Genomic DNA, 57671 nt, shown 5'->3' on the forward strand with positions numbered 1-57671 from the left:
TGTGGATTCCCATGTGAAAGTAGGTCATCGTCAGGCTTTTATACCAAAACACCCCAGTCTCAGACTGGGGTGTTTTTTTATATCTGCTATTTGAGATAAACTAAAATGGCGGATCGCTCAAAACAACCGGGCTATTGAACGGATGGATTTATGCTCTCGGTGATACAGACGTCGTATCTTGGCTAACTGGCCCATTTCTATCACTCCTATTTACTCCCGCCAAATCTTGGCAGGATAACTTAAATAGATGGGTCAATTTCTCATGCAATTTATTACTCTTCCTGGGGCAATTTTAGGTGAGAACCAACATATATGAGAATGCATTTTAGATAGTGCAAGTTTTTCTGCTTTTAAACGACAGCCATAAAGCGATACACAAAATAATTTCTATAGCTAAAGCGCTGACAGTGATTACAGCGTGTTCAAATCCAATTAAAGGAGCGCTGATGATGCAGAAATCCCATAGCCAATGGTAGATAATCAGAGGACTCAGGCTCCCGATTTTAATGGCCAATGGTGCAAAAACCATGCCAAAAAGGAATGTGAGAGCCAACTGGATTAGCGCGGCTGAAACTGGCACCCCTCCTAATATATTCACAGCATGAAGCAGAGAAAAAAGCACTGCGCTCAAAAGCATTGATGAAAAAAGACTGTTCCTACCCAAAAATCCGCGTAAAACAATGCCGCGAAATACCAACTCCTCAGAAAGCCCCACTAAAGCTGTGCCAATCAAAGTAATAGTAAGAAGCCTCCAGTCAGCCGATGAAAGGCTTTCTATCGCTTCTATTAAAGCACTGGCATAGCCAATGAGCAGAAGGACTATGATAAAAATGAAAGGATAAAACCATCGTAGAGCTTGATAGTTGATATTATTAAACCCAACGTTTGTCCAGCCAAAGTGTTTTTTTGTTACATAAAGTCCAAGCAGTGTCATGACTATTTCAAAAAAAATAATCACATAAAACATCTCTGGCTCGCCATATGAATACCCGAAAATATGATTTGATGTATACATGCCGATAGCCATAAGAGCCACATAAACAGCAGTGGTAATAATCGCTACATTTCTTTTGTCGATTACTGTCATAAAAATTACCTTTGCTTATGCTTATTTTTTCGTTTTAGAAACATCGCATCTCCGTAGCTAAAGAAGCGGTACCTGTGCTCAATCGCGTGGTTGTATGAATCTCGTATGGTTTGTACGCCGCTAAAAGCGGAGACCAACATCAGCAACGTTGATTGCGGGAGGTGAAAGTTGGTGATGAGCGCGTCAACCAAGCCGAAACGGTACGGCGGGCGGATAAACAGGCGGGTTTCGGCTGAGGTGGCGTTCAGCTTCCAGTTTGGTGCGTGTTCTGGGTTTTGTTGTGCATACGCTGATTCTAATGCGCGCAGACTGGTGGTGCCGACGGCGATCACTCGCCCCTTTGCTTCACGGGTTTGGTTAATCAGTTGTGTGGTTGTTTCACCTATTTCAAACCATTCTTGGTGCATGACGTGCTGCGATAGATCAGTGGCTGATACGGGCAGAAACGTCCCTGCACCGACGTGTAGTGTGACATAGGCGAGTTTCACGCCTTTTGCTTGTATGGCGTTGAGTAATGGCTCATCAAAATGCAGGCCCGCTGTCGGTGCAGCCACAGCACCTTCGGCTTGCGCAAAGACTGTTTGATAGCGCGTCGCATCGAAATCATCGGCGGCATGGTCAATGTAAGGCGGTAGCGGTAAATTGCCATACGCTTCGAGCATGGGTAGTAAAGGCACGTCAGACTTGAGATGATAAAAACGATCAGTTTTTGATAAAACCGTCATTGAAAATACAGGCTCACCTGCTGAATTATGAATATGGATGGTACTGCCTGCAGGTGGGGTTTTTGAGGCACGGATTTGGGTGATGCATTCGCATTCACCAGATAGTCGGTCGAGCATGACTTCGAGTTTACCGCCCGACGCTTTTGCACCAAATAAACGTGCTTTAATGACTTTGGTGTTGTTCATCACGAGGATGTCACCAGAGTGAAGCTGGTCGATGATTTGATGGAAAATCGCGTCACCGATGGGGGTTTCGCAGGGTAATAATAACCTACTGGCGGTGCGACTTGCGGCGGGAGTCTGAGCAATCAGCTCATCGGGTAGGTTATAGTCAAAATGAGTGAGGTTTAATTCGCTCAATTGCTCGGGCAAAGCCGATTTAAAGTAATCGTGCATGGCGTGTCTGAATAGGAGGGTGGATGGTCGTTAGAATATATGAGCTCAAAATGTGTCAAACATTCTCTGACACATTTCATTGAGCCAAAAGCAAACCGGTGCAATGGTTACGACGGGTTACGTGTATTGTTCAGCCGCTTCAAGTGTGTTCATCAGCAACATGGTAATGGTCATCGGACCGACGCCACCAGGCACAGGGCTAATTGCACCCGCGATCTGTGATGCACTCTCAAAGTCCACATCACCGCACAATTTACCATTTTCATCACGGTTCATGCCCACGTCGATGACGACTGCCCCTGCTTTGAGCATATCGCCTGTGATGAATTTAGCACGGCCGACAGCGGCAATGACGATGTTGGCTTGACGGGTGTGGTGTGCTAAGTCGCGGGTTTTTGAATTGCAGATGGTCACCGTCGCACCCGCTTGCAGCATCATCATGGCCATCGGTTTGCCGACGATGTTTGATGCGCCCACCACGACAGCATGCGCACCACGCAGCACCGTCTCGCTGTGTTCGAGCATTTTCATGACACCGTAAGGTGTGCAGGCACGTAGGCGAGGTTGCCCCGTCATCAGTGCACCGGCGTTGATGAGGTGAAATCCGTCTACGTCTTTGGTCGGTGAAATGGCTTCGAGCACCGCGTGCTCGTTGATGTGTTTGGGCAGTGGCAACTGAACCAAGATGCCGTGTATGGATGCATCGTTGTTCAATGCGTGTATGCGCTCTAATAATTTGGCTTCGGTTAAATCAGCTGGGTACTGCTCGAGTACCGAGTGCATACCGACGACACCGCAGCTTTTGACTTTGTTGCTCACATAGACGTGTGAGGCGGGGTTGTCACCGACCAGTATCACGGCCAAGCCTGGGTTAATGCCGCGTGCAGACAGCGCGGACACGCGCTCTTTGATAAAGGCTTGGGTGTCGGCAGCGATTTGCTTGCCGTTGATGATTTTTGCGGTCATGGTGTGCTCGTGGGTAGGTGGGGCGAAAGCGCTATTGTACAAAAAATAGGGGCTTTTGACCTTTGAAAAATGGCTGCTATCGGCCGCTATAGCTTGTGGATCGGCAAAACATGAGTGGCTTTGATTTCTTGGAGCAAAATATTAGACCGAATATGTGTGACGATGGGTGAGTTGAGCAGTCTTTGCATCATGAATTCGTTGAGTGCGTTCAAATCAGGGACAACCACTTTGAGAAAATAATCAAAATCGCCCATGGTGGAGTAACACTCGAGCACCGCGTCGGAGCGGTCAATCAGCTCTTTGAATTCTTCGGCTGGGAATTTGCCATGCTTCTCGATGGAAACATGGATGATGGCGGTGACATGAAAGCCTGTTTTGGCGCGGTTGATGTGCGTTGCGTAGTGCTCGATAATCCCCAGCTCTTCGAGCCGTTTGACACGCCGCTGGCATTGAGAGGGCGAGAGGAATACTTGCTCGGCCAACTCGTTGTGGGTCAGGCGGCTGTTTGGTTGTAGGGCGTGTAGTAGACGCATGTCAAATTCGTCTAAGGTTGCTGTGTGCATGATTTCATCCTTTTTAATGTGTTTGGTGCGATTTTATTGCAAAAAATGTCTTTTTTATGGGGTTTATGCATGAAGTTTGCAGGTTTGTTTCGATAAAATTCACTCATCTAAACGAGGAGACAAACATGCACACTTGGGACAATCCACTGCATACCGATGGTTTTGAGTTCGTTGAATACGCATCAAGCGAGCCAGAAAAATTAGCGAAACTGTTTGAGTCACTGGGCTTTGTTGCCATTGCCAAGCACCGACGTAAGGATGTGACATTGTATCGTCAAGGCGATATTAACTTCATCCTCAATGCCGAGCATCAAGGTCAAGCCGATGCGTTCACACGCGTTCATGGGCCGAGTGCAAACGCGATGGCGTTTCGTGTGCGTGACGCAGCGTTTGCCTTTGATGAATTAGTTAAAAATGGCGCAAAGCCCGTACCGTTTGGTGCGGGGCCGATGGAATTGCAGATTCCTGCGATTGAGGGGATTGGTGGTTCGCTGATTTATTTGGTTGATCGCTATGCGGGTGCGAGTGCTGTGAGCATTTATGATATTGATTTCGAACCTTTGGCTGGGGTGGATCAGCATCCTGTTGGTGTCGGCCTAAAAATGATTGACCATCTGACCCACAATGTTGAGCGAGGCAATATGGATAAGTGGGCGGGTTTTTATGAAAAGCTGTTTAATTTCCGCGAAATTCGCTACTTTGACATTGCGGGCAAACACACGGGTTTGCATTCGCGTGCCTTGACCAGTCCATGCGGTAAGATTCGCATTCCCATCAATGAGTCTGCCGATGACAAAAGCCAAATTGCGGAGTATCTCAAAGCCCACAATGGCGAGGGGATTCAGCATATTTCTCTGTCTACTGATAATATCTATGAATCAGTTGAGACTTTGCGCGCGCGTGGTATGGGATTCATGAGCACGCCTGATACGTACTATGACAACATTGATAAACGCTTGCCAAACCATGGTGAAGATGTGGCACGTTTGCGTGAGTTGCGGATTTTGATTGACGGTGAACCAATGGATAAGGTGGGGCGTGAGGATAAGTTGCTGCAAATTTTCACCGATACAGTTATTGGTCCGATTTTTTATGAAATCATTCAACGCAAAGGTAACGATGGCTTTGGCGAGGGTAATTTCCAAGCGCTGTTTGACTCGATTGAGCAAGACCAGATCAAACGTGGTGTGTTAGATGTCAACTCAGCGACATAAGAGAGTTTTTATCATGAACTTATCCTTTCAATCGGGTTTTCGAAACCATTTTTCCACCGAGGCATTATCCAATGCACTGCCTCATGGACAGAACTCGCCTCAGCGTTGTCCATATGATTTATACGCAGAGCAGCTCAGCGGAACAGCATTTACAGCACCGCGCTCACACAATCTGCGCTCATGGTTGTATCGCATCCGCCCATCGGTGGTGCAGTCTGCATTTGAGCCGATGGTTGTCCGTAATGCAGTGTCTGAACCATTCCAATCATCTCCTGTGAATCCGACACCGATGCGCTGGGGCGCATTGCCGATGCCCAGTGAACCGACTGATTTTATCGATGGGTTGTTTACAGTCTGTGGTAACGGTGATGTACGAACTCAGTCTGGTGTGGCGATTGCCCAATATGCGTTCAATCGAAGCATGGTTGGGCGTTTTTTTTATAATGCTGATGCCGAGATGCTGCTGGTGCCTCAGATGGGCACTTTGACGATTCGCACGGAGTTTGGGGTTTTGCAGGTGGCACCAAAAAGCATTGCGGTGATTCCGCGCGGTGTTAAATTTCAAGTGCTTTTGGCCGACGTTGTGATGCAAGCGCGTGGTTACGTCTGCGAAAACCATGGGGCGCCGTTTGAGTTACCCAGCCTTGGCCCGATTGGCGCAAATGGTTTAGCCAATCCGCGTGACTTTCTCTCGCCAGTGGCGGCGTTTGAAGATGAGACGGGTGTGTTTGAGTTGGTGGCGAAGTTTGATGGGGCATTTTGGCGAGCCAGTTTGAGTCACTCGCCGTTGGATGTGGTGGCATGGCATGGTAACTATGCGCCTTATCAATATGATTTGACCCTGTTCAATGCCATTAATACAGTGAGCTTTGACCACTGTGATCCATCAATTTTCACCGTGCTTACCTCACCATCGGCTGTGGCGGGCACGGCGAATGTAGATTTCGTGGTTTTCCCATCACGCTGGATGGTGGCCGAACACACATTTCGCCCACCATGGTTTCATCGCAACGTCATGAGTGAGTTTATGGGTTTAATCGAAGGCGTGTATGATGCGAAAGCTGAGGGATTTGTCCCTGGCGGTGCGAGTTTGCATAATTGCATGTCCCCTCATGGGCCTGATGCACTTACCTTTGACAAAGCGTCAACCGCTGAGTTAAAACCTGAGTACTTGGACAATACACTGGCATTTATGTTTGAAACACAGTGGTTGCTGCAGCCAACCGCACAGGCATTATCGGCACAAACGTTTGAAAAAAATTACATGAACGTTTGGCAAGGATTAGACAAAAAATTTTCGGGAGTATATGATGACGTTGAATGAAACACACGATCTGTCACTAAAAAGCTGGGTGGAGTCAGCCAATGATGGCGTGACTGACTTTCCGATTCAGAACTTACCGTTTGCAATCTTTCGACGACGCGGCGCGTTTGAGGACTTTCGGGGCGGCGTGGCAATTAGCAATCAAGTGTTGGATTTATCGCTTTTGGTGCAGCAAGTAGCTTTGAGTGGCATGGCACATGCGGCGGCACACGCTGCGAGCCAGTCGTCTCTTAACGAGTTCATGCGAATGGGTGATCAGGCATGGTCGGCTTTGCGATTGGCTTTGTCGCGTGGCTTGCGTGTGGGGGCTTCCGAAGAAGTGATTTGGCAAAAGTGCCTCATCCCACAGTCAGAGGTTGAGTACGCTTTGCCTGCTTGGATTGGTGACTATACAGATTTTTATACGTCGATTCACCATGCGACGAATGTGGGTAAGCTGTTTCGTCCAGATCAGCCGCTCATGCCGAATTATCAATGGGTACCGATTGGTTATCATGGCCGCAGCTCGTCCATAGTGGTGTCGGGTCATGACATTGTGCGTCCGCGCTCACAACTAAAAGCACCGAATGATACTACCCCAAAACTCGGGCCATCACAAAAGCTCGATTATGAGCTGGAGCTGGGTGCCTACATCGGTGTGGGCAATGAGTTGGGTGAGTCAGTGGCGATTGACGATTGGACACAGCATGTATTTGGTCTGTGTGTCTTGAATGACTGGTCAGCGCGCGATGTACAAGCGTGGGAGTATCAACCGCTTGGGCCATTTTTGTCGAAGAATTTTGCCACCAGCGTCTCGCCGTGGATTGTCACGATTGAAGCTTTGCAGCCGTATATGCAGGACTGGCAGCGTCCATCTGATCATCCGCAACCATTGGATTACCTTGACTCTGAGCGACACCGCGCGACAGGTGCATTGAACATTGACTTGGATGTTTGGTTGCAAACCAAATTGATGCGCGAGCAAAATCAGTGGCATCATGTGTCACATGGCAACTATGCCGATGCGTACTGGACACTGGCGCAGATGGTTGCACACCACACCATTAATGGTTGTAACTTGCAAGCAGGCGATTTGCTCGGAACGGGCACGCAGTCTGGGCCTGAACTGGTTCAAGCGGGTGCGTTGATTGAGTTGACCACCAATGGACAGCAGCCATTGCAGTTGCCCAATGGCGAGACACGTGGATTTTTGTGTGATGGTGACTCGGTGAAAATGACCGCGACCTGTGTTCGTGAGGGTTTTGCTCGCATTGGCTTTGGCGAAGTGGTAGGGACAATTTTGCCTGCGTTAGTGTGCTGATTTGAGTGTGGAATAAGGAGCTGTGATGCGTACTTTATATGACTACTTTCGATCATCGGCGGCGTATCGCGTGCGCATTGCATTGGCTTTGAAAAACTTACCTTATGAGCGCGAGCATGTGTTGTTGTTAGAAAACATGCAAAACAGCCAAACCTATAAAGCCCATAATCCACAAGGTTTGGTGCCCGCTTTGGAAGAGGATGGGGTGACGCTCACTCAGTCTTTGGCCATCTGTGAGTATTTGGATGAAGTGTATCTTGAGCCTGCGTTGTTACCAGTCGATGCACTGGGTCGTGCTCAAGTCAGAGCAATGGCGTTAAGCATTGCCTGTGACATTCATCCGCTCAATAACATGCGAGTTTTACGTTATTTGACGCAGACTTTTGATGTGACTGCGGATGAAAAAGACGATTGGTATCGTCACTGGATTGATGTCGGGTTTGCTGCGTTCGAGTCGCATTTGAGTCGCACAGCGGGTTTGTATTGCTGGGGTGACACCGTGAGCTTGGCCGATGTGTGTTTGGTACCGCAGGTTTATAATGCTCGGCGGTTTCAGTATGACATGACTCGCTATCCACGCATTGCGGCGATTACCGAGCAGTGTTTGAGTTTACCCGCCTTTCATTTAACCAGTCCAGAACAGGTGTCATCATGAAACACACTACTGAGCTAACCGTGCGTGACGACTTCACCATTGATCAGCCGCTACATCTGTATACCGAGACAGACCACGAGGTTTGGCGAAGCCTGTACGCTCGTCAAACTGCCTTGCTTGAGGGGCGAGCTTGTGATGAGTATTTGGCGGGCTTGCATCATTTGGATATGGGGCATGAACGTGTCCCTGTGTTTGAAGAATTGAATCAAAAACTCATGGCGGCGACGGGTTGGCGTATTGTCGCGGTGACGGGATTGGTACCTGATGCGGTATTTTTTGAGCACTTGGCCAATCGACGCTTCCCTGTCACGTGGTGGGTGCGTGCGCCTGAGGAAATGGATTATTTACAAGAGCCTGATTGTTTTCACGATGTGTTTGGTCACGTGCCCTTACTCATCAATCCTGTCTTTGCTGATTATATGCAAGCCTATGGCGAGGGCGGTATGAAAGCCGAGCATTTGCATGTTTTGCCGATGTTGGCGCGCTTGTATTGGTATACCGTGGAGTTTGGTTTGATTCAGACTGACAACGGCCTGCGCATTTATGGTGCGGGAATTGTCTCGAGCAAAACTGAGAGTATTTATGCATTAGAGTCGGAAGTCCCCAATCGCATTGGGTTTGATTTAACGCGAATTTTGCGGACGGAGTATAAAATCGACGATGTACAAAAGACTTATTTTGTGATTGATGATTTTGATAAGCTCATGAGTGATACACGACAGGATTTTACGCAAATGTATTTGAATCTTGATGGCTTATCGACATTCAAACCCACAGATATACTGGCTCAAGATAGAGTCATCAACAAAGGAGTGACACCATGATTCGTTTGTCTGATTCAGAGCGAGAGGTTCACATGGCGGCATTGACAAAGTGGAAGCACGATGCGGTTCGCGACGCCATCCATAGGCAGTATTTGTTCAAAGACTTTAACCAAGCCTTCGGGTTCATGACCCGTGTGGCACTCTACACCGAACAAGTGAACCATCATCCTGAGTGGTTCAATGTGTGGAATCGCGTGGATGTCACTTTGACGACACATGATGTATCGGGCTTGTCCATGCGGGATATTTCGATGGCACAGTGGATGGACACGGTTTATTGCTCGATGATCGATAAGGCGAGCGGTTAAATAAGTTGTTTAGGTAGAGAGGTTTTCTGGCTGCTTGTCATATAATTTCATCTTTGAATTTTTGGGATGCTTTGATGAGACAATTATGGATGTTTGCCAGCTTGACCTTTGGTTTGACTGCGGCGGCTCAGGAACCGTCTTTCGGCGTCAAATCTGATTTAATTTCTGCCCAAAAAATATTTGTCCCAACCGCCTATAAGACTGGTGTTGCGCCTTTTCAGATGAGTTTTTATGCGCAGCCCATCAATCAGACAAAGCCAATCTTGTCGCTCAATGCGCAACGCTCACAAAACCCTGCATCTGTCATCAAACTCATCACTAGCTATGCCGCACTGAACACTTTGGGTGCTGATTATCAATGGCGCACACAGCTTCTCACAACAGAACAACCTGATGTGCAAGGCACTTTGCACGCCCCACTTTATCTTAAAGGGAGCGGCGATCCACAGTTGGTGATCGAAAAAATTGAGCAACTGGTTGCGGGATTGGTCAAATCTGGTGTGAGAAATGTCCAGTCCCCCATCATTGTTGACCGTTCTATCTTTAAAGATGAACGACAAGATGCCGCTAGCTTTGATGGCGAGCCATCGATGCCATACAACGCGCAACCAGATGCAGCGTTGATGAATTATCGAGCGATTAGTTTCAATTTTGACCCAGCCACCAGATCGGTGAGTGCCATACCAAACCTGCACGAGTACCCGGTTATTACTGCTGTTCAATGGATCGATGGGGCGTGTCCCAATACGGGTTGGAAAAGCACCGTTCGCTTAAACGTGTCTGCTCAAAGTGCGATGGTTTCAGGGCGTTACTACAGTGACTGTGGCTCTAATCAATGGCATGTTCATGCGTATCAAATGACGGCGAACGATTATGTGCAGCGTGTATTTGGCACACTGATGAAGCGCCGACAGTCGGTCAGCGAGGGTGTGACACCCAAAAATGCTTTGCCAGTCGCTGAGGTGTACTCCAACCCTTTGCCTTTGGTGCTCAAAGACATGAATGGCTTTAGCAATAATGTGATGGCTCGTCAGATTTATCTGTCTCTATCGGCGAAACAAAACGGCATTGGTTCTCTCACAGACAGTGCGGCGGCGGTTCGTGATGTATTGCGACAAAAGGGCTTGTTGTTTCAGGGGCTAAATATGGGTAATGGTTCTGGGCTGTCTCGACAAACGCGGGTTCGTGCGGTGGATTTGGGACAGCTATTGGTTAATGCTGCGAATGATGAGCCGTTTGTGAATAGCTTGCCGATTCTCGGCGTATCAGGCACTGTGAAAAATCGTCTGCTCGACTCTGACATGGTTGGGCGTGGCCGAATCAAAACAGGAACGCTCGATACCGTGCGTGCGATTGCGGGTTATATCGATGGCAAAAGCGGTCAGCGCTATGCCATCGTCAGCATCATTGAGGGGCCAAATGCACAGACGGTGGCGGCGAAAAAGCTGCACGATGAGTTTATGATTTGGGTGGGTAATCAATAAACAATCAGTAAATATTGACGGCATCAACGTTGGCCAAAAAATAATCGGGAAGTTTTCCCGATTATTTTTTTTGTGCAATGCGCAGAGCGATTTGGCTGGCGAGCTGTAATGTGGCTTCCCACACATCGCCTTTGGATAAACCTTTGGCCATGCGGTCAAGCTCTGCCGTTCGTGTCAGCGCATTTTTGAGAAAAGGTGTGGTTAAGGCGCGCAGCGCGGTCGGCATGAGTTTTTCTCGTGCGCCCCAGATGCGGTGTTCGCGCATCAGACTGGGCAGGTGGCCGCCACCATCCAATTCAATTTTTAAGCGGGTGAGGGCGCGAATGTCCTCAAATAAAGACCATTGCACCAAAACAATGGCTTCGCCCTCAGCTTTGAGCCCTTCAATCATTCGACACGTTCGAGCCACATCACCCGCGAGCAAAGACTCAGTGAGCGAAAACACATCATAGCGCGCCACGTTAAATATGCTGTTGTGAATGTCTTCGTCAGAGAGCGTACCCGCTGGAAAGAGTAGGGCGAGTTTCTGAATCTCTTGGTGCGCGGCAATCAAATTGCCCTCAAATTGCTGCGCCATCAGTTGGAGCGCGGCGGGGCTCGCGCTCATATTTTGTTGTTTGAGTCGTTCGGCAATCCAGCGCGGTAATTGAGTCAGTGAAATACTGCCAATCTCAATCGGGTCAGCTGCTTGTGCTAATTGCTTGAACCAAACGCTGTTTTTGCTGGTTTTGTCCAAGCGCGGCAGCGTGACCATGATGAGCACACCATCTGAGAGTTGCTGACAAATGGTTTTGAGCGCGTCGCCGCCATCTTTGCCGGGTTTGCCTGTCGGGATGCGCAGCTCGATGATTTTTTTGTCACCAAACAGCGACAGACTGCGCTGAGCGTCAAGTACAGGCGCCCAGTTGAATTGCCCCTCAATGCTGAACACTTCACGCTCACTGTAGCCAGCAGACCGTGCGCGTGCACGCCAAGCATCGACCTGCTCCTGAACCAGCAGGGCTTCGTCGCTGCAGATAACCGTTAGTGGTGCGAGGCTCATTATTGGGCAGCGTTGGTGAGGCGAATCGCGCGCAGGCGATATTGAATCTGATTGGCCAACTCCAAATCCATGTCATCGGCCAAGCGTGCTTCCTCTAAATCCAAACCCGTGATATATCCATCGGCTGCTGACAAGGTTCGGGTGACCGTCAGTCGTGTCGGGGCAATGAGAGGTTGCTTATTGGCATCGTAAGCCTGAATTGTCACACTGCCGAACAGGCGGTATTCGGTGATACGACCTTGAGAGTTTTTGGTCAGGATGTCTTTACTGTGGCTCACGTCGCCGATTTCGGTGGTGACTTGTGCAGGAGTAGTTTTACCCACAACGCGGACTTGGCCGCGCATGAGGTTGGCCAGATTTTGAGCGATGTTCGACTCAGTGTCGCCGACAATGCTCAAGGTCTGATAGGTCATCAAAGTCGCACTGCCGGCATTTTGTGAGCCACGCAGGTGAAAACCACATGCTGTTAATGCTGAGACACACAGGACGATGGTGCTGATTTTGCGTAAGTAATGAAACATGGGGTTCCTTTTATGTTCAAACCACAATGTTGATGAGTTTATTAGGTACGACGATGAGTTTCTTAATCGGCTTTCCTTCCATGAATTTTTGCACGGGTGCTAATTCTAAAGCCAGCGTTTGCAATGCATCGTTGTCTGCAGTTTTGGGTGCAGTGAGTTGGTCGCGAAGTTTGCCGTTGACCTGAACCATGTAGGTAATATCGTTGCGCTCTAAAGCTGATTCGTCAACGGTTGCCCACGGTGCATCAATCAACTCACCACAAGAAGCAACATAGCCCAGCTCGTTCCACAGTTGCGTGGTCAAGTGTGGCACGATGGGGTATAGCACGCGCAGCAGTATCGAAACTGACTCAGGCAGGGCTTTACCCAACGGCGCAACATCGTTTTTGCAGGTGGCTTCTAACTCATTGAGCAGCTTCATCGCGCCAGAGGCGACGGTGTTGTACTGCAAGCGATCGTAGTCAAAGTTGATTTGTTTGAGTAACGAGTGAACGGTAAAACGTAAATCTTTCGCCGCCGTACTTGGTGTCAACTCGGCATCTTTTTGCGCAGCAATCGCGTCTTTTTGAGTTTGGCAGAAGTGCCACACGCGCTTGAGAAAGCGATGCGAGCCTTCAACGCCAGAATCAGACCATTCCAATGTTTGCTCAGGCGGCGCGGCAAACATGGTGAACAAACGTGCTGTGTCTGCACCGTACTGCTCAATCAAGGCTTGCGGGTCAATGCCGTTGTTTTTTGATTTGGCCATTTTCTCAGTGCCGCCGATGTGGACTGGTTGACCGTCTGATTTGAGCAGGGCAGAAACAGGGCGACCTTTGTCGTCAAACGAGACTTCAACGTCAGCAGGGTTAAACCATGATTTTCGGCCTGTGTCGTCTTCGCGGTAGTAGGTTTCGTTCAGCACCATGCCTTGCGTGAGCAGGTTTTTAAACGGCTCGTTGAATTTCACCAGTCCCATGTCGCGCATGACTTTCGTCCAGAAGCGCGCATAGAGCAAGTGCAAAATCGCGTGCTCAATCCCACCGATGTACTGATCCATAGGCATCCAGTAATCGTTGCGCTCATCGACCATTTTGTCCGAATTCGGGCTGGTGTAGCGCATGTAGTACCACGATGAATCAATGAACGTGTCCATCGTGTCCGTCTCGCGACGTGCTGATTTACCGCAGCTTGGGCAATCGACGTGGAGGAAGTCTTCGCGTTTGTTCAGCGGGTTGCCTGAGCCGTCGGGAATGCAATCTGTTGGCAAAACAACGGGTAAGTCCTTTTCGGGAACGGGTACAACACCGCACGAATCACAATGAATCAAAGGAATTGGCGTGCCCCAGTAACGTTGACGGCTAATGCCCCAGTCGCGTAGGCGATAAGTGGTTTTGAGCTCGCCCAAACCTTTGGCTGATAAATCTGCTGCGACTTTTTGCACGGCATCTTTAAAGCTCAAACCATCGTATGCGCCGCTGTGGATACACAGGCCGTGTTCTTTGTCAGCGTACCAATCTTGCCATGCGGCAGTATCATAGACCTGTTCGTCGACGGTGACGACTTGTTTAATCGGCAAATCGTATTTCAAAGCAAACGCGAAATCTCGCTCATCATGCGCAGGCACACCCATCACCGCGCCGTCGCCATAGCTCATGAGCACATAGTTACCCACCCACACATCAATCATTTCACCCGTGAGTGGATGTTTGACTTGTAAGCCCGTGTTCATGCCTTCTTTTTCCATCGTCGCCATGTCTGCTTCCATCACGCTGCCGAGTTTGCATTTGTCGATGAAGGTCTGTAACTCTGGGTTGTTTTGCGCGGCGTGCGTCGCCAGCGGATGTTCTGCTGCCACGGCGCAGAAAGTGACACCCATGATCGTATCGGCGCGGGTGGTGAACACATACATTTTGCCGTCGCTAATCAACTCACCTGACGCATCGCGGATGTCGTGGGTAAAGGCAAAGCGCACACCGACGCTTTTGCCAATCCAGTTCTCTTGCATGAGCTTCACACGAGATGGCCAGCCAAGTTCGTCCAAATCATTCAGCAATTCTTCTGCATAATCGGTAATTTTGAGGTAATAGCCTGGAATCTCACGCTTTTCAACCAATGCACCTGAGCGCCAGCCACGCCCGTCAATCACCTGCTCATTCGCCAAAACCGTTTGATCAATCGGATCCCAGTTCACGACTTGGGTTTTGCGGTAGGCCACGCCTTTTTCCAGCATTTTGAGGAAAAACCATTGATTCCATTTGTAATAATCTGCATCGCACGTCGCAAACTCGCGTGACCAGTCAATCGCCAAGCCCATTGCCTGCATTTGTTGCTTCATGTAGGCAATGTTGTCGTAGGTCCATGCAGCAGGAGGGACTTTATTATTCAACGCGGCATTTTCGGCAGGCATCCCGAACGCATCCCAGCCCATCGGCATCAATACGTTGAATCCTTTCATGCGGAGCTGACGTGCCATCACGTCGTTAATCGTGTAGTTGCGCACGTGACCCATATGCAGCTTGCCCGATGGGTAGGGCAGCATTGAGCAGGCGTAGAATTTAGGTTTATTGTTGTTTTCGGTGACAGTATAAACATCGGCGGCTGTCCAAGCGGCTTGGATAGCGATTTCGAGGGCGCGGGGTTGGTACGTAGGAATTGGGTTCATTGTCGGTCTATCGTCAAACAAAAGGTGAAAATCAATACAGAGAAAGCCGCCATTATAACGTTTTGCACTGTTGAAAATAGCCCTAAATCCGATTCTCGGACAACAATCCATCGCATACAAGTAACAGCGTGAACCCAACAAACACACTTTGGATGAACAAGATACGTTAATTTGGTACTGTCCTGACAGAGTGAATGGTGGTTTAATACCACTTTCCACCCATTTCATAAGGCCATTATGTACGCCCAAGACGCCAAACTCGCGCAAAACTCCTACTACGCCGCCACAGCCACGCCGTTGCCTGAGCAGCCGAAATTGCAAGGCAATGTTACCGCCGATGTTTGTGTGGTCGGTGCGGGACTGGCTGGTCTGTCCGCTGCGTTAGAGTTGGCACAAAAAGGCTATAAAGTGGTCATCCTTGAAGGTCGCCGCATCGCATGGGGCGCATCGGGGCGCAACGGTGGTCAAGCCATCGCTGGGTATGCATGTGAACAAGAACCATTTGAGAAGCAGCTTGGCTTGACCGATGCGAAAAAAGCCTTTAACCTCACACTTGAGGGTTTAGACCTCATGCGTGAGCGCATCAAAACCCACGGCATTGATTGCGACTGGACAGATGGCTACATGACCGTCAGTGTCAAGCCAAAATCCACACCAGACCTGCTCGCATCGGTGGAGCACATGCGTGACGTGTATGACTACCCACATTTGCAAGCCATCTCGCCGGAAGAAATGAGCCAATGGGTCGCCTCAAAACGTTACCACGCAGGTGTGCTCGACCACAACAGCGCTCATCTGCACCCACTCAAATACGCACTCGGTGTGGCGAAAGCTGCCATGAGCGCAGGCGTCACCATCTACGAGCATTCCGAAGTCACCGAACTGATTCACGGTGACCCAGCCACCATCAAAACCGCCCACGGTCAAGTCACCGCAAAATTCGTCGTGCTCGCAGGCAATGTCTACCTTGATAAAACCGTCAAAAAACTCTCAGGCCGCATCATGCCTGTCGGCACCTACATCGTTGCCACAGAGCAATTGGGCAAGGAGCGTGCTGACGCGCTCATCAAAAATCGCGTCGCCATGTGTGACAACAATTTCGTTTTGGATTACTTCAGAACCACCAAAGACGACCGAATGCTGTTCGGCGGGCGCGTCAGCTACTCAGGCGTCACACCTCCGAACCTCAAAGAATCCATGAAAGGCACCATGCTGCGCGCCTTCCCCCAGCTCGCTGATGTCAACGTCGAATACTGCTGGGGTGGCTTTGTGGACATCACGGTCAATCGCGCCCCAGACTTTAACCGCCTCGCGCCCAACGTCTACTACCTGCAAGGCTTATCAGGCCATGGCCTCATCCTTACCAACATTGCAGGCAAACTCGCCGCCGAAGCCATCGCAGGTCAAGCCGAACGATTTGACATGATGGCAAAAATCAAACATCTGCCATTCCCTGGTGGGCGTGCGTTTAGAACACCTGCACTCGTGCTTGCGATGGCTTACTATCGTTTGCGGGATTATTTGTGAGCTGACTTGTTATGTCCGAACTTACCGTTCTTTGCCAGTTCACTGGCTTTGACATAGGCGGTGTTTTTTGCCATGTTCTGCGCGTCATACGCATCAAGGTAGGGTCCATCTGTGACATGCCTTGCGCGATGTTATCGCAAAATTTAAGCTGTTTTTGAGTGATTGGCATATTTGGCTTATCTAAACGCATCCGCTTCAATGTAACGCCCGACTGGGTTCATGCACACGGCGCACTGCCCATTCAGTATCAAGCTGCCTTTTTCTGCTTTGCCTGACGCATTAAACATGGTTGTGACATTTTTGCAATGGCTGCAATACACATTTTCTAAAATGTTCTTTTTGTCGTCAATGGATAGCAAACTCCATAACTGAGCGGCTTGTGGTGTGAATTTAGGGAGTTTGAGGGTCATTTTTTATGCAATATGACTGGTTTTGCCTTGTATGCAGCTTCAGTGATTTCGATACTGAAAAAACCATCCATGCCAGGAAACTCACGCTTGATTAATCGTCTTAGATTTATAGCTTTAAGATGTTCGAATAATCCCGATTTTTCGGCTGCGAGTCCCAAGCCCTCCCGTCCCTCTTTAACAAACAAAATATTCATCGCTAAAGCAATCAATTCAGCCTCTGTTAGCTGCGCTTTAAAAAAGCGGATATTTTCCCATTTTAGTTTTCCTTCTTGCTCAAGTTCTTGCTTAAGCAACTGATATGTTATTCGAAATATGTTGGAATGTTCTTTTAAAAAAGAATCGTAATTTATAAGTGCTGGATAACCTGTAGCCAAAAGAAAATTTCCCCAATCGTCAAAATTGCTACCATCATACTTACTCAACTCATAAATTGTAGATGTAGTAGGGTCCATAAAAATAAATTCAGGGTAGAGAGGCGTTTCTTTTTCCCAATTAAGAAAATTTTTCAAATTAATATTTTTAGCTGTAGATAAAAATTTCAAATACTGTTTACCTCTGTAATCATGTTTTTGATTATCGTTTTTTTCAGTTAATACCGCATCATTTAATGCGCGTACATAAGCCTCATACATTTTCAAAAAATTAGTTGTTTGGGCAGCTTCTCTGTCTTTTTCCTTTCCCTCTGCATACCTTTGCTCTTCAAGTTTAAGCTGCTCAGAGATTAGTTCATTTGCTTTAATCTGGGCTTTAAAAGCTCTATATACCAACCAAGCTGATAGCAAGCCAATAAACGGTGCTGTTGTGCCGCCAATGGTATCGCCAACTTGACCCAAGTTAGTAAAATCACCAATCCAAGGGCGTGTAAACAACCAAGGTAAGATAAAAATCCCCAATAGCCCTAAGCAAAGCACAATAGTGACCTCATGTTTTTTAAACCAGTCCAATGTTTTTTTCATCCTCAAATCTCCAATTTAGGCACGCCTTAACAATCTTAAAATCACGGATATTAACTGATAACCATGGTTTTTGTGACTTCATTTGGTGATTCATGAAAGCTCACCTGTCCTGCTGTATCCGTGAATAGAGCCAATACAGTGTTGTCGCCCAGCAAAGCACGGTCAATGTTGTTGATGTCTTTTGGCGGTTTTGCGGTGTTTGGTTTTTCGGCGGCCATTTATTTGTGTGTCCGTTGGTTCGATTTGGATGTTGTTCTCATAACGGATACACAAGTTGTTTTTCGTCTATGGCTGCCAAGGGTTGGCTTGGGATAGCAAAAAGCCCGCAATTGCGCGGGCTTCATGTTTTTTCATGCTAACGTCAGGTGACGTCTGACGAATCAGGGACAAGTAAAAACACATGAAAGCCAATAAAATAAACAAATAAGAAAAACGATTTCTTTTTCGGATACACAAACGGATACACAAAATAAAAAACGCTTCTGAAAATCCTATGGGTGTCGCCTCGATTTTCAGTGTTAGATGAGACTGTCATTTAACAAAAACTCATGGCTATTTGACTACGATAACCGTTGCCCCGCCAAAGCGAGGTTTGTTTTCAATTTTTTCAGGTTTATTGTACCCGTGTATTTTATTGAGTAGTTTGATGGTTTTGAGCCTTTGACTAATTTTGCGTTTTGATTTTGCCAGTTTGAGGGTTTCAAGCTCCTCAATTAAAGCAATGGTTAGCTCTCGGTTTAATTGCAAAATCTGCTCTTTTTCTTGCTGCCTGAATAATGCAATTTTTGCCATAATCTTACCGTTTTTAGTCAGCTCACTGGCTTTGACATAAGCGGTGTTTCTTGCCATGTTATGCGCGTCATACGCGTCAAGGTAGGCATCTACCTGCGACATACCTTGTGTGATGTTATCGTAAAATTTAAGCTGCTTTTGAGTGAGTGGCATATTTTGGTTATCTAAACGCATCCGCTTCAATGTAACGCCCGACGGGGTTCATGCACACGGCGCACTGCCCATTCAGTATCAAGCTGCCTTTTTCTGCCTTGCCTGACGCATTAAACATGGTTGTGACATTTTTGCAATGGCTGCAATACACATTTTCTAAAATGTTTCTTTTATCGTCAATGGATAGCAAGCTCCATAACTGGGCTGCTTGTGGTGCGAATTTAGGGAGTTTGAGGGTCATTTTTTATCCAATATGACTGGGTTTGCCTTGTATTTATCTTCAGTGATTTTGATGTTAAAAAAGCCGTCAGAATCAGCCTCATTTTTGAGTAAGGAAACAAATAACTGAGTTTTTAAGTGCTTAAATAGGCCTGCTTTCTTAGCCACTTCTGCCAAACCATCACGCCCTTCATCATCCCATAAACAATTTACCGCCATTAATATCAACTCATCTTCTGTTAACTGCGCTCTAAAAAATCGAATGTTGTCCCATTTTTGAGTACCATCTTGAATTAATTCTCTTTTAAGTAAATGATAAGTTATGCGCAGTAATGGGGCATATTTATAAAAATCATTATTTTTAAGATGGCTTGACACTGCCTCTTTTTCAATTGCATATAAAAGCTCGCTCTTACCTACTCCCACTCCTTTATTATCAAAAGAAACTATTGTGCTACCCCAAACAACACTCTTAATAGAGTGCCTGTCTTTAGCAGCCAAAGAAACATAAGTCTCATACATTTTCAAAAAATTAGTTGTTTTGGCCGTTTCTCTGTCTTTTACCTTTTCATCGTGATAAGCACGCAGCGCAAGCATCACAGTTGCAAGCCCAATAATTGGATTCAGCACACCGCCAAAAAAATCGCCAAATTGACCACGCAAGTCGTTCACAGTCGGCGCTTGAACTGGGGGTATTTCAGGCCATAACGGGATTTGCCAAACATACTTATAAAATAGCCATACAAATAATGATACGCCCACAAAGCCAAAAACATATTTAATGCTCGCTTTCATGCTCTTATAACCCATAATATTTTTAAATATTTCGTTAAAAAAATACAATATTACAACAGACAACACAAATAAAAGTGCCACGAATGTAAACAAGACAATTTGCGTGAAAAGAATGCATGATAGAGTGCACATCCTCAAATCTCCAATTTAGGCAATGCCTTAACAATCTTCACCGTCTCAATGCTCACGGTAATCACCCGCTGCAATAATTCGAGTGGATAGCGTGCATTATTCATCGTTTCGATTGCCCAGTCGTTGGCGTCGTTGACGATGCCGCTGTCTTTGTGGGTGGTGACGGATTGGCGTTCCATGACCCATTCGATGGCGGGTTTGCCGTTGACGATGTAGTCGTAGGCTTCAAGTGGGATGTCGGTGAGGGTGATTTTGGCGTTGTATTCGATGCGAGTTTTGTTGTGTTTGATAGGCTTACCGTCTTCGTCTGTACCTGTGCCTTTACCAAACTTCATTTTGGTGACATAAAAATCTTTATCTGACAAAGCCTGCACTGCCAATGCGCCACCCACGAAATTCACGGGGTAGGGTGCAACACTTTCATAATCCACATGCAACTCTGCTAAAGCACGCCCAGCTTGCATGAACGCCTCAAAATCACGATAGGTTTTCACGCGAGGAATCCGTGGCAATTCTTTGGTGAGATTGTCGGCATAGCGGGTTTTATAGTCCTCTGAGTGCAATAAGCCATAGGTGTAATAAAACACATCTTCTTTGCTGATGCTCGCACCTGCTGGCATTTGAGCAGCATAAAAGTCTGCAAAATGCGCCAAACCCGCATCGGTGATGCCGTCTTTGATTGTGTATTGACCTGCTGCACCATTAGACAAGCCCACTTCGGATGCATCGTCAAACATCTCACTTTGTGGCGTGGCGGCGTTGCTTGTGTCGCTGACGTTGGGTTCGTAGAGTTTGAGGGGGAAGCATTGTGCACCAGCTTCAAGCATATTTAAATCAACAATGCAGTCACTCATTAGCGATGACACGCCATTCCTTGAGCCTTTCCCATTAATCAATATCACCCGATTTTCAGCCGAAGCGTCGGGGAAAATGCGGGGCATTTGATAAACCATCTCGTTAAAGCTTCTATCAAAATACAAAGCCGCTTTTGTAAAAGGGCGGTAAAGCGAGATAACAATTTTATTTGCAGCAAATTTAAATCTCCTTTGCTTTTCCAAATCCCACTTTAATGCACGAGTCCAACTAATTTTTGAGTTTTCAAATGAAATAAAATCTTCTGTATTTGGTGGACAATTACTATTGATATATCTATCAACTTCTTCGTTATAAAAGTTAATGGTTAGACGCATATTTTTAGCTAGTAACTGCTTTGAATAGTTATAACACCATGCATCACGTTGTGTTTTAAGTCCACTTGAATAATTCTCAAACAATACCTCACTACTCTTATCCTTCTTATCCCCCAAGCTGATGTGTTCACTAAAGCTGTCATCGCGCTGATTAATCCAATCGCCATGCACATCAGGTGTGATATTGACCCAGCCATTGGCTGCGGTGATGCCTGTAATGCTGGCAAATTCGATTAGTTTTTCTTTTTTTTCACTGGTTTTTAAGTCATCACCAATGTTATGGTAATAAATATTTCCGTGACTCATTGATTGAGGATTTTTCACAAAAAAAGTAACAGCAATACCAGTCATGCTGCCACTCTCAAAAATATTTTGTCCTTCTTTTGCTTTGCCACGACTCAACATATTTTTACGAATATCACCTCGTAAATTCAACACATACATGTTTGTAAACTCGTCGGTCAAGCATTTACGCATACCGTCCATTGCTGGCTTTTCAATAAATCCGCTTCCTGAAACAAACCCAATCACCCCAGCGTCTTTGATGCGGTCGCTCGCCCAGCGAATGGCGCGGATATAACTGTCATATAAAGCGTTTTTATTCGTGGCTTTTGATTTGGCAGCATAACTGTTACGAATCTCCTCATCCAATTTCGGATAAACCACATTGGCGTTATTATCGTTCGCAGATTCTTGCCCTGACGAATACGGCGGATTGCCAATAATCACCCGAATATCGAGTTTCTTTTGGCGTTTGCGACGGCTGCTGTTGGCTTCGAGTAACTCACTGACAAGGTCTTCCTTTTCGTTCATTTGGAAGGTGTCGGTGAGACAAATGCCATTGAACGGTTGATATTGAACTTCCGTATCAGGGTTCTGTTCTTTAATGAGGTCGTGGTACACCGATTCGATATTAATGGCGGCGATGTAGTAAGCCAATAATACCAACTCATTGGCGTGGATTTCGTGTTTGTATTTGTGCGCCAGTTGTTCGGGCGCGATAAGACCGCTTTGCAATAGTCGGGTGATGAATGTGCCTGTGCCTGTGAAGGGGTCAATGATGTGGACGTTGTCACTGCCCAGCGTTTGGTTAAATTCGCTTTTGAGGATGTCGTTCACGCTGTGAATAATAAAATCCACCACTTCCACGGGCGTATAGACAATGCCCAGCCGCTGGGTCATGCGTGGAAAGGCATTTCTAAAGAATTTGTCATACAACTCCACCACAATCTTTTGTTTGCCTGTGGCGTTGGTGATGCCTGCGGCGCGTTCTTTGACGCTGGTGTAGAAACGTTCTAGGGTATCGGTTTCCTTTTCGAGGTGGTGTTTTTCGAGCACATTGAGCACGTCTTGCATGGCAAGGCTCATCGGGTTGTTTTGGGCGAAGCTGTAGCCTTCAAACAGGGCATCAAACACGGGTTTGGTGATGAGGTGCTGGGCGAGCATTTCGACGATTTCGGCATCGGTGATTGCGCCATTGAGGTCGTCACGGATTTCATGGGCGAAGGCGTTAAATGCACTGATGGCTTCGGTGTTGTTTGGGTTTTCCAATATGGTTTGGATGCGAGTAATATGCGTATTGGCAATTTTAGCGATGTCATTCGCCCAGTCTTCCCAGTGGTGACGGTTGCCACATTTATCAACGATTTTGGCGATGATGGCGCGTTCGATTTCGCCCACTTCAAAGGCCAGTTCGCCCTGAGCAGGAACGGGTGTATCTGCCGTGCCTATGGATGAGCCGCCGCGTCCTGTGTTTTTGTTTTTGATGGTTTTGCCGTTGGCGTCCTTTTGTGTTTTGGTTTTGGCATTGATTTTGTCGGTGACGGCAATGACTTCCATTTTGCGTTTGTCCACGCCCATGAGGTCGGTTTTATTTATCATGGCATCGAATCGGTCATCATGACTGCGTAGGGCTTGTAAGACTTGCCAAACAACTTTATAGGTTTTGTTGTCGTTCAGTGCTTCGCTGGGTGTCATGGTGGAGGGGATGACCACGGGCAATATCACATAACCACGCTTTTTGCCTTCGGCATTGCGCATGACGCGCCCAACGGATTGCACCACGTCCACTTGGCTGTTGCGTGGGGTAAGGAATAGCACGGCATCCAATGCAGGCACATCCACACCCTCAGATAAACAACGCACGTTCGATAAAATGCGGCAGGTGTCTTGTGGGGTTTGTTCTTTGAGCCAATTGAGCTTGTCCTCTTTGGCGGTGGCGTTCATGCCGCCATCGACGTGTTCGGCTTCGCATTTGAGCGTCAATGATGGGGGCAGTGATTCGGTTTCGAAGCTGTTTTCTATTTCGCTGGCTTTGTAGGCTTCAACCACTTCTGAGAACATGTTGGCGATGTTCTTTGAGCTGACCTTGTGTTGTCGCGCATTGGCTTTAATGTCAATGACCTGACAGAACGCCACTGCGCGGCGCATGGGGTCTTTGTCACCAATAAGCTCCTCATGCAGCCCTTGCTTGGATAAAGCTTTCCAACAGCCTACGATTTTGGCTGCGTCGTCTACTTTAAGGCTGTTGTTCTCGTCGGCGAGTAGGTCTTGTAATCGTGAACTGACGTGCTTTTCATCCATGGCGAGTACGAGGACTTTGTAATCCACCAATAAGCCTTGGCGCACAGCTTCTGAGAATGTAATGACATGTAGCTCTTTGCCGTAGAGGTTTTCATCATCCATTGAGCACAGGGCGATGTTGTCTTTGTCGGCGGTGGCCTTTGCCATTTCGCCATAAATGCGCGGCGTAGCGGTCATGTACAGGCGTTTGTCGGCTTTGATGAAGTCGGCATCGTGGACTTTGACAAAGTTTGATTCATCGTCATCACCAAATGTCGCCCCCGTGGTGCGGTGCGCCTCGTCACAAATGATGAGGTCAAATGCGGCTAGGTTGTGTTCTTTTTGCGCTTTGCTGATGGTATCTATCGAGTGGTAGGTAGAGAATACGACACTCATGTGCTCGTCGTCGTGTCGTTTGGTCATTTCTATTGCCAGACGACTGGCATCGGTAGTCGCGGGGTAGCGCAATTCATGGGCGAAGGTTTGCACCGTGTCATCATCGGCTTTGCGCTTTTTACCCACATCACTGTCCGAACACACGGCGAAGCTGTGTAATGGCGTTTCGGATTCTTGCGTCCATTCGGTGAGGGTTTGGCTCAAAAGTGACAATGAAGGCACTAAAAACAGAACACGCTTGCCTTTGCCTGCGAGTTTTTCGGCAATTTTAAGACTGGTAAAGGTTTTACCCGTGCCACAGGCCATGATGAGCTTGCCACGCTCTGCGGTCTTTAAACCATGCGCTACGGCACTGAGCGCGCCTTTTTGGTGGTCGCGCAGCTTCTTTTTGTCTTTGAATTTTGGTGAGGATTTGGCTTGATATTGTGACCAGTCAATTTGGCTGTTTTCTAAATCGTGTAGGTCTATTTTGCTGACAGGTGGCTGTTGATTGGCGAGTGCGTCTTCGGCGTGTTCTGACCAGTTATTGGTCGTGGTGACAATGATGCGATGACTAAATGGCTTTTTACCCGATGCGGTAAAGAAACTGTCGATGTCGGATTTTTGAATCCGATAGTCATCGGCGTAAAACTTGCATTGAATGGCGTGGTATTCATCCGTGCCTTGGGTCTTGGCCACCAAGTCAATGCCCGTGTCTCGTTTGTCGATTCCTTGGCTGTCTGCCCATTGTGCGTATGTCCATACGTCACTGTACAGGTCTTGATAGCTGGGTTCATTTTTGAGGTAAAGCACCACAAGCTCTTCGAAATATGTGCCTTTTTCGCGCTCGCTTTGGGCGGTGGCTTTAAATTGGCTAAGTATCGTTTGTAGTGCGCTCATGAGTGACCTCGGTTTTAATTGATTTGACCGTAGATTTTAGCTGATAGCCGTTGTTTTTTGGAGTTGATTGCTAACTAATTGTGAATTGGGGCAGATAATCCAACTTTCATAAAAACAGGGCTTATCTATGTGTTTGGTCACATATTCGACTACTCGCTTTTTGTCTCGGTTTATCTGCTGAATGTCTACACTGCCATGCTGGGCTTGTTTGAGCCATTGGGTTTCTAAAATTCTGAGCGTCCATTCTGTCTTGGTTGGGCATATTTTAAGCAATAAGTGAAAATGTGCGAATCCTCGGCTGTCGTATTCAATAAAACCACACCATAACCATTGTTCATTTGCATAGCCTCGGCTTCTAAATAAACGGCTCGTCATATTGCTGTGAAAACGTCTGAGCTTGGCTTGCATGGTAGCCACTTGATAATCTTGGTTGGTGTTTAGTGTGATGAGGTGCGTCCATTCAATGCTTACAAGCCAATTGCCCAGCTCCTTTTTGAGCATGATGTGTTGCTTTGTGCGCCGTGTGAGTGTGTTGTCATATAAGGCTGATTCGTTGATTGCGGGCGTAACTTGGCTAATGAATGTCATCTTGCATTCGCTTTTAAAACGGTTGGGATGGAGGGGTAAGGCTGGCGACCATCGCACGCGCCTATGGTTTTTTAATACTGGGTTAAAATTGATGGGGCAGTTCAAGCCCTGTAATCAAGAGGCGACTCAAAAAACTTGTGCAGCTCCTCGTTACGGTACATGGTGCAACGCGCACCGAGCTTTATCGGCTGTGGTGCTTTGCCCTCTAAAACAAGCTGTCGCCACTTTTCTTTACTGAATGGACAAAACGGCTGAAATTGTTTCCATCGGCTGAGGCCTTGGGTGGGTAGTGATAATGTCGTCATTTGCGACTCCTTTTTAACTATGGTCTTTGATAGCCAAACTTGCTATGTGCCGACTCTAAAGGAATTGATTAAAAAAAAGGCCTCACACCTGAGGTGTAAAGCCTTTTTTAATGCTGATGTTTTTTAGCTAAGCAGTTGTTTTTATTACCTTTCTTTGAACGTAGTCTTGTATTGTGAACCATGTGGCCTCAAAGATTTGTTCTTGTGTGGTGTCGTGTTTTTGCCAATCATAAATGATGACGCTGCCATCATTAGCAGCTTCTTTTAGCCATTTGTGCAACTGCCCATCTTTTTCTGTGAGGGTGCTCGAATCACTGTCTTTATGCGTTTTAAGAAACGCCCGTAGTTTTTGAGTGTCGTTTAATCCATTCGTTTTAATAAAGGTGTCGATGCCCTGTGGTTTGTAGATGGTCTCAATGATGCTTTCACCTATTTGGACATAAATTTCTTGAAAGTCTTTCCAGCCTCCTTCTTTTTGACCGTGATTTTCTTTGACTTTGCCTCGCTTTTTGATTTCGCAATAAAACCAGCACTTTAAATCCAACAGTGGCTCACCTTGGGCTAATTTATGATTTTTGTGGTTTTCTTTTTCGGCTTGCGCCCTCGCATAATCAGCACCATTATTGAATTTGATGCTCATTAATTCGAGGATGACCTCATGGGTTAGCTCATCATCATGTGATGCAAGGATTTTTATTGACTCGCTTGCTGAAGCTGTGGATAGTTCAAGTAATATTTTTTTGCTTACTTGGATTGTCTGATAACGTTTGCGCCAGTAATCAGGGATGGTTTCGGCCATTTGTCCTGAGCGTATTTCTTGCTCTATTTGTTCAAAATAATATTTTTCAAAATTCATTTTATCCACCTTTATTGTGAACGTGCCATTTTAAGAATCTGACCGCTATGCCTTAATTCATCCAATCTGTCTGCCCATGCTTGCATCATCTTTTTACGTTGAGGCACGTATTTGGCGTGATTGTATGCAGCGGCTACTTTGTTGCGCTCCATATGGGCAAGCTGTAATTCAATGTGCTCGTGTGGATAACCCATTTCGTGTAATTCTGTCGATGCCACCCCTCTAAATCCGTGAACCGTCATGCGGTCTTTATATCCCAATATGTGCAAGGCTTTATTCAGTGTGCCATCACTCATCACTTTATTCTCACCCTTGGTGCTTGGGAATAAGTGCTTTCGGTGGCCATTGATACGGTGCAATTGCTCGATAACTTCTAACGCTTGGCGTGATAATGGCACGATATGTGGGGTGGGCATTTTCATGCGCTCAGCTGGGATTGTCCACAATCCCGCTTCAAGGTCAAACTCGCGCCACTCTGCGCCGCGTAGCTCACCATGGCGCACAAAGGTTAAAGCCATCAACTGCAAGCCTAAACGCGCCAGTACGCCATCGTATGAATCTATAGCTCGCAGTAGGTTGGGCATTTCCTTAATACCTACACGCAACTGGTTCACTACTTGATGTTTGCCTGCCAATAAGTCCCCGCGCCGTATATTGGCTAAAGGATTGCTTTCCATTATACCCAGTGCGCAAGCGTGCCTAAATATTTGCCCACATGCTACCCATGCCTTATCTGCCAGCACAGGGGCGCGCTCCTCAATGGCTTTGAGCACAGGGGCGATTTCACGCAAGGTGAGGGCGTTGATTGAACGCTTGCCCAATTTGGGCAGCACATCGGCTTCAAGCCTGCGCCATGTGGCTGTGGCGTGTTTCTCGCTGATGCCTTTGCCAATGCGCCAGTTTTCCCACCATAGCTTTGCCACTTGCTCAAATGTGTTTTGCGCTTCCTTTTTGGCCTGCGCTTTCGATTCTTGGCGTGCCTGTGCGGGGTCTATGCCTTGTTTGACTTGTGCGTAGGCTTCCGAGTGCTTTTGACGGGCTTGGGCAAGGGTAACGGCTGGATACTCACCCAACGATAAACGGCTTGCCTTGCCGTGAATACGGTAACGATAAAACCAAAACCACGCGCCCCATTCGCGACGTATGAGGGTTAAGCCTTTGCCGTCTGATAATGATGTGGGTATGCTCACTTGTCCCGCTGCATCCATGAATAGAGACAATACTGTGTCGTCGCCCAATAAAGCACGTTCTATGTTATTGATGTCTTTGGGTAGTTTTGCGGGATTGAGTTTTTCGGCAGCCATTTGTGTATCCGTTCACTTATTGATGGTTTTTCAATAAAATCAAACGGATAGGGTGGTTTAGTGTATCCGTTGGTTCGATTAATGTGTTGTCATCATAACGGATACACATACGGATACACAAGTTATTTTTCGCCTATGGTTGCCAAGGGTTGGCTATGAATAGCAAAAAGCCCGCAATTACGCGGGCTTCAGGCTTGTTTCTTGCTAACGTCGGGTGACGTTTGGCTATATATTGGTGGCGAATCAGGGATTCGAACCCCGGACCTGCGGATTATGATTCCGTCGCTCTAACCGACTGAGCTAATTCGCCGAAAGATTGGCATTATGATGACCTTGAAGATGTTTGTCAAGGCGTTTTTTCATAAATGATTATGTGTTTGCCGACATTGGGTTTTGGTTGACAGCTTTTTTCAGGCTGGCCATGATGATGTTGTGATAGCTGGCGAAGATGACAGCGTAGTTGAGCGCGGTGAATAGACAGATGGCTGGCAATATGAGCCAAGTGCTGATTAACGGAGCGACGGCTGTGAGAATCGATAGCAGTATGGATATCACAAAAAAAGCAAACAGCATCAAGCATCCCAATACAATCAGGGGCAATATGTTTTTCAAGATGGTGATGACAGAGTAAAGCATGGCGCGCAGTGGCGATGTGTTTTGCCAAACCAAAAATAGTGGGCTGTAAACGAACAGAGCGATCAAACCCATCATGGTGAACGTCAGCAGATACAGGCTATTGATCGCTTTATAAAAAGCGGGGTCGTTGAAGTAGAGGTTTTCAAGCTTAAGGCGGTTTTCGCTGGCGATGGTGGTGGCTTCGGACAGGTTGGTTGCGGGTTGCGTATTGCTAAATAGTTCTATGGCTTTCGCAATCGGGGTCGTGTCGACTTGCTGCAAAATCAGTGCGACAGCGGCAGGGATGATGGCGATAATGGCGCCGAGTGCGAATAGTCGTGTGCGGTGATTGGCGTGAAAGCCTGAAAATACGTCAAAAGGCGTAACGCCTTGCTGAAGTCGGATTTTTTGCGCCACGTCGGCCATACCGAATGATAATGCTGGCATGACGACGGTGGATAATGCCAAGCCAATGAAGGGGACACTGTTGATGAGCAATGACAAGAGAATTGTCCATGCTGCGGTGATGAAGAGCGACCAAGGTTGTGCTTTGAGTAGCAAAAAGCCATTTTTGAACCAAGTAAAACCGCTGCCAATCGGCATACTGGCGATTTTAAAAGAAAGTGTCGTGGTTGTCGGTGTTGATGTGTCGTTCATGTGATTTAAATCCAGAGAAAGTTGTCGTGTGCGGCACGTCGACTGAGCAATATACGCTCAAAATGTGTGGGATCTTTGGGGGTGAGCATCTCGGCTTCGCGGGTGCGGTAGTAGTCATATAAGCGCGAAATCCAAAAACGCAAGGCCGCCGCGCGTAGCATCATCGGCCATGCAGCCTTGTCTGCGTCAGTGAGTGGATTCACAGCGTGATAAGCGGACATCATGGCGTGAAAGTGCTCGGTCAGCAGCTCGCCTGTGCTGCGCTCAATGCACCAGTCATTGACCGTGACCGCGAGGTCAAACAACCATTTATCAACCCCTGCGAAATAAAAATCAATGAAAGCAGGCTCATCGGGGGTGGCGAATAAAACATTGTCGACAAATAAGTCACAGTGACCTGCACCGCTGGGCAGGGATTGATATTGGGCCGTTTGGGCGAATTTTTGTTGTTCGCTGATTTCATCACGCAGCAGGTCTGCGATTTTATCTGGGAGAAACTCAGCCACGCGACTTTCCATCATCACCCACCAGTCTAAACCGCGCAGGTTCGGCTGAGTGCCGTTAAAGTCTTTACCTGCCAAATGCATCTGCGCCAATACGCGGCCGACACTGGCGCAGTGCGCTGGCGTCGGTGTGGCTGTGTCGCTGCCCGCTAATTTACTGACCAAGCAGGCAGGTTTGCCTGCAAGTGGGCGGAACAATGTGCCATTTTTGTCCGCAAAAGGACGCGGTACAGGAATGCCCTTGATGGCCAAGTGCTGCATGAGTTCGAGGTAAAACGGCAGTTGTTCGGGGGTGAGCAACTCAAAAATGGTCAACACGTAATCGGTATTTGTGCCATCTTGCTTGAGCGTGACAAAAAAGTTTGAGTTCTCGATGCCGCTGGCAATGCCTTTGAATTCAACGAGTTCGCCGAGGTTTAACGGTTGCAGCCAGTCGCGCAACTGCTCTGAGGTGATGGGGGTGAAAACGGCCATGGTCTTTGTTCATTTGACATAAAAAACTGCGCGTTGGGATAACGCGCAGCGTGATGGGACGTATTTTAGCAAAAATTACTCATCAGAACGAATTCGTTTTGACTTGTTTTTCTCTGTCAATAATTTAAATGGTGTTCGTAGTTCTTTATTCAATGATGTCCAGTGTGTTCTGTATCCATTTGTCCCAATGCTTTAACAGTGGCCATGACTTTGATGATTTCCGTTTTGCCTTTAGTGGTTTTGATCGTGAGTGTGACGGGGACTTTGCTTCCTGCTGCCAAAGGCTGCTTCAAACCAATGAACATGAGGTGTAGGCCACCTGGCTTTAACTCAACTTTTTGTTTCGCAGGCAGTCGGATGCTGGGCTGCTGCTCCATTTTCATCATGCCGTTTTCGTGACTCATGGCATGCAGCTGTACTTCTTGTGCTGCAGGTGATTTGGCGGCGATCAGCTGAGCATTTTCTGTGCTGACGAGCGTGACAAACGCGCCGCCCATGCTTTGCCCCGAAACTGTGGCGCGTGCCCATGCGTCTCTCGCGGTGGTTTTGGCGTGGGTGGTGATGGTCACGCCCATCAGTGCTGCGGCTATTAACCAGTTGAATTTATTCATGATTTCTATTCCTCAATCTGAGCTTTTGGATGCTTTGCGCACACCGATGATGTGCGCAAACGACTTTAGAAAGGCTTTAGTGGTGATGGCTGCTGTGGGTTTGTTCAGCTTTTGGCATGATGGTAAAAACAGCCGCTGGATACGCGTCGTCATGACTCATCGATTGCCAAACCTGCTTGGTGTTGCCACAGCTTTGCTCGACGACGAAATAAACAGGGCCAGCCGCGCTGGCTGCTTTGGCCTGAAAAACGAATTCGTCATAAAAGTCAGCTGGCAAGTTGCCATTGGACCAAGTGAGGCTGTTGACGTCTTCGGTGACTGTTTTGCCGTGAGATTCGTATGGCTTTGACAAAGTGGCTTTATTGATTTTGACATCCCAGTTGGCTTTTGGCATGGGTTTTGCTGCTTGAATGCCTTCGGGGATGTTGATTTTGATGCTGCTTGTGGCAGCTGTGCCGCAGCCGTGAGGCACTTTGAGGGCAAAACGAACGGTGCTGCCTTGTTCTGCTTTGTCTTGAACGAAGCCAACGTGGGCTTGGCTGGTGGCGGCAATGAGATTTAACGCCAAGAAAATCATGGTCTTTTTCATATACCACTCCATTGTGATAAGCGATTAGTTGATAACAAGCGCGTACAACCAACCGAAACACAAGGGTGCGACGGTCAGATGAGCGCTGTTTTTAAATGAGCAAACAATGGCGTGCGAGGAGGCGCCTGCGACTGAGCCAGTTGCCAGCGAAGACTATAGTGAATGAGTTTCGGCTGTGTGGCTCGGCTTCTCCGAGCCATCAGCCGTGGAGATGCGAACAACAGCAAGGTGGGCAAAAATGCCCAAGGCATCACAGGCTGACAGCAAGGGTGGCATTTTTGATGTGACGACTGTGTGGTGCTGTCTGATGTGTTATCTGCTGCACTGATGCTGGGTGATTTGACCCAAACAGTGGTAAAACCCATTTCGGTACATAGCTCTGTGTAGTAGCCGCTGTTTGTGGTGGACGAGCGTATTGATGGTGCAAATAACATCGAAAGCATGATGAGTAACCACCATGCTTTGTGCAAACTGCGAAGTTTCTCAAACGAGTAAAGCATCAGTCTCAATATAGCGTGTCAGCTAAGACGGTTTAGTTGGTAAAATCTTGCCAGATGAACGCTTTAAAGTTGCAACATTTGCAGTCGTTCTTCTTCACTCATTTCAAAGCCACGTTTCTCGTAAAAATCAAAAATCGAGTTGACGATGAATTTAGGGTTGTCGGTGATTTGTACGAGTTCTAAATCGACTGCAGAAATCAAGCCGTTGCTGAGTAATTGCTCTTCGACCCATGACCATAAACCACTCCAAAATTCTGTGCCATACAGAAAAATCGGCATTTTTTTGCTTTTTTGGGTCTGGATGAGGGTGAGGGCTTCGAATAATTCGTCCAGAGTGCCCAAACCACCGGGCATAACGACGTAAGCCGTGGCGTATTTTACAAAGGCGACTTTACGGGAGAAAAAGTGGCGAAAGTTGACCGAAACGTTTTGGTATGGGTTGCCCGTTTGTTCGTGCGGCAGCAAAATATTTAGGCCGACGCTGGGGGCTTTTCCGTGAAAAGCGCCTTTGTTGGCCGCTTCCATAATGCCTGGGCCACCGCCTGAGATGACAGAAAAGCCTGCGTTGGAGAGCAGGTTGGCGAGTTCTTCGGTTTTTTCGTAATAGGGCTGACCGGGTTTGGTGCGTGCGCTACCAAAGATGCTGACAGCAGGGCGAATATTGGCCAATTGCTCGGCAGAATTAACGAATTCTGACATAATGCCGAGTATGTGCCATGACTCGCGGGCTTTGAGTTGACCGAGTTTTTCGGCGTCAAGGACGTGGGTTTCGCTCAAGGTTTGGATTTTTTCTTTGGCGTTTTGATTCATAGCTGGCCTTTGGGATTTAATAAAATAACGGCTTCATTGTACGATAGATGAGGCTTGAGGATGGAAGTTGCAATGAAAAAAATTACGGATTTGATGGCGAGCGCGCCGCAGACTTTACTGTTGGTGGATGGTTCGAGTTTTTTGTACCGCGCTTATCATGCCTTACCAGATTTGCGCAGCCCGAGCGGCGCACCGACGGGGGCGCTGTACGGCATGATCAATATGCTCAAGAAGTTAAAAAGTACTGTGCCGACAGCACATGCGGTGTGTGTGTTTGATGCGAAAGGCAAAACGTTCCGCGACGATTGGTATCCCGAATACAAAGCAAACCGAGACAAAATGCCTGATGACATGGTCGCTCAGATTGAGGAAATTGATTTGGCGGTACGTGGCTTAGGCTGGCCTGTGTTGTCGGTCGTTGGCGTCGAGGCTGACGACGTGATTGGTACGTTGTCTCGCCAAGCGAGTGCGAGTGGCTGGGCGACGATTATGGCGACGGGGGATAAAGACTTAACCCAGCTCGTGAACGAACAAGTGCTCTGGTACAACACCATGAGCGACGAGGTACTTGATAATAACGGTGTGACAGTGAAGTTTGGTGTGCCGCCCGAGCGGATTGTTGATTATCTGACCTTGGTTGGTGATGCGGTTGATAACGTCCCTGGTGTAGAGAAGGTCGGCCCCAAAACGGCTGTTAAATGGTTAACTGAATACCAAACGCTGGATAACTTGGTTGCGAATGCAGACAAAGTCACGGGCAAAGTCGGCGAAAATCTACGCGCCGCGCTCGATTGGCTGCCGCAAGCGCGCCAACTGGTGACGGTGAAGTGTGATGTGGATTTAACGACTGATGTACCTGATTTGGATTCGGTGCTGTATCGCGACGAAGACAAAGAGACTTTGCGTGCCTTATACACTCGCTCGAACTTTCGCACGTGGTTAAAGGCACTGGACGCGGGTACGAGCGAGACCGAGACGACGAAAAAAACAAGTGGTGATTTATTTTCAACCGATACAGGGTCTACTGAGTCCATGGCGGTTGCACTCACCAAGATGCAGGTGAATACCACCATCGTCAATACGACGCAGGGTTTGACCGATTTAATCAGTACCTTAAACGCTGCCGAGCTGGTCGCATTTGATTGTGAAACGACGTCATTGATTCCGCATCAGGCACGGCTGGTTGGTTTGTCGTTTGCTGTGACAGAGGATGCGGGTTGGTACGTGCCTGTTGCGCATGAGGGTATGCAAAATCTTGAGCAACTACCGCTTGATGAGGTTTTGACGGCCTTGAAGCCGTGGTTGGAGTCGCATCAGACTCGAAAAATCGGTCAACATTTGAAATACGACAGTCATGTTTTGGCCAATCACGGTTTGCAGCTAAACGGCGTTGTGTTTGACACCTTGCTTGAGTCTTATGTGCTTGATTCACATGCGCAGCATCGACTTGATGCGATTGGTGAACGGTATTTGCATGTTTCGAGTACATCCTATGAGGATTTGTGCGGCAAGGGCGCACAGCAAATTGGTTTTGCACAAGTCGCGATTGAGACTGCGGCGAATTATGCGGTTGAGGATGCGGCGTTGTGCATTGGTGCGCATCGCGTGATGTATCCGTTGATTTGTGCGGATGAGGGTTTGCGAAATGTTTATGAACACATCGAATTACCAACGTCGCATGTGTTGTTTGAGATGGAGAGAAACGGTGTTTTGCTCGACGCACATGAACTAAAAAATCAATCACACCACATTGGCCAAGAGCTGATGGCGTTGGAAAAGCGGGCTTATGAGCTCGCAGGGCAGCCATTCAATCTGAACAGTCCCAAGCAAATCGGCGAGATATTTTTTGATAAACTCGGCTTACCCGTCATCAAAAAAACCGCCAAAGGCGCGGCCTCGACCGATGAGGAAGTGTTGCAAAAGCTTGCAGAGGATTATCCTCTGCCGAAAACATTATTAGAGTACCGTGGTTTATCGAAGCTCAAGTCCACTTATACGGACAAACTGCCGCTCATGGTTGAGCCATCGACGGGGCGCGTGCACACCACCTATGGTCAGGCGATTGCGGTCACGGGGCGTTTGTCATCGAACGATCCTAATTTGCAAAACATCCCGATTAAGTCTGAGCAAGGGCGCAAAATCCGCACGGCGTTTATTGCGCCTTCAGGTTCGTCCATTTTTTCTGCCGATTATTCGCAAATTGAGCTGCGGATTTTGGCACATCTGTCGCAAGACCCAGGATTGCTCTCAGCATTTAAGAATTTTGAGGATATTCACCAGCGCACAGCCGCACAGGTGTTTGGTGTGGGTTTAAATGATGTCACTTTTGATCAACGACGCATGGCAAAGATGATTAACTTCGGTTTGATTTATGGCATGAGTGCTTTTGGTTTGGCGAACAATTTAGACATCAGCCGAACCGCGGCGCAACAGTATATGGATTCTTATTTTATGCAGTATCCAGCGGTATTACAATTCATGGAAACCACGAAGCAATATGCCCGTGAACACGGCTATGTCAAAACGCACTTTGGTCGCCGCTTGTATTTGACGGACATCAATAATCGAAACATGGGCAAACGCCAAGGTGCCGAACGTGCGGCCATCAATGCGCCAATGCAGGGAACATCAGCGGATTTAATCAAGCTTGCCATGATTGCGGTGTCAGCCGAACTGAAAAAGCAAAACCTAAAATCCAAACTCATTATGCAAGTACACGATGAGCTGGTCCTTGAAGTACCAAATGACGAACTGGACATCGTTAAAACCCTTGTCCCACAATGCATGGCAAACGTCGCCGATTTATCAGTCCCGCTTGTTGCTGAAGTGGGAGTCGGGGTTAATTGGGATGCGGCTCATTAATCGATAAAATTAAAGGAAAAAATATGCCAACTGAGAAGGAGTTTGGCAACAACCCTTATGCAGCACCGAAATCAACAGAAATACCATCTATCCATAAAGCAGATGCTAAAGGGCCAAAGGGACTGGGAGGCTGGTTGATTGTTGTGGCTATTGGTTTAATTGTTAGTTGTATCAGAACCCCGTTGGAGTCTTGGCAGATATTCGGTAGCATTCTTTCTGATGGCAGTTGGGAGGTTTTGACTACGCCAGGTACCGACTATTACTACCCATTATGGGGGCCATTTTTAATTTTCGAGATGCTGGGTAATGCACTGACAGTGGTCTTGGGGTTGGTGGCTTTATACTTATTTTTTATCAAATCAAGGCGTTTTCCTAAGTGGTATATTTGGTATTTAAGCATCAATGTGACATTTTTATTGCTGGACACTACGCTGGGCAATCTGATTCCAGCAGTACGAGACGCTGCTGATTCTGGGACAATGAAAGAGCTTTTACGCTCAATGATTAGTGCTGCGATCTGGATTCCCTATATGAAAGTTTCCAAACGTGTCCGCAACCTAAGTGTTTGATTAACCTCCGTTGATATAAAAAAGACAGAGATATCTGTCTTTTTATATGGTGCTCATTGTTTTATGTGTTTAAGCAGGCCTATTGTTGCGTTTTGCCCATTTTTTTAACCACGCTTCGATGTTGTCTGTGAATTGAATCAGCACAATCGCGGCAAGCATGAGGCTAGCGCCAAATAAATTACGGGCGTTGAACGGATCTTTTAATACGTACCAGCCTGCAAGTGCACCAAATACGGATTCGAGTGATAGGATGATGGCAGCAACGCTGGGTGAAACAGTTTTTTGGCCATACATTTGCAGCATGAATGCGATACCGCCAGAAAGTGCACCAGCGTAGATGAGTGAGGGAATCGCCAAACTGAATTTGTCCCAGTTCGGGGCTGGGTCAAAAACGATGGTTGCGCCGATACTGATGATGGCGCAGATGGTGAGTTGGGCGAGGGTCATTTGAACAACGCGGCCTTTGTTGCTCAGACGATTCATCAGGCCGACATGTGCCGCCCATAGCAGGGTACTGGCGAGGATGATGATGTCACCTCGGTTAAAGTTCAGGTTGTTGTCAGGTGTACTGAGGAAAAATAAGCCAACCCCAGCGAGTGCACTCATGGCCAATTGCCATGCTTTGAGGGGTGTACCAAATACCAGTCGCGTGAAAAAAGGCACCAGAACCACATACAAACCGGTGATAAAACTGGCATTGGATGTGGTGGTGTGAACGACACCAATCTGCTGCAATGTGATGCCGCCACATAAAATGATGCCGAGCAGCACACCGTATTTTAATTCGTCATGAGTGAACCACTGGCTGTGTTCGTGAGCGCGCACCCGCTGCCAAAATAAAAACAATAACAAAGTCGCGACGCTGAACGTGAAGCGTGCGGCATTAAACAACAGTGGTGGGATGTGATCCATCGCTGTTTTTTGAAACAAAAACGTGGTGCCCCAAATAAAGGCACACAGCCAAAGTGCAATGGTAGCGCGTGGGAGGTGTGGGGTGTGGGTGTGAGACATGAAGCTCCTAATTTAAGTGATGAATTATTCGACGCTTTTCAGTGTTATCAAAACGCCTTACAACAACGAGAGACTCGTTGGTGCTGGACTTAAAGTAGAAGGCCAATAGACGAGAAGCCTTCCCATCATGGCTTCAGCATGTTCATGAGAGACAAGGGAGTCGAGCTATCTTACTTGACGGTGTTGGGATGCGTCAAGTCAATCGCTCTTTGGTGATGAGCCCTTTGATTTAATGTTTGGGTTATACGCGGTGATTGTGGCCGCTTGATAGGTCGTCTAAGGAGTTTCGCAACTTCAAATCACAAACCTTATGCGCGTCGTACGGATGGAGTGTATGGTAATCACGCGCCAGCTGTTTGAGTTCTTCGCCGATGGTTGGCATCACGTAGCGGTACTCACGTACACCGACTTCTTTGCGCTCATAATCGATAAAGCCAATACCAAGGGGTACGTTGGTGGTGGTTGCTATATGATAAAAGCCACTTTTGATGTAGGGGCGATAGCTACGGGTGCCTTCTGGTGCAATTGCGAGCCAGCATTCTGGTTGTGCAAGCATGGTGTTGCATAATGCTGTGACGTTGTCTTGCCCACCTTTACGTGAAATGCCAATTCCGCCAAAGGCGCGCATGAAGATTCCGAGCGGAAATACGAATAGACTTTCTTTCGCAACCCATTTGACTTTAGCGCCTGTGGAGATTTTCCAGAGAAGTGCGTATAAGAAATCCCAGTTTGATGTGTGTGGGTAAGCCAGATAAATACCGTGTGTTGTGGGTGGTTGCTTGTAAACGGCTGTCCATCCGAGAGCTTTGAGCCAGCGAGTGGCAAGCCATTTCATCATATTATGATACTTTCCGCAAAAGAAACACCAAGGCCAAAAAACGAAAACGAATGTTAAGTAAAATTACTTAGTGTCAAGCATTTTGCCATGTTTGAAGCAAGGGTGCAATGGTTTCACAACGTTTTTGATGAAGTGCTTCAGGGATTTTGTGGGGCTCTGATGTGAATCGGCTGACGATCTCTGAAATATCTAGCTTTTGTACTGTTTTAAGTAATCGCTGCCATTGATCAAACCATGGGGTTAGGGCATTTGAGAAGTCTCCACCACGCCCCCAAATATCTGCTTGAGTGGCGCGTAGTAACTCAATAAAGCGCTCAGGGCGCCGCAAGGCATCGGTACGTTTGAATACATCTAGTACTGTACCTGCTTTAAGTTCGGGCAAATAATAGAATGTGGTGTGATCCTGTGATAGTTTTTTGGCAAATTCGCAACAGTCTTTTGTTGCCTTAATACGCTTGGATAAGCTATCAATCAGTGGTAGACCACGCGACTCGTGACCTGTGTGGCGTGGCAAAACTTCTGCTGGTGTATTGCCTTTGCCTAAGTCGTGACACAGTGCACCGTAGCGTGCCTCAAGTGACAGCTTCATTTGAGCGGCTTTGTCGATGACCATCATCACGTGTAGCCCTGTATCAATTTCGGGGTGGTAATCTGCCCGTTGAGGGACGCCAAATAAAGCGTCGACTTCGGGTAGCCATTGCTTGAGCAGGCCACATTCGCGCAGCACAACAAACATGCGTGAAGGGGTGTCTTCCATCAAGCCACGTGAGATTTCTTGCCAAGTGCGTTCGGCAACCAATGCGTCTGTTTCGCCGTTCTTGACCATATCTTGCATCAAGCCCATGGTTTCGGGGGCTACGGTGAAGTCAGGCCAGCGTGCTGCAAAACGAGCCAGTCGCAGAATGCGCACAGGATCTTCGACAAAGGCGGGGGAGACGTGGCGCAGGACTTTGTGCTCAAGGTCGTCCTGTCCATGATAGGGATCAACCAAGTCCGCACTCAACGAGCCATCCGAAAGTACGCCTCTGGCCATGGCATTGATCGTTAAATCCCGACGTGCCAAGTCCTCTTCAAGTGTGACATCAACGTCAAAATGCACAGCAAAGCCTGTGTAGCCTTTGCTGGTTTTTCGTTCTGTGCGTGCTAAAGCGTATTCGGCATGTGTCTGAGGGTGAAGAAAAACAGGGAAGTCTTGACCGACTGCCGTGTAGCCTTGACGCAGCATCTCATCAGGCGTGGCTCCGACTACGACATAATCTAGGTCGTTCGACGGCAGCCCCATCAGCTCATCGCGGATGGCGCCACCGACACAGTAGATTTGCGGTTCAGGCTTCATGCTCATTGAGATTAAGGGCTGACTGTTCCCATTAAAGACTTCAGAGATGGGGCACGGCCATCGAGTAATAAATGGTAGTAAATGGTGTTGGCCATCACATTTTTCACATAGCTACGTGTTTCGGAGAAAGGAATGGTTTCGGCATAAATCGCACCATCAACTGAGCGAGTCAATGTACGACGCCATTGTGGGGGGCGACCAGGGCCTGCATTATAACCAGCCGAAGCAAGAGGTTGCGAGCCGCCCAGTAAATCTTTGGTTTGCCCTAAATAAGCTGTGCCTAATTGAATGTTGGTGTCAATGTTGTAGAGTTGATCTAGGGTAAAATTAGATAGACCAATTCGTCGAGCGACAGCGCGTGCGGTCTCAGGGATGATTTGCATCAAACCATTGGCATTGGCGTGGGATTTTGCGGCAACAACAAAGCGTGATTCTTGACGAATGATACCGTAGGCCCACGCTGGCGTGATACCCGCTTCAGCCGCACGGTTGTTCATGATCGAAAGGTAGGGGGTTGGGTAGCGTTGTTTGAAATTGAATTCGCTGCGGGTGCGATCAGATGTGTTGATCATGCGGTCGAGAAAACCGATTTTTCGGGCGTATTCGGCTGCAGCGAGCAATTGGCGGTCGGTCATGCCGCGTAGCGGGTAGTTCCATTCACGGTTGTACTCGAGTGTCATGTTCATCGCTTGGAGTTTACGAGCACGCTCAAATCCTTCAATGCGTGATGCCGCGTTGATTTCTTCACGCGTGCTGGGTACAGCATTTGGTGGCAAACTGACTTTTTGACCTAGCTCTTCTTTAGCCAAAATGCCATAGAAGTCAAACGAGCCTGCTGCTTGCTCATACATCATGTTGGCCATATTGCGATCACCTTGCGCTGCGTAGGCGCGGCCACGCCAGTATTGCCAAATGGGCGTGTTCTTTTCGGCATCGGTCATTTTGTCAATGCCTGATGCGACGAGCTGCCAGTCACCTGCGCGCATACCGGCGCGTGCTTGCCAGCCGAGCACGTCATCGGGTAGTTGTAAGCGACTGTATTGACTGTAAGCGTTGCGGTAGTAAGTTGCTGCATCTGGCGCTGCGCGGCGAGCGGCACTGTAGCCGTAATAGGCTTGAGCCAGTGCGCTGGTTTGGTCATTGTTGCTGGGAAGACTGCCAGCTAAACTGCCTTTGTCGTCATTGGCTTGATTGACCAAACTGACCATGCTTGCTGCGCTTGGGCTGCTGCTGTATGCAGCGATGGCCTGGCCTTGTGTGCTGCTTGTGTATGCAGATAGTGCGGCGAAGTAGTTGATTTCGTCGTTGCTTAGTTTGCCACTGCTGGCAAGTTGACGAACCAGTTGTTGGCAGGCGCGAGCATTGGCATGTTTGGATTCGGTGAGTAGCGCCATGGTGGCTTTGGTGACATTCTGTCCATCGGCTGCGTTGGCCATTTGCTCATAGCATTTGAGCTGCATGTCGTCTTTGAGGTTAAACTGCGCGTAGTGGGTGCGGAAATTTCGCCAATCACCACGAGCGCCTAACACCAGCGCATAGTCGTTGCGCAGGCGGTCCGCTAAGGCTTGGCCTGCGTAAGTTCGGAAAAACTGTTCAATGTCACCATCTGGGGCGTTGACGTTTGGTGTCCCATCACTATTAAATAAGCGTGGTTTTAGGCGATAATAGTCAACGTAAGAGGTGAGAGGATAGCTTGATAGTTGGTCAGCGAGCTGAGCAGCACGGGCAACATTGTTGGCTCGGGCAGCATCGCGCAATTGTGCAAAGACACCGTCCAACGGATGGCTCGAAATGGTGCTGGTCACAGGGTTTTCAGCGTAGGTGTTTTGTGCAAAAATGGTGGTGCTGGTCAAAATTCCTGACACAGCGAGTGCAGCACTACTGACACGGATGAACGGAATGTGTTTGCTGATCTGACTCATAATCAATTGATGCCTATATTAATGAATTAAAAATAATGAATGACATTGTACCGATAAACGTTGACAAACGCGTGCTGCGAACACAATTATTAGCAGCCCGTCAGGTCATGGGTATTCCTGACAAATTACGTCTTGATGATGCCATTTGTCAGGGGGTGCATCGGCTTATAGAAGCGCAGGGAGATTCCTCTCCCGTAATCGCCTTGTATAGCCCGATTCGTGGTGAACCTGATTTGAGGCCTTTGGCAGAACAGCTTTTATCTGAAGAGTTTTCAGTGGTTTTACCGGTTGTGGTTGGCAAAGACGTGCCCTTGAAATTCTCGCGTTACACACGGGATGATGCTTTGGTGGTCAGTGCTTTGGGGATTTTAGAGCCTGAGTTGGATGAATTGAACCCGATTCGTCCCGATGTGGTGGTGATTCCGTGTGTCGGGTTTGATAAACATGGCTACCGACTGGGGTATGGTGGTGGTTTTTACGACCGTACTTTGGCTGCATGGAAGCAAGAAGGGCATGAGCCACTCACCATCGGCGTGGCTTATGATGAGGCGTTGGTCATGTTTGAGGTGGGGACTTTTGATGTGCCGATGGATGAGGTGGTTACGCCGACCTCGCATGTTTGAGTGTGAATGATCAAACAGCATGAAAAAGTCGAGCTTGAAAAACTCGACTTTTTTGATGAGTGGGGTGTTTAAGACAGCTCAACCACTTGTACGTCAAGGCTGAGCGCCACCCAATCAATATTGGACAAACGCAGTATTCGTTGCGTTGACGGTGCTGCGTCACCTGTTGGGAAGTTCGGGATGTACAGCGGGATGTCGCACAAACGCATCAGATTTTCTTTGATCACGATGGCGGGTGCTTCTAAATGACCATGTTCGTTCATGCGCTGCTTGACCCATTGCAAACACCAGTATTTTTCCATTAAATTTTGCTGATCGGCATAAGCGCGGTATTTTTCGTCAAATGCGCTCATCCGTTTGAGTAAATCCACTTCTTTTGCCTTAAACGGCGCTTGCATTGGTGCTGTGACACCGTGGTCAATCACGGCTCTAAGCTGCATCTGATTGAGTAAGTCGGCGTAACGGCGCAGCGGTGAGGTTGCCCACATGTAGGCAGGGACGCCCATGGCTAAGTGCGGCTGCGCATGGGTGCTGGTGCGCACGCCCATGGGGCTTTGTGAGCGGAATAGGGCAGGGACGTGATGGCTATCGAGCATCTGTGCCCAACGTACATTAGCGAAAATCATCCATTCGGAGACGATTTTATCAATCGGCGAGCCACGTTGGCGTTGCACGATCTGAACGACTTCATCACCTGTTGGCGTGACGTCAACGTCTTTTTCAAGCGTGAATGAGAAGTCTGCTCGGTTGTTGTTTTCGGGTTTGCCGCGCATGGCGTCGCGTTGCGCTGACAAGGCTTGGGCAGCTTTCCACAGGACTTTGAGTGCTTGGCTTTGTGGATAGTCGCTGCGCTCGCCCGTGAGGTCTTCGACCGATAGCTGTAGTTCAGGCACATCGTGGCGTAGATTATCACTGATGTGAACTTGTTCAATCACTGTCTGAACATCACTGAACTGGGCTTCGGGCGTCTCGCCAGTCGCATTAAACGTGACATAGATGGATACCACTGGCTTGGTTGAACCCTCATCCAAACTAAATTGAGCCACCCAGTCATCAGGCAACATGGTGACTTTTTCGCCTGGTGTGTACATGGTTGACATGCGGCTCGCGGCATGGGTATCAACCGCGTCATCGCGTACCACCACTAATGATGGTGCTGCAATGTGAACGCCGATGCGCTGACAACCATTGTCCAAGACCTGCACCGAAAAAGCATCGTCAATCTCCGTCGTGAAACTGTCATCAATCGAGAATGCGGTGACGACATTATTGACAGGCAAGGCGTGCCAATCGGTGGTTGGCATTGGTAACGTGGCCGCTAAACCATTGGGGTAATGCTCAGAAATAAACGATGCGCGGTGATAGTCAAAGGCACTGCTGTAGGCCCCAGCGTGTAATAACAACGCAGGAATCGGCAGGTTTAATTGCTCTGAAGCGGCCAAGACCGCTTTGTAGCTCATGTCGTTGGCATTTTTTTTCTGAACGATGGCATCGCGCATTTTGCGGACGTCATCAGGGCAGCGGCCTGCGATCAGCTCGTCTACCCAAATGGCTTGTTGGCGTAGGCGTTCTTCTTTTTTGGCAACCGCTGCCAATGCGATGTCAATTTGCTCACGGTTTTGCTTGATGAATTGGCCTTTGCCTTTTTTGCCAAAGTAGATGGGCGCATGGTGCAAGGCGTGCCACATGGCGGCTTGCTCGATGAAGTTGGCTTGTTCGCCAAAATACTCATGTGCCAAAAATGTGAACTCAAACACCTCGTCCGGTGCGCACTCCCAAATAAACTCCAAATCAGCAGATTGAGCGGTTTGCTCAATCGAGGGTGCGGCAGATTGTGCGTCAACACCTGTCGGAAGGGCAATTGTTTGTAGCAAAACGTCTTTGAGTTTGATTTTTTGTAAGGACGAGCCAATCCCTTTGACATGAACGTGTTGTTCTTTTTGTTCCATGACTTGCGCCACGATGGGTTTGCCTGATTGCTCGTAGAAAACGTAAGCCATAGAGTGTGAACTTTGAAAGTGTAGATGAATCTTGCGGATTTGAAAGCGCGCATTTTATCACAGGCAGGCGTGCGGCTTGAGGATAGCTGGTGAAAGTGTTGGGATGGTTTTGCCAGTTGCTTTGCTTTTTGGACGCAACTGGCTTACTGTTGGGGGAAGTGGGAGGCTTTTCGGATTGATTTATGACTGACTTGCCAAAATAGCTCTGACGCCCGCAGCAAAGCGATCAACGTCCTGCTCGGTGGTGTCCCATGCGGTCATCCAGCGTACTTGATTGATGGATTCATCCCAATCCCAAAACTTGCACCAATCAGCCAGTGGCTCGATGGCGGCACGTGGGAGTATGGGGAAGAGGCCATTAATGGCAGGTGCATGTGGGTAGCTCACACCAGAGATGTCTTTGGTGGCGTGATAGAGTCGTTGTGCCATTTGGTTGGCGTGTGTGGCCAAGGTGAGCCAAAGCTGATTGTCGAGCAGGGCCGATAACTGGGCGGCGGCAAAGCGCATTTTAGAGGGGAGTTGATTGACTTGTTTGTGCACGTATTTGGCGCGGCGCGCATGCTCAGGGTTCAGGTAAACGACGGCTTCACCGAATGCCAAGCCAGCTTTGGTACCACCAAAGCACACCACATCAAGGCCTGCGTGAACCGTGAAATCGCGTAGTGTATCCACAGTGCCACCCAAAGCAGCCGTGGCATTGGCAATGCGTGCGCCATCGAGGTGAACACGCATGCCGAGTTTTTTGGCTTCGAAGGTTAAGGCGCGAATTTCGTCAGCTGTGTACAACGTGCCGAGTTCTGTGGCCTGTGTGATGGATAATACACCAGGCTGGGCGTGGTGTTGTACGCCGATGAGACTAGATAATTGGCTGATTTGCTCTGGACGAATTTTGCCGTCATTTGTCGGTAAGGTCAGAAGCTTTGCGCCGAGTGCGCGCTCAGGAGCACCTGTTTCGTCCAAAGCAATGTGGGCTTTGTCGCTGCACACCACACATTCCCCCGCTTGCAACAGTGTGGCCAAAGCCATCACATTCGCGCCCGTGCCGCCCCACACGATGAATGATTCACTTTGCGCACCAAATAGTTCCTTAAAACGCTTCTGAACATCCTGAGTCCACGAATCTGAGCCATAGGCCAAAGCGTGGTGGGTGTTCGCATCAATGATTGCTTGTAATGCGGCAAGATGCACACCAGCAGAATTATCGCTGGCGAATGTGGTGTTTGGTGCGGGTAAGTTAATCAGCGCGGGGTGAATGGGATTCAAGGGCTTCTCCGAAAACAGTCATGATGACGCGCCCCTCTCTGTCGGGGGCGCTCGCTTGTAGATTATCCACGACAAACGTGCGCTGCAACCAGCGATCCGTGCCGTCGAAACGAGGATTGTACTGGCTGCGCCCATGAACCGCAACGGCATTGTCAACGATGAGTAAATCCCCTGTTTCTAAGCAAACACCAGTGTGGTGTGCTTCAACAGCGCGAGATAATGCCATTAAAGCTGCTTGCGCTTCGTCGTCAATGCCAACCATCAAATCTGCATCAAAAACCATGGTGGGGCGTTCAGTATCACCGCTCAAAACAGGCATGAGTTCACCGAGAACATTGGTGCGGCCATTCAAGTAACTTTCGTCAACAGCGGTGCGAAAGCGTGGTTCAAACAAGGTTTTTTTCACATCATCAGACAAATGTGGCAGCACTTCACGGATGGAGGCGAGGGTGGTGACTGCATTGGCATCGCCTTTTAAACACAACAGCAGCAAATAAGCTGGGCGATGTGGGTGAAAAGCAGCTTCGATGTGAAACATCAAGGGCACTTTAGACGACGTCGAGACTTGTCTGTCTTGATTGGCTTGGGTGGGCACTAAGTTTTGAATCAGACGCCCGCCCAACTCAGGTTTATAACCCACTGGCTCACCCAAAGCTTTGGCCACAGCCAATAGCGTGAGTTCGCTGGTGTGGTCTTTGCTCGTCGGTGTGGTAGGTGTTGGTGGTGTTTCAGGCAGCTGACCAATGGGCAGCCCTTTAATGAGCAAAGCGCCACTCACGTGTGGTTCTTGGTGAAACTGTGCAATGGCTGAGCGGATTGATTCAGGGAGTTGCGCTAATGTCTGTGTTGCATGGTCAATAAACACTTCTGAGCCAATCTCAGCTTCGGGTGTGACAAAGTGTAAAGCGACATGGTTGACAACGATGGCCGGTGTGATGTGTCCGGTGTTCATGAGGACTCCTGAAATGAATGATTCAATAATTCCAAATTATACATTAAATGGAAATTAAATTCCATGACTAATTGAAGTCCTTGCAAAAAATACCATACCAACCACACCCCACTTATAATGCAGGCATTCAAACACTGAGAATCAACATGCCTCTTGACCACTTAATCGCCCAACACAGCCACCAACTGACACCCGCCGAACGACGCGTGGCGCAAATCTTGCTCGAACAACCACAGTTGGTTGCCTTCGGCACCGTCAGTGATTTGGCCAATGCTGCGCAAGCGGGTGTGGCCACGGTGTCTCGCTTGTCCAGCAAGCTTGGCTTCTCTGGTTTTTCTGACTTGCAAGCCACATTGCAACAAGGTATGGCTGAAAAGCTACTGCCTGCCGCCGTGCGCATCAAGGAGCACAGCAACAGCAGCATTGCCCAGCATTTGCAGTTGGAAATCCACAACCTTCACCGAACGTTAGAACGCCTTGATAGCGACAGCCTAGCTGCGGTTGTCAAAGCATTGGCTGATTTAAATGCTCATGTTGCGCTGCTATCTGGCAATGCTTCTGCGGGCGTGGTGCAGCAATGGATGGAAGACCTTTGTGCTTTGCGCCCTGATGTGCAGAGTTTGGCGGGCAATCCCGTGCAAGTTGGGCGCAACATCGCACAGCTCAATCAAAACGATGTTTTGGTTGTGGTGGATTTGCGTCGCTATGACGCATGGGTGATTCATGCGGTTAAAATGGCGCATGAGCTGGGTGTGCGTATTTTTGCGGTGGTGGACAGCGTGCTCTCGCCATTGGCGCAATACGCCGAGCAGACGTTGGTAGTGTGCGCTGAAGGCGCAGGGCCTTTTGACAGTCATGTCGGGACACTGGCTTTGTTTAATGTGATTGCTGCAGGTGTGGCTCAAAAGCTCAAAAGCACGGCGACCGAGCGGCTTGAGCAAGCTGAAAATGCGTGGCGCGGTGCTAATTTGTTGATTGAACGCTAATTGATCTGTTTTGCAAAAGACAAAACAGTAGGGGCTTGATTGATCAAGCCTCTTAGGCAAGAGAAATATTTAGCTGTTACGTAAATCGTATGCTTTGATGAGTTCACGGCGTTTTTTATAATCAGGACACAGTTTTTCTACTACCGCCCAAAAAGCACGACTGTGGTTCATCTCAACCGTGTGTGCCAGCTCATGAGCCAGCACATAGTCAACCAATGACGCATCCAAAAACACCAGTCGCCAGTTCAGGCGCAAGCTGCCATCAGATTTACACGTGCCCCACAGCGTCTTAGCGTTTGATAAGCCAATGCTGCGGTAGTTGAGTTGCCATTGCATGGCGTATTGCTCTGCGCGTTGATGTAAATAAGCCAATAAAATCAAAGTAAGTGCATCCACCATGGTTTGCTCTTGACGTTCTGGAGTGACTTTACGCAGTATGATTTGACGCGTGGTTCCTGCTTGATACAACCAGTTTTTTGCATCGGTACTGTTGAATTTCGGCACACGTTCTTGCCAGAAAATCTGTGTGGCCACACCAAGGATGTTCAAGACATCACCATTCTCTATCATTAACGAGGGAACCAGTGTGAGGCGTGGTTTGTCTTTCATGCCGCGCAAATGTTTGATAATCCAGTCAGCGCGGCTGTGTAAAATTCGTTCGATTTCTGCGATGGGGACGCGAGCGCCCGCTCGGACACGTAAACCGTTTTCATCAATGAGCATACCCACGGTGCGGCGACGTGTGCGCTCTATGCGATAAAAAACAGTATGGGAGTCTGTGCGTGTGTGGAGTGTAATGGGGCGTGAATCTGCTGGTTGCTTAAAACCACCTATTGAATCAATGTCATTCGACAGGTGTGGTTGAGGAGAAGGGCTGAGAGCAGGCGGCGTGACGACGACATCATCGTCACTAAATAGAGACAATTGGAGTGTGTTCAACCATTGTTTGAGTCGTTTCAATGTGGCATGACCTCTTGATAGTGTGGTTCATCGTGCCTGCGGCAGGCGGGCGGCCTCATTCTCTATCCACGTTTCCATTTCTTGGTGCACGGCTGTCATTCCACGACCATTGGGATAAATCGCAGGGCCGATAGACACCACGATGGTGCCTGGTTGCTTAATCCATGAGTGCTTCGGCCAGCAGTAGCCCGCGTTGTGAGCAATGGGAATGATGGGGGCATTCAGGCCAACCGATAAGCGCGTACCGCCTGTTTTGTAGTTGCCTTTTTTACCAACAGGAATTCGAGTGCCCTCTGGAAATAAAATCATCCAAACACCAGAATTTAGGCGAACGCGGGCTTGGTTCTCCATTTGGGTGTAGGCGTCTTGCCCCGCTTTTCGATTAATAGCGACCATGCGCAACAAGCCAATGCCCCAGCCAAAAAAAGGAATCCAGAGTAATTCACGTTTAAACACAAAACACAGTGGATTACCCAAGCCGTACATGAGGTAAATCGTCTCCCATGCGGATTGGTGTTTGGCCAGTACAATCGCGCCCGTGTTGGGTGGGGGCAGATTTTCTCTGCCTAAAACTTTGTAGTCGATACCAACAATCCAGCGTGCCATGAAAATGACACCGCGATTCCATCCGCCGGTGATTGTATAGCGCCAACGATAAGGTAGTATTGCAGTAGCCATGCAGACGAACGCGTAAAAAATGGTCCATAAACTGGATAACACAATAAATAAGGCAGAGCGCAGAGCAGCCATAAGAAACCTCAAAATAAAAAGTGAAACGATGATGGATTATACTGCATGAAAAGATTTACTCAGTGAGTGATGTTTCGCCCGAATGGGTTTCAAAAAATCTCATGACCCGTCGCGGCAGCCATGACAAACTCACCCGTGTTTTGCCATAAATAAATCCGACGTGACCACCTGCCGTGGTGTACTCAAGATGTACATGGGTGCTCGCTTCGTGGCGTTTGGCCAAACTCTCGGCAGGGATGAATGGATCATTAAGTGCATTTAACACCAGCGTCGGTGTTTGGATGTGTCGCATAAATGATTTGCATGACGCTCGTGCCCAATAGTCCTCTGCATCTTTGTAACCATGCAGTGGCGCAGTGATGGCATTGTCAAGATCAAAGAAATTTTGCGAACGTTGAATCAACGCTGCATCAATCGGCGCATTCGGGTGCATGGTTAGCTTTTGCAGACCTTTTCGTTTCAGGGTAGACAGGAAATTTCGCATGTATACCCACTGGTTAAAGCCTTTTGATAAGGCGACTGCTCCTGCTTTCAAATCATGCGGTGGGCAGATTGCTGCAGCGCTTTTTATGATGGCGTTGGCATCGGCGCGTTGTTCACCCAGCCATTTGATTAACGCATTGCCACCGAGCGAAACACCCGCTACATGGCGGCGAGTGTGTGGAAACTGCTGCGCCATTCGTCGCAAAATCCAATCAATTTCACTGCTAAAACCAGAATGATAAAAGATCGCTTGTCGATTGACCTCACCGCTACATGAACGCCAGTGAATCACAGCCCCAGTGTGCCCTTGCTCATGACATAAGTTCATCAGTGCCTTTGCGTAAGGACTACTGCTTGAACCCTCCAAACCATGAAACAAGATAATCAGTCGTTGATTTGGCTGTTGCACCAAGTCTTTGTTGACCCAGTCAATGTCAATAAAATCGTCATCAGGTGTTTCCCAGCGCTCACGTTCGTACTGAGGCAGCGGCATGGGTAAAAACGTTGGCAATATGGTTTGGATGTGTGCATTGCGCGCCCACCATGGGGCAGAGTACATCTGGAGAGTCGTCATGGATTTGGAGTGTTGGGACTGATCAAAGATTTAAAAATTTGAAAGTTTTAGACAAAAGCAGAAACAGTAAAAACCTATTATTCCCGTGTCTAAGACTGGAGGAAAATATGCCTTTAAGAAAGATGGTTAAAAAAGGATAGACCAAATAAACCTTTTGAGATAACTAATACTCATGGTTCAAGCTCAATATGCGTCGTCAGTGGCAGAGACTGGCAGGTCAAAATATAACCTTCCTGCACTTGCATTTCACTTAAAGCAGGGTGCTTTGGCATTTTGACTTTTCCTGAGACGCAGCGCATTTTACATGTGCCGCATTGACCTTGTTGGCATGAGAAAGGCAAGGGAATATTTTGTGCAATGGCATGTGACAAAATACTGGTTTTTCCATCCGTTGCAAACTCATGGGTTTGTCCAAATATTCGGCTGGTGATGGTTGCGGGCACGACGCCTTCTAAGTCTTGCTCTGTCCAGGTTGTGCCGCTGAAAGACTCTTGGTGAACTTGAGAAGCATTAACCCCTAAATTTAACAAAATATCAGTACTGCTTTGCATCATCGCAGAAGGGCCGCACAAATAGATGGCCAGCTGGTTGAGGGGTGTATCTCGTATTATTTGCGTCAGTATTTGTTCGTCAATACGTTCATTGCGCTCGCTGAAACGATTGATCAGTCGTAGTTGGCTCGGAAATTGAGTCTGAAGATGATTGATTTCGTTCTGGAAAATACAATGCTCAGCATTGCGGCTACCATAAAGCAACGTGACATGGCTTTTGGGCTCGGTGTGTAAAATGCTGGCAGCCATGCTGTAAATAGGTGTTATCCCGCTGCCTGCGGCGATTAGGAGGTATTTTTGCTGCTTGGCTGGCTCAAGTGTGATGCAAAAATCACCTTGAGGAGCCGAAAGCTCAATGGTATCGCCTACCTGTAGGTGATGATTAACATAATCAGACACTTGCCCTGCAGGGTTGCGCTTAATGGTTAAACGTGTAAAGCCGTCCACATTCGGAATGCTTGATAGTGAAAAAGTGCGGGTGTGTGTTTCGCCTGTTGTTCCATGCAGTTTGATGCGCAATCGGACATGTTGACCCGGTAAAAACTCTTTAAATAAACTGGGCGCGCTGTCTAAATAAACGCTGACCGCCTCGTCAGTCTCACGAACCAGTCGTGAAACATTGAGTTGATAAAACCCATCACTGCTAAGTGGAAACTGAGCGCGTTCAAAAATGGCCTGATGACGTTGTTCATAGTTTTTAAACTCCGTCCCCATCCACTTATCCCACCAAGTGAAATACAAGGCATAGTTACCATCAAAGAGTTGATGGTGCATGTTGTGATGTACCGATGCTGTTTTGAAGCGCAGAAGAGGCAGCTTGACCCAGCCTCTTGGATATAGCTCATACCCTAGATGAGCCACCACGTTGTTGACCATAGAAAATAATTGCCAAGCCAAAAATACGCTCCAGTGCATGGGTAGCACAAAGGGCAAAATTAAAGCTGTCATGCCTTCAATCACTGCCTCTAAAGGGTGAAAGGCGTAAGCGGTGAATGGGCTAGTATCAGTGCTTTCATGGTGAACACGGTGAACATGCCCATAAATCTTTGGGTTGTGCATCCAACGATGCGACCAATAAAAAAACATATCATCAATAAACAGTACAAATAAAAACGTCGCCACCCAAATCACAGGATTCGTTTGAGACCAATCGGTAAAGATCAGCGTATGGCCACGGCTGAGTTGATACAACACAAAACCGTTGAGCAATGCAAAAACGCCAAATGACAGCATTGAATACATTAAATCATGACGAATATGGTGAGCAAACGAACGTTTAACCCACTGAATGCGGATTTTTTGAAAATATGACTTACCCCACATCCAAAACAATACAAAGGGAGGAGCGGTGAACAAGAAATAATTGATGGCATTGTCAAAAAACGCACCAATGACGTGCAGATAAAAGGGGAGGGCTTCTGGAAACTGCATATAAACTCTATGAAAGGTGTTAAGGTGTCGCGGAATAAGCTATACCTCAAAAAAACCTGAGCCAATAAAATCAATGGGTTATATATAGGCCTCAAGTAATCAAATTTAAAAACAACTCGTCTAATTCAGTGTTGTCTAATAAAAAATCGACATGGTACAAAAGAGAACGCTGTAAAACAAGTATGACGTTTATGACGGGCATCCATGTTCGTCATTACCGCTGGAAAGAATCGCTAGTTTTCCACGGTACAGACTTTAATAATCTCTTCCTCTAGCTGTGCCATGTGTGAAGGGTTACTTAATTGTGCGGATGAGATGATGAATACGTCTTCAAGGCGTTCTCCGAGCGTCACGACGCGGGCACTGTGCAGACGTATTTTAAGCGTTTTAAATATATAAGCAATGCTGTACAAAATCCCTGGTCGGTCAGTGGCGGTGAGGCGCAGGACGTACTCGTCTTTGTCCTCATCGGGTTGGAGCAGCATGAGCGGAGTGATGGGGAAGTTGCGTGAGCGGGGCGATAGACGTCCTAAGCTCGGTTCGCGCAGTGGGGTGGTTTGACTGAGCGTGTGTTCGAGTTCTGCCACGAGCTCTGCGATGAATTCGGGCTTGACGTGGTCAAGCTTGTCAAATTCAGGCAGCACGATTTGAAAGGTGTCCAGTGCATAATTGTGTGTGCTGGTGTAAATCTGTGCGTCAAAAATTGACCATTGGCGTTGCTGAAAAAATGAGCACAAGCGCGCAAATACGTCCACGGCGTCTGGTGTGTAAACCATAATGTGCAAGCTGTGCTCGCTGTTGCTGATATAGGGTTGGGCGGCGACAGTGGTCTCGTCCGTGTGGCTGGTGATGTGGGCGGCATGCCATGCGATGGTGGCCGTGTCATGACGCAAAAAATACTCGGTGTCAAATTGACGCCAAAGGTTGTGAACGGCCTCATTTGACGTGTCAGGCGGGAGTTGGCGCAGGGCGTTTTCTTGACGTTTTTTGATAAGGTCGGCGGGAATCGGCGTGCGGCCAGACATATAGCGTAGTGTCATGCGGTATAAATCAGACAGCAGTTTGTCTTTCCATGCATTCCAAACTTTCGGGCTGGTGCCGCGAATGTCGGCCACAGTGAGCAGGTACAGCGCTTGTAAGCGCCGCGGTGTTCTCACCAGTTTGGCGAATTTGGCGATGACCTCGACATCGGTTAAGTCCTCTTTTTGGGCAAAGGTGGACATGGTGAGGTGATGCTGTACTAAAAATTTCAGTAGGCTGATTTGCTCGGTCGATAGACCATGTTGTTTGGCAAAACGCGCGACGTCGACAGTGCCGAGTTCGGAGTGATCGCCGCCGCGCCCTTTGGCGATGTCGTGAAACAAACCTGCCAGATAAAGCAGCCATGGTTCGCCAAACTCGCTCATGACCTGATTGGCCAATTCGTGGTGGTGAATGTGCTCTTCGAGCGTGAAGCGACGCAGGTTGCGAATCACCGTCAAAATGTGTTGATCCACCGTGTAAATATGAAATAAATCATGCTGCATTTGTCCGACAATGTGGCGAAACGCGGGTAAGTATCGCCCCAAAATACCTGTTTGGTTCATCAGTCTCAGTGTGTGCGTGATGCCATCAGGGCATTTAAATATCTCGATAAACCTTTGGCGATTGGCAGGATCGCGGCGAAAGTCTGGGTTGATGTAGTGGCGTGCCTTGAGCAGCGCATCCCATGTGCGCGAGGTCAAACCCGTTACGTCGGGACGACTCGCGTAGGCGAGGAATAAATCGAGCAGTAGGTGTGGTTTTTCGATAAACACATCATCGCGAGCGATGTTTAATAAGTTGTCCACCACAAAAAAATCGGGAAAGTCTTTGACGCGATGTGGCGTGTGTGACGAGGTCGGTGGCGACATTAAGTGATCGAATTTTTGCAAAAACAAGGTGCAACGCAAAGAAATGGTTTTTGCCGACAAATAATAACGCTGCATCAAAAGCTCGCTGGCGCGTTTTCCAGGGGTGTTTTTAAAGCTGAAGGCTTCTGCCACTGAGCCTTGTAAATCAAACAACACACGATTTTCGGCACGGCGGCTCAAAATGTGCAAATGTGCACGCATGGCCAACAACCAGTTTTCGCAGCGTTGCAATAAACGCCATTGCTCGGTGGACAGCCAGCCTGTATCACGTAAATCTTGCCAACTGGTGCGATGCGTGTTGCCGATGCGAGCGGCGCGAGCCAGCCACAGCATGAGGTGTAAGTCCCTCAAGCCGCCAGGGCTTTCTTTGCAGTTTGGTTCTAAGCTGTAAGGGGTGTCGGCAAATTTTGCGTGACGCTGACGCATTTCGGCGATTTTTTCACGCCAAAATGTCGGTAGATCAAACTGTGCGTGGAAAGACTGGTAGAACCCATCAAACAGAGCCTTAGAACCCGCCAACAAACGACCTTCTAAAATAGCCGTCTGTGTTGATAAGTCTTCTTGGCAAAAACTCAAACACTCCTCCACGGTGCGCACGCTGTGGCCTAACGTCAGCCCTTCATCCCAAAGCGCGCTGACCCACGCTTCGATGGCGCTGTCTAATTGAGCGCGTTGTGCTGCACTGATGTTGACTCCGTCAATCAGCACCAATAAATCAATATCAGAGTTGGGCAACAATTCGCCGCGGCCATAGCCGCCGACGGCCACCAAAGATACCAAGGGGGCTAAAGACGTGGGGGTATTCTCATCAATATGTTTTTGCCATGCCGTTTGAATACACGCATCAGCAGCCGTCGTTAAATCACGCAACAATCGCCGAACTCGCACGGTGGGAGAGAGTTCAGGTTTACAGAACTGATTGAGGATTTTTTGACGGATGAGGCTGTAGGTGGAAGATGACATGGTTGAAGGTTTCGGTGGTGTGACTAATTATCGAGTTTGCGTGAAAAATACACAATCAAAAACAAGCCGATGACAGGCATCAGTAATGATAACCCCAAAATGCCTGTTGTGCCCCATGTGCCAAAAGCGATGCCAAACAAAGGTGGGCCAATGGTTGAGCCGAGGTTACCCAACTGAGCAATCGCTGAAATGGATTGAGCTTGCTGTGCAGGCTGTGTGGCTAAATAAGGAATCATGCCGTAAATCGCACCTTGCATCAGTCCCAGTGTGAAAAATGTGGCCACCTTAAACCACGACAGTTCTAATCCTTGCTGACAAGCCACCGCCAAAACCAAAAACGCCACCAAAGCACTACCAAATGCCACCACCGTCGTTTGTGTCGGTTTCAAGCCTTTTTGTACCAAAGCCCCAGCTCCGAAAGCCCCAGCTAAACTGACCAAAGGCAGAGCGGCACGTAGCCAGTCAGGCCCCGCACCACCGACTTTTGGGAAAAAAGTCAGTAATGCGACGTACAACGCCGTGTAGGTGATAAAGCACAGGCTGGGGAGCACTGTGCGCATCTGGCCGTATATTTGGACATGTTGCTCGATGATGTTTTTGATGGAAATCTGAGGTCTTGGATGGGGTAGAGCAATCAAATCTGTGCGAAACATCAGTGCCAATAAAACCAGCATCACCAGCATCCACAGAGCATGAAACACGAAGAACGATGTCACACCCATTGGCATTAGCCATGGCGATAACGCACCGAGTAACGAAAAGGTCACGCCAAAAAAAGTACCCCACAAGCTCATGACCATGGATCGTTGGTCAGCACGACACGCCGCTGCCATCAGTGTGGGCGCGGTGACGACAATGATGAGGTGTGACACGCCCTCAATTAATCTGGTGGCCAGCAATAGAGGCATGGGCGGTAGAAGCACTTGAACCCATGCGAGCACCGTTGCCAAAAACATCGCTAAAAATAACAACCGACGATAACCAAAACGATTGATAAAGACACTCACGCAAGCCGCAAAAACCATACCGCACACGCCCACCCAAGACAACACCAAGCCCATCTCGCTCAAACTCGCATCGTAATACGTTTGCAACTCATCAATCGGTAAGGACACCTTGGCAAACTGCATGGCAGCCCCCATGCCGCAAAACCACAAAACAATAATTAAAGGCCATCGGGTGTGAAACGTTGGAGAATTCATTGGGTATTTTTAAATAAAATATAAATAGTTTTCATGAGAATATAAGAGGATCGAATATTCGAATGTACACAATCCTGCCTTTAGCAGCAACGGTGTATCAAAAGCAAATGTGTTTCTACAGCCGAAACGACAAAAATTTGCCCACGCGATGTGGGCAAAGGCTTCGAGAGTTAGGTGCAGGTTGATGTGATGAATGACGGTGTCGTAGGGCTGCCTTCAGACAGTGTCAGAACCTCATAACCCGTCGGCGTGACCAATACCGTGTGTTCCCATTGGGCAGACAGGCTGCGGTCTTTGGTTTTGATTGTCCAGCCATCAGGCATGGCGCGAATATCGCGCTTACCAGCATTTATCATTGGTTCAATGGTGAAAATCATCCCCGCTTTGAGGGTCATGCCGTGGCCTCTGATACCATAGTGCAAAACTTGCGGGTCTTCGTGGAAGTTTTTACCAATACCATGGCCACAGTACTCGCGTACCACTGACATGCCGTGTGCGTGTGCATGAGTGGCGATGGCCGCGCCGATGTCACCCAGTGTCGCGCCTTCTTTGACTTGCGCAATGCCTTTCCACATACACTCAAACGTCACATCGCACAGACGCTTTGCAGCGATGGAGCCTTCTCCGACGATATACATGCGACTGTTATCGCCAAAATAACCCGCTGGCGTAATCACGGTGATGTCGATGTTGGCGATGTCGCCGTTTTTGAGAATCTTGTCGAACGATGGCACGCCGTGGCAAATCACGTCATTAAGGGAAATGCAGCATGAGGCAGGATAGGGCGGGTAGCCTGGTGGCTGATAGCCGAGCGTGGCGGGCACGGTGTTTTGTACATCCAACATATAATCATGACAGAGTTTATCTATTTCACCGGTCGAGACACCTGCTTTGATAAAAGGCGTAATGTAATCAAGCACTTCAGAGGCCAGTTTGCAGGCGATACGCATGTGTGCGATGTCGGTTTCGTTATGGATGGTGACGGTCATGGTGTTTTGGATGTCAGTAATTAGTGAGGTGTTTAAGGTGCTTTGAGCAAAAAATTTGGTTGTGATCCCGTATGTCATGTAGGAATTTACTTTTTTCTTAAACTATTCTATAATTATAAGCTGTCTTGGACATGACTGCACTTGATTTGTGTGTCTGTTTGGGACAGATGTAAAAATCGCGCGTTGGTCGTAAAAGGGTGCGTGTTTGGTCAAAAATGATTCAAACCCGTACAAAGCGGCCCTCGTTAGACCCAACCCTTAAAATATTCAAAGGTTTTACTATGTTAGTTACTATGCGTGAAATGCTGGAAGCGGGCTGCCACTTCGGTCACCAAACTCGTTTCTGGAATCCAAAAATGGCACCGTTCATCTACGGCCACCGCAACAAAATTCACATCATCAACCTCGAAAAAACTGTTGTGATGTACAACGAAGCCGCTGAAGTGGTTAAAAAACTAGCGGCTCGTCGCGGAACCATCTTGTTCGTTGGCACAAAACGTGCTGCTCGCGAGATCATGGCTGAAGAAGCCACTCGTGCGGGCATGCCTTACGTGAACCAACGCTGGCTGGGCGGTACTTTGACCAACTTCAAAACGGTTAAGACCTCAATCAAACGCTTGAAAGAAATGGAAGCGTCT

At 48.1% G+C, this 57671-nt stretch carries 51 protein-coding genes and 1 tRNA gene (1 of these 52 running past the window's edge); 13 read left to right on the forward strand and 39 right to left on the reverse strand.

Going from position 1 to position 57671, the window contains the following annotated elements:
* Positions 1–325 precede the first annotated feature (325 nt).
* From IE082_RS00005 to IE082_RS00020, 4 genes are all read right to left on the reverse strand, one after another.
* Complete coding sequence (locus tag IE082_RS00005) at positions 326–1087, reverse strand: CPBP family intramembrane glutamic endopeptidase (protein WP_189490065.1); 762 nt, start codon at positions 1085–1087, stop codon at positions 326–328.
* Positions 1088–1092: 5 nt separating this feature from the next.
* The gene (gene queA, locus IE082_RS00010) at positions 1093–2208 is read right to left on the reverse strand and encodes a tRNA preQ1(34) S-adenosylmethionine ribosyltransferase-isomerase QueA (protein WP_189490067.1); all 1116 of its coding nucleotides are present in this window, start codon (positions 2206–2208) and stop codon (positions 1093–1095) included.
* A gap of 117 nt (positions 2209–2325) precedes the next feature.
* Complete coding sequence (gene folD, locus IE082_RS00015) at positions 2326–3174, reverse strand: bifunctional methylenetetrahydrofolate dehydrogenase/methenyltetrahydrofolate cyclohydrolase FolD (protein WP_189490069.1); 849 nt, start codon at positions 3172–3174, stop codon at positions 2326–2328.
* Between the two features lie 86 nt (positions 3175–3260).
* On the reverse strand, positions 3261–3737 hold the full coding sequence (locus IE082_RS00020) for an Lrp/AsnC family transcriptional regulator (protein ID WP_189490071.1): 477 nt from the start codon (positions 3735–3737) through the stop codon (positions 3261–3263).
* 125 nt (positions 3738–3862) lie between these two features.
* Here IE082_RS00020 and hppD point away from each other — a divergent pair, with 125 nt between their 5' ends.
* The 7 genes from hppD (at position 3863) to dacB (ending at position 10846) form a co-directional block, all read left to right on the forward strand.
* Positions 3863–4951 carry a 4-hydroxyphenylpyruvate dioxygenase gene (gene hppD / locus IE082_RS00025; protein WP_189490073.1) on the forward strand — a complete coding sequence of 363 codons (1089 nt, stop codon included), beginning with the start codon at positions 3863–3865 and terminating at the stop codon, positions 4949–4951.
* 13 nt (positions 4952–4964) lie between these two features.
* Complete coding sequence (hmgA, locus tag IE082_RS00030) at positions 4965–6275, forward strand: homogentisate 1,2-dioxygenase (RefSeq protein WP_189490075.1); 1311 nt, start codon at positions 4965–4967, stop codon at positions 6273–6275.
* Positions 6262–7575: a fumarylacetoacetase gene (gene fahA / locus IE082_RS00035; RefSeq protein ID WP_189490610.1), complete on the forward strand. Its 1314-nt coding sequence runs from the start codon at positions 6262–6264 to the stop codon at positions 7573–7575. The genes hmgA and fahA overlap by 14 nt, the downstream gene beginning before the upstream one ends.
* Positions 7576–7600: 25 nt before the next feature.
* Entirely contained in the window at positions 7601–8230 is a 630-nt protein-coding gene (maiA, locus tag IE082_RS00040) for a maleylacetoacetate isomerase (protein WP_189490077.1), read from the forward strand.
* Positions 8227–9054 (forward strand): phenylalanine 4-monooxygenase, encoded by an 828-nt coding sequence (gene phhA, locus IE082_RS00045; RefSeq protein ID WP_189490079.1) that lies wholly within the window; start codon positions 8227–8229, stop codon positions 9052–9054. Before maiA ends, phhA begins: the two co-directional genes overlap by 4 nt.
* The gene (locus tag IE082_RS00050; RefSeq protein WP_189490081.1) at positions 9051–9362 is read left to right on the forward strand and encodes a 4a-hydroxytetrahydrobiopterin dehydratase; all 312 of its coding nucleotides are present in this window, start codon (positions 9051–9053) and stop codon (positions 9360–9362) included. Before phhA ends, IE082_RS00050 begins: the two co-directional genes overlap by 4 nt.
* 74 nt (positions 9363–9436) lie before the next feature.
* Positions 9437–10846: a D-alanyl-D-alanine carboxypeptidase/D-alanyl-D-alanine endopeptidase gene (dacB, locus tag IE082_RS00055; RefSeq protein WP_189490083.1), complete on the forward strand. Its 1410-nt coding sequence runs from the start codon at positions 9437–9439 to the stop codon at positions 10844–10846.
* A 61-nt stretch (positions 10847–10907) separates the two neighbouring features.
* Here dacB and holA read toward each other — a convergent pair whose 3' ends face one another.
* Genes holA through leuS form a run of 3 tightly spaced genes read right to left on the reverse strand, consistent with a single transcriptional unit; the run spans position 10908 to position 15053 of the window.
* The gene (holA, locus tag IE082_RS00060) at positions 10908–11888 is read right to left on the reverse strand and encodes a DNA polymerase III subunit delta (protein ID WP_189490085.1); all 981 of its coding nucleotides are present in this window, start codon (positions 11886–11888) and stop codon (positions 10908–10910) included.
* The gene (locus IE082_RS00065) at positions 11888–12409 is read right to left on the reverse strand and encodes an LPS-assembly lipoprotein LptE (protein ID WP_189490087.1); all 522 of its coding nucleotides are present in this window, start codon (positions 12407–12409) and stop codon (positions 11888–11890) included. Before IE082_RS00065 ends, holA begins: the two co-directional genes overlap by 1 nt.
* A gap of 16 nt (positions 12410–12425) precedes the next feature.
* Positions 12426–15053 (reverse strand): leucine--tRNA ligase, encoded by a 2628-nt coding sequence (gene leuS, locus IE082_RS00070; protein WP_189490088.1) that lies wholly within the window; start codon positions 15051–15053, stop codon positions 12426–12428.
* A gap of 237 nt (positions 15054–15290) precedes the next feature.
* On the opposite strand from leuS, the gene IE082_RS00075 reads away from it, so the two are divergent.
* On the forward strand, positions 15291–16580 hold the full coding sequence (locus IE082_RS00075) for an NAD(P)/FAD-dependent oxidoreductase (RefSeq protein WP_189490090.1): 1290 nt from the start codon (positions 15291–15293) through the stop codon (positions 16578–16580).
* A 176-nt stretch (positions 16581–16756) separates the two neighbouring features.
* Here the strand turns inward: IE082_RS00075 and IE082_RS00080 are convergent, their stop codons facing one another.
* The 18 genes from IE082_RS00080 to IE082_RS00165 form a co-directional block, all read right to left on the reverse strand.
* Positions 16757–16990, reverse strand: coding sequence for a hypothetical protein (locus tag IE082_RS00080; RefSeq protein ID WP_189490092.1), 234 nt, complete (start codon positions 16988–16990; stop codon positions 16757–16759).
* Positions 16987–17946 (reverse strand): hypothetical protein, encoded by a 960-nt coding sequence (locus tag IE082_RS00085; protein ID WP_189490094.1) that lies wholly within the window; start codon positions 17944–17946, stop codon positions 16987–16989. The genes IE082_RS00080 and IE082_RS00085 overlap by 4 nt, the downstream gene beginning before the upstream one ends.
* 50 nt (positions 17947–17996) lie before the next feature.
* Positions 17997–18164: a hypothetical protein gene (locus tag IE082_RS00090; RefSeq protein WP_189490096.1), complete on the reverse strand. Its 168-nt coding sequence runs from the start codon at positions 18162–18164 to the stop codon at positions 17997–17999.
* A gap of 334 nt (positions 18165–18498) precedes the next feature.
* Positions 18499–18795, reverse strand: a complete 297-nt coding sequence (locus IE082_RS00095) for a hypothetical protein (protein WP_189490098.1) — start codon at positions 18793–18795, stop codon at positions 18499–18501.
* Between the two features lie 103 nt (positions 18796–18898).
* Positions 18899–19132: a hypothetical protein gene (locus IE082_RS00100; RefSeq protein WP_189490100.1), complete on the reverse strand. Its 234-nt coding sequence runs from the start codon at positions 19130–19132 to the stop codon at positions 18899–18901.
* Entirely contained in the window at positions 19129–19986 is an 858-nt protein-coding gene (locus IE082_RS00105) for a putative phage abortive infection protein (protein ID WP_189490102.1), read from the reverse strand. The genes IE082_RS00100 and IE082_RS00105 overlap by 4 nt, the downstream gene beginning before the upstream one ends.
* Positions 19987–20039: 53 nt before the next feature.
* Positions 20040–25064: a DEAD/DEAH box helicase gene (locus tag IE082_RS00110; RefSeq protein WP_189490103.1), complete on the reverse strand. Its 5025-nt coding sequence runs from the start codon at positions 25062–25064 to the stop codon at positions 20040–20042.
* 36 nt (positions 25065–25100) lie between these two features.
* Positions 25101–25565: a rolling circle replication-associated protein gene (locus IE082_RS00115; protein WP_189490106.1), complete on the reverse strand. Its 465-nt coding sequence runs from the start codon at positions 25563–25565 to the stop codon at positions 25101–25103.
* Between the two features lie 188 nt (positions 25566–25753).
* Complete coding sequence (locus IE082_RS00120; RefSeq protein ID WP_189490108.1) at positions 25754–25957, reverse strand: helix-turn-helix transcriptional regulator; 204 nt, start codon at positions 25955–25957, stop codon at positions 25754–25756.
* Positions 25958–26084: 127 nt separating this feature from the next.
* Entirely contained in the window at positions 26085–26813 is a 729-nt protein-coding gene (locus IE082_RS00125; protein ID WP_189490110.1) for a hypothetical protein, read from the reverse strand.
* Between the two features lie 11 nt (positions 26814–26824).
* On the reverse strand, positions 26825–28117 hold the full coding sequence (locus tag IE082_RS00130) for a tyrosine-type recombinase/integrase (RefSeq protein ID WP_189490111.1): 1293 nt from the start codon (positions 28115–28117) through the stop codon (positions 26825–26827).
* Positions 28118–28350: 233 nt separating this feature from the next.
* A tRNA-Met gene (locus tag IE082_RS00135) sits at positions 28351–28427 on the reverse strand.
* Positions 28428–28486: 59 nt separating this feature from the next.
* Complete coding sequence (locus IE082_RS00140; protein WP_189490113.1) at positions 28487–29389, reverse strand: BPSS1780 family membrane protein; 903 nt, start codon at positions 29387–29389, stop codon at positions 28487–28489.
* Positions 29390–29394: 5 nt separating this feature from the next.
* Positions 29395–30366: a homoserine kinase gene (locus IE082_RS00145; RefSeq protein WP_189490115.1), complete on the reverse strand. Its 972-nt coding sequence runs from the start codon at positions 30364–30366 to the stop codon at positions 29395–29397.
* Between the two features lie 149 nt (positions 30367–30515).
* Positions 30516–30977, reverse strand: coding sequence for a copper chaperone PCu(A)C (locus IE082_RS00150; protein ID WP_229809647.1), 462 nt, complete (start codon positions 30975–30977; stop codon positions 30516–30518).
* Positions 30978–31053: 76 nt separating this feature from the next.
* Positions 31054–31566: a YcnI family copper-binding membrane protein gene (locus IE082_RS00155; protein ID WP_189490117.1), complete on the reverse strand. Its 513-nt coding sequence runs from the start codon at positions 31564–31566 to the stop codon at positions 31054–31056.
* Positions 31567–31640: 74 nt separating this feature from the next.
* Entirely contained in the window at positions 31641–32066 is a 426-nt protein-coding gene (locus IE082_RS00160) for a hypothetical protein (protein ID WP_189490118.1), read from the reverse strand.
* Between the two features lie 63 nt (positions 32067–32129).
* Positions 32130–32876, reverse strand: a complete 747-nt coding sequence (locus IE082_RS00165; RefSeq protein WP_189490120.1) for an LOG family protein — start codon at positions 32874–32876, stop codon at positions 32130–32132.
* Between the two features lie 93 nt (positions 32877–32969).
* Between IE082_RS00165 and polA the strand changes: the two genes are divergently transcribed.
* Together polA and IE082_RS00175 are read left to right on the forward strand one after the other, a co-directional pair.
* Entirely contained in the window at positions 32970–35738 is a 2769-nt protein-coding gene (gene polA / locus IE082_RS00170; RefSeq protein ID WP_189490614.1) for a DNA polymerase I, read from the forward strand.
* A gap of 23 nt (positions 35739–35761) precedes the next feature.
* A complete protein-coding gene (locus tag IE082_RS00175) occupies positions 35762–36307 on the forward strand; it encodes a DUF2569 domain-containing protein (RefSeq protein ID WP_189490123.1) in 546 nt (181 codons plus the stop codon).
* A 69-nt stretch (positions 36308–36376) separates the two neighbouring features.
* Here IE082_RS00175 and IE082_RS00180 read toward each other — a convergent pair whose 3' ends face one another.
* From IE082_RS00180 to IE082_RS00195, 4 genes are all read right to left on the reverse strand, one after another.
* On the reverse strand, positions 36377–37318 hold the full coding sequence (locus tag IE082_RS00180; RefSeq protein ID WP_189490125.1) for a DMT family transporter: 942 nt from the start codon (positions 37316–37318) through the stop codon (positions 36377–36379).
* 241 nt (positions 37319–37559) lie between these two features.
* Positions 37560–38156 (reverse strand): 1-acyl-sn-glycerol-3-phosphate acyltransferase, encoded by a 597-nt coding sequence (locus IE082_RS00185; protein WP_189490127.1) that lies wholly within the window; start codon positions 38154–38156, stop codon positions 37560–37562.
* 73 nt (positions 38157–38229) lie between these two features.
* Entirely contained in the window at positions 38230–39492 is a 1263-nt protein-coding gene (locus IE082_RS00190; RefSeq protein ID WP_189490129.1) for a multifunctional CCA addition/repair protein, read from the reverse strand.
* 11 nt (positions 39493–39503) lie between these two features.
* Positions 39504–41414, reverse strand: coding sequence for a lytic transglycosylase domain-containing protein (locus IE082_RS00195; protein ID WP_189490131.1), 1911 nt, complete (start codon positions 41412–41414; stop codon positions 39504–39506).
* Positions 41415–41449: 35 nt separating this feature from the next.
* Here IE082_RS00195 and IE082_RS00200 point away from each other — a divergent pair, with 35 nt between their 5' ends.
* Positions 41450–42037, forward strand: a complete 588-nt coding sequence (locus IE082_RS00200) for a 5-formyltetrahydrofolate cyclo-ligase (RefSeq protein ID WP_189490133.1) — start codon at positions 41450–41452, stop codon at positions 42035–42037.
* 68 nt (positions 42038–42105) lie between these two features.
* Here IE082_RS00200 and IE082_RS00205 read toward each other — a convergent pair whose 3' ends face one another.
* From IE082_RS00205 to IE082_RS00215, 3 genes are all read right to left on the reverse strand, one after another.
* Positions 42106–44037 carry a ribonuclease catalytic domain-containing protein gene (locus IE082_RS00205; RefSeq protein WP_189490135.1) on the reverse strand — a complete coding sequence of 644 codons (1932 nt, stop codon included), beginning with the start codon at positions 44035–44037 and terminating at the stop codon, positions 42106–42108.
* Positions 44038–44217: 180 nt separating this feature from the next.
* Positions 44218–45300 carry a threonine aldolase family protein gene (locus IE082_RS00210; protein WP_229809648.1) on the reverse strand — a complete coding sequence of 361 codons (1083 nt, stop codon included), beginning with the start codon at positions 45298–45300 and terminating at the stop codon, positions 44218–44220.
* The gene (locus tag IE082_RS00215; protein WP_189490137.1) at positions 45272–46252 is read right to left on the reverse strand and encodes a TauD/TfdA family dioxygenase; all 981 of its coding nucleotides are present in this window, start codon (positions 46250–46252) and stop codon (positions 45272–45274) included. Before IE082_RS00215 ends, IE082_RS00210 begins: the two co-directional genes overlap by 29 nt.
* A 146-nt stretch (positions 46253–46398) precedes the next feature.
* Between IE082_RS00215 and IE082_RS00220 the strand changes: the two genes are divergently transcribed.
* Positions 46399–47238, forward strand: a complete 840-nt coding sequence (locus IE082_RS00220; RefSeq protein ID WP_189490139.1) for a MurR/RpiR family transcriptional regulator — start codon at positions 46399–46401, stop codon at positions 47236–47238.
* 69 nt (positions 47239–47307) lie between these two features.
* On the opposite strand, the gene IE082_RS00225 is transcribed toward IE082_RS00220, so the two are convergent.
* From IE082_RS00225 to map, 7 genes are all read right to left on the reverse strand, one after another.
* The gene (locus IE082_RS00225; RefSeq protein WP_189490141.1) at positions 47308–48177 is read right to left on the reverse strand and encodes a M48 family metallopeptidase; all 870 of its coding nucleotides are present in this window, start codon (positions 48175–48177) and stop codon (positions 47308–47310) included.
* 48 nt (positions 48178–48225) lie between these two features.
* On the reverse strand, positions 48226–48804 hold the full coding sequence (locus IE082_RS00230) for a lysophospholipid acyltransferase family protein (RefSeq protein WP_229809649.1): 579 nt from the start codon (positions 48802–48804) through the stop codon (positions 48226–48228).
* Positions 48805–49003: 199 nt separating this feature from the next.
* Complete coding sequence (locus tag IE082_RS00235) at positions 49004–50005, reverse strand: YheT family hydrolase (protein ID WP_229809650.1); 1002 nt, start codon at positions 50003–50005, stop codon at positions 49004–49006.
* 170 nt (positions 50006–50175) lie between these two features.
* On the reverse strand, positions 50176–51987 hold the full coding sequence (locus IE082_RS00240) for a sterol desaturase family protein (RefSeq protein ID WP_189490145.1): 1812 nt from the start codon (positions 51985–51987) through the stop codon (positions 50176–50178).
* Positions 51988–52220: 233 nt separating this feature from the next.
* Positions 52221–54842: a [protein-PII] uridylyltransferase gene (locus tag IE082_RS00245; protein WP_189490147.1), complete on the reverse strand. Its 2622-nt coding sequence runs from the start codon at positions 54840–54842 to the stop codon at positions 52221–52223.
* Between the two features lie 23 nt (positions 54843–54865).
* On the reverse strand, positions 54866–56044 hold the full coding sequence (locus IE082_RS00250; RefSeq protein ID WP_308428979.1) for an MFS transporter: 1179 nt from the start codon (positions 56042–56044) through the stop codon (positions 54866–54868).
* A gap of 170 nt (positions 56045–56214) precedes the next feature.
* A complete protein-coding gene (gene map / locus IE082_RS00255) occupies positions 56215–57033 on the reverse strand; it encodes a type I methionyl aminopeptidase (protein ID WP_189490151.1) in 819 nt (272 codons plus the stop codon).
* 281 nt (positions 57034–57314) lie between these two features.
* On the opposite strand from map, the gene rpsB reads away from it, so the two are divergent.
* On the forward strand, positions 57315–57671 hold the beginning of the coding sequence (gene rpsB, locus IE082_RS00260; protein WP_189490153.1) for a 30S ribosomal protein S2. 408 nt of this gene lie beyond the right edge of the window; 357 of the gene's 765 nt are visible here — the first part of the coding sequence; it begins with the start codon at positions 57315–57317; its stop codon lies off the right edge, out of view.

Origin of the sequence: Formosimonas limnophila, from assembly GCF_014652675.1 — a bacterium.
Lineage (GTDB): Bacteria > Pseudomonadota > Gammaproteobacteria > Burkholderiales > Burkholderiaceae > Hydromonas > Hydromonas limnophila.

Excerpts from the sequence above, each read along its gene's own strand:
- IE082_RS00165 (WP_189490120.1), bottom strand. The coding sequence starts at position 32,876 with ATGAATCAAAACGCCAAAGAAAAAATCCAAACCTTGAGCGAAACCCAC.
- IE082_RS00220 (WP_189490139.1), top strand. The coding sequence starts at position 46,399 with ATGCCTCTTGACCACTTAATCGCCCAACACAGCCACCAACTGACACCC.
- IE082_RS00120 (WP_189490108.1), bottom strand. The coding sequence starts at position 25,957 with ATGACGACATTATCACTACCCACCCAAGGCCTCAGCCGATGGAAACAA.
- IE082_RS00205 (WP_189490135.1), bottom strand. The coding sequence starts at position 44,037 with ATGGCTTACGTTTTCTACGAGCAATCAGGCAAACCCATCGTGGCGCAA.
- IE082_RS00160 (WP_189490118.1), bottom strand. The coding sequence starts at position 32,066 with ATGCTTTACTCGTTTGAGAAACTTCGCAGTTTGCACAAAGCATGGTGG.
- IE082_RS00185 (WP_189490127.1), bottom strand. The coding sequence starts at position 38,156 with ATGATGAAATGGCTTGCCACTCGCTGGCTCAAAGCTCTCGGATGGACA.
- IE082_RS00215 (WP_189490137.1), bottom strand. The coding sequence starts at position 46,252 with ATGAACACCGGACACATCACACCGGCCATCGTTGTCAACCATGTCGCT.
- IE082_RS00065 (WP_189490087.1), bottom strand. The coding sequence starts at position 12,409 with ATGTTTCATTACTTACGCAAAATCAGCACCATCGTCCTGTGTGTCTCA.
- IE082_RS00080 (WP_189490092.1), bottom strand. The coding sequence starts at position 16,990 with ATGACCCTCAAACTCCCTAAATTCACACCACAAGCCGCTCAGTTATGG.
- IE082_RS00180 (WP_189490125.1), bottom strand. The coding sequence starts at position 37,318 with ATGTCTCACACCCACACCCCACACCTCCCACGCGCTACCATTGCACTT.
- IE082_RS00130 (WP_189490111.1), bottom strand. The coding sequence starts at position 28,117 with ATGGCTGCCGAAAAACTCAATCCCGCAAAACTACCCAAAGACATCAAT.
- hmgA (WP_189490075.1), top strand. The coding sequence starts at position 4,965 with ATGAACTTATCCTTTCAATCGGGTTTTCGAAACCATTTTTCCACCGAG.
- IE082_RS00050 (WP_189490081.1), top strand. The coding sequence starts at position 9,051 with ATGATTCGTTTGTCTGATTCAGAGCGAGAGGTTCACATGGCGGCATTG.
- IE082_RS00175 (WP_189490123.1), top strand. The coding sequence starts at position 35,762 with ATGCCAACTGAGAAGGAGTTTGGCAACAACCCTTATGCAGCACCGAAA.
- IE082_RS00075 (WP_189490090.1), top strand. The coding sequence starts at position 15,291 with ATGTACGCCCAAGACGCCAAACTCGCGCAAAACTCCTACTACGCCGCC.
- leuS (WP_189490088.1), bottom strand. The coding sequence starts at position 15,053 with ATGAACCCAATTCCTACGTACCAACCCCGCGCCCTCGAAATCGCTATC.
- IE082_RS00090 (WP_189490096.1), bottom strand. The coding sequence starts at position 18,164 with ATGGCCGCCGAAAAACCAAACACCGCAAAACCGCCAAAAGACATCAAC.
- queA (WP_189490067.1), bottom strand. The coding sequence starts at position 2,208 with ATGCACGATTACTTTAAATCGGCTTTGCCCGAGCAATTGAGCGAATTA.
- IE082_RS00095 (WP_189490098.1), bottom strand. The coding sequence starts at position 18,795 with ATGGCAAGAAACACCGCTTATGTCAAAGCCAGTGAGCTGACTAAAAAC.
- IE082_RS00230 (WP_229809649.1), bottom strand. The coding sequence starts at position 48,804 with ATGGCACGCTGGATTGTTGGTATCGACTACAAAGTTTTAGGCAGAGAA.
- folD (WP_189490069.1), bottom strand. The coding sequence starts at position 3,174 with ATGACCGCAAAAATCATCAACGGCAAGCAAATCGCTGCCGACACCCAA.
- maiA (WP_189490077.1), top strand. The coding sequence starts at position 7,601 with ATGCGTACTTTATATGACTACTTTCGATCATCGGCGGCGTATCGCGTG.
- IE082_RS00240 (WP_189490145.1), bottom strand. The coding sequence starts at position 51,987 with ATGCAGTTTCCAGAAGCCCTCCCCTTTTATCTGCACGTCATTGGTGCG.
- IE082_RS00245 (WP_189490147.1), bottom strand. The coding sequence starts at position 54,842 with ATGTCATCTTCCACCTACAGCCTCATCCGTCAAAAAATCCTCAATCAG.
- IE082_RS00200 (WP_189490133.1), top strand. The coding sequence starts at position 41,450 with ATGAATGACATTGTACCGATAAACGTTGACAAACGCGTGCTGCGAACA.
- IE082_RS00150 (WP_229809647.1), bottom strand. The coding sequence starts at position 30,977 with ATGAATAAATTCAACTGGTTAATAGCCGCAGCACTGATGGGCGTGACC.
- IE082_RS00100 (WP_189490100.1), bottom strand. The coding sequence starts at position 19,132 with ATGACCCTCAAACTCCCTAAATTCGCACCACAAGCAGCCCAGTTATGG.
- phhA (WP_189490079.1), top strand. The coding sequence starts at position 8,227 with ATGAAACACACTACTGAGCTAACCGTGCGTGACGACTTCACCATTGAT.
- map (WP_189490151.1), bottom strand. The coding sequence starts at position 57,033 with ATGACCGTCACCATCCATAACGAAACCGACATCGCACACATGCGTATC.
- IE082_RS00140 (WP_189490113.1), bottom strand. The coding sequence starts at position 29,389 with ATGAACGACACATCAACACCGACAACCACGACACTTTCTTTTAAAATC.
- IE082_RS00190 (WP_189490129.1), bottom strand. The coding sequence starts at position 39,492 with ATGAAGCCTGAACCGCAAATCTACTGTGTCGGTGGCGCCATCCGCGAT.
- IE082_RS00115 (WP_189490106.1), bottom strand. The coding sequence starts at position 25,565 with ATGCTCAAAAAGGAGCTGGGCAATTGGCTTGTAAGCATTGAATGGACG.
- IE082_RS00125 (WP_189490110.1), bottom strand. The coding sequence starts at position 26,813 with ATGAATTTTGAAAAATATTATTTTGAACAAATAGAGCAAGAAATACGC.
- IE082_RS00005 (WP_189490065.1), bottom strand. The coding sequence starts at position 1,087 with ATGACAGTAATCGACAAAAGAAATGTAGCGATTATTACCACTGCTGTT.
- IE082_RS00020 (WP_189490071.1), bottom strand. The coding sequence starts at position 3,737 with ATGCACACAGCAACCTTAGACGAATTTGACATGCGTCTACTACACGCC.
- IE082_RS00250 (WP_308428979.1), bottom strand. The coding sequence starts at position 56,044 with ATGAATTCTCCAACGTTTCACACCCGATGGCCTTTAATTATTGTTTTG.
- dacB (WP_189490083.1), top strand. The coding sequence starts at position 9,437 with ATGAGACAATTATGGATGTTTGCCAGCTTGACCTTTGGTTTGACTGCG.
- fahA (WP_189490610.1), top strand. The coding sequence starts at position 6,262 with ATGACGTTGAATGAAACACACGATCTGTCACTAAAAAGCTGGGTGGAG.
- holA (WP_189490085.1), bottom strand. The coding sequence starts at position 11,888 with ATGAGCCTCGCACCACTAACGGTTATCTGCAGCGACGAAGCCCTGCTG.
- IE082_RS00110 (WP_189490103.1), bottom strand. The coding sequence starts at position 25,064 with ATGAGCGCACTACAAACGATACTTAGCCAATTTAAAGCCACCGCCCAA.
- IE082_RS00195 (WP_189490131.1), bottom strand. The coding sequence starts at position 41,414 with ATGAGTCAGATCAGCAAACACATTCCGTTCATCCGTGTCAGTAGTGCT.
- IE082_RS00155 (WP_189490117.1), bottom strand. The coding sequence starts at position 31,566 with ATGAAAAAGACCATGATTTTCTTGGCGTTAAATCTCATTGCCGCCACC.
- IE082_RS00235 (WP_229809650.1), bottom strand. The coding sequence starts at position 50,005 with ATGACGACTCTCCAGATGTACTCTGCCCCATGGTGGGCGCGCAATGCA.
- polA (WP_189490614.1), top strand. The coding sequence starts at position 32,970 with ATGGCGAGCGCGCCGCAGACTTTACTGTTGGTGGATGGTTCGAGTTTT.
- hppD (WP_189490073.1), top strand. The coding sequence starts at position 3,863 with ATGCACACTTGGGACAATCCACTGCATACCGATGGTTTTGAGTTCGTT.
- IE082_RS00145 (WP_189490115.1), bottom strand. The coding sequence starts at position 30,366 with ATGGCCGTTTTCACCCCCATCACCTCAGAGCAGTTGCGCGACTGGCTG.
- IE082_RS00085 (WP_189490094.1), bottom strand. The coding sequence starts at position 17,946 with ATGAAAAAAACATTGGACTGGTTTAAAAAACATGAGGTCACTATTGTG.